Origin of the sequence: Vibrio sp. 10N.286.52.C3 (assembly GCF_041468865.1) — a bacterium.
Lineage (GTDB): Bacteria > Pseudomonadota > Gammaproteobacteria > Enterobacterales > Vibrionaceae > Vibrio > Vibrio crassostreae_C.
In genome coordinates, this window is record NZ_JBFRJM010000024.1 from 1 (window position 1) to 55,173 (window position 55,173).

Annotated in this window: 43 protein-coding genes and 1 pseudogene; 17 read left to right on the top strand and 27 right to left on the bottom strand. The window is 45.2% G+C overall.

Translation table 11 applies throughout. From position 1 onward, the window contains the following. The 4 genes from AB4138_RS09830 to phhA all read right to left on the bottom strand — a co-directional run. The coding region (locus AB4138_RS09830; RefSeq protein WP_372305831.1) for a hypothetical protein at positions 1–206 on the bottom strand (206 nt) is incomplete at its 3' end. A gap of 246 nt (positions 207–452) precedes the next feature. Continuing rightward, positions 453–1,553 carry a Fic family protein gene (locus AB4138_RS09835; RefSeq protein ID WP_136974000.1) on the bottom strand — a complete coding sequence of 367 codons (1,101 nt, stop codon included), beginning with the start codon at positions 1,551–1,553 and terminating at the stop codon, positions 453–455. Between the two features lie 141 nt (positions 1,554–1,694). Then, on the bottom strand, positions 1,695–2,033 hold the full coding sequence (locus tag AB4138_RS09840) for a 4a-hydroxytetrahydrobiopterin dehydratase (protein WP_017065112.1): 339 nt from the start codon (positions 2,031–2,033) through the stop codon (positions 1,695–1,697). Beyond that, positions 2,023–2,817, bottom strand: coding sequence for a phenylalanine 4-monooxygenase (gene phhA / locus AB4138_RS09845; RefSeq protein WP_372305835.1), 795 nt, complete (start codon positions 2,815–2,817; stop codon positions 2,023–2,025). Before phhA ends, AB4138_RS09840 begins: the two co-directional genes overlap by 11 nt. A gap of 199 nt (positions 2,818–3,016) precedes the next feature. Here phhA and AB4138_RS09850 point away from each other — a divergent pair, with 199 nt between their 5' ends. Further along, positions 3,017–5,056, top strand: coding sequence for an acetoacetate--CoA ligase (locus tag AB4138_RS09850; RefSeq protein WP_372126679.1), 2,040 nt, complete (start codon positions 3,017–3,019; stop codon positions 5,054–5,056). A 47-nt stretch (positions 5,057–5,103) separates the two neighbouring features. On the opposite strand, the gene AB4138_RS09855 is transcribed toward AB4138_RS09850, so the two are convergent. Then, on the bottom strand, positions 5,104–5,958 hold the full coding sequence (locus AB4138_RS09855) for an SIS domain-containing protein (RefSeq protein ID WP_017065115.1): 855 nt from the start codon (positions 5,956–5,958) through the stop codon (positions 5,104–5,106). Positions 5,959–6,185: 227 nt separating this feature from the next. Between AB4138_RS09855 and murQ the strand changes: the two genes are divergently transcribed. Genes murQ through AB4138_RS09875 form a run of 4 tightly spaced genes read left to right on the top strand, consistent with a single transcriptional unit; the run spans position 6,186 to position 11,490 of the window. Next, on the top strand, positions 6,186–7,088 hold the full coding sequence (gene murQ, locus AB4138_RS09860) for an N-acetylmuramic acid 6-phosphate etherase (protein ID WP_136982536.1): 903 nt from the start codon (positions 6,186–6,188) through the stop codon (positions 7,086–7,088). 28 nt (positions 7,089–7,116) lie between these two features. Next, the gene (murP, locus tag AB4138_RS09865; RefSeq protein WP_372305838.1) at positions 7,117–8,568 is read left to right on the top strand and encodes a PTS N-acetylmuramic acid transporter subunit IIBC; all 1,452 of its coding nucleotides are present in this window, start codon (positions 7,117–7,119) and stop codon (positions 8,566–8,568) included. A gap of 12 nt (positions 8,569–8,580) precedes the next feature. Beyond that, the gene (locus tag AB4138_RS09870) at positions 8,581–10,476 is read left to right on the top strand and encodes a glycoside hydrolase family 3 protein (RefSeq protein WP_136982555.1); all 1,896 of its coding nucleotides are present in this window, start codon (positions 8,581–8,583) and stop codon (positions 10,474–10,476) included. A gap of 21 nt (positions 10,477–10,497) precedes the next feature. Then, complete coding sequence (locus AB4138_RS09875; RefSeq protein WP_136982537.1) at positions 10,498–11,490, top strand: OmpG family monomeric porin; 993 nt, start codon at positions 10,498–10,500, stop codon at positions 11,488–11,490. A gap of 253 nt (positions 11,491–11,743) precedes the next feature. Here the strand turns inward: AB4138_RS09875 and maiA are convergent, their stop codons facing one another. The 5 genes from maiA to AB4138_RS09900 form a co-directional block, all read right to left on the bottom strand. After that, on the bottom strand, positions 11,744–12,433 hold the full coding sequence (gene maiA / locus AB4138_RS09880; protein WP_372102635.1) for a maleylacetoacetate isomerase: 690 nt from the start codon (positions 12,431–12,433) through the stop codon (positions 11,744–11,746). Between the two features lie 38 nt (positions 12,434–12,471). Continuing rightward, positions 12,472–13,509, bottom strand: a complete 1,038-nt coding sequence (locus AB4138_RS09885) for a fumarylacetoacetate hydrolase family protein (RefSeq protein WP_372102637.1) — start codon at positions 13,507–13,509, stop codon at positions 12,472–12,474. Between the two features lie 9 nt (positions 13,510–13,518). Continuing rightward, positions 13,519–14,694 carry a homogentisate 1,2-dioxygenase gene (locus AB4138_RS09890; protein ID WP_104216085.1) on the bottom strand — a complete coding sequence of 392 codons (1,176 nt, stop codon included), beginning with the start codon at positions 14,692–14,694 and terminating at the stop codon, positions 13,519–13,521. After that, positions 14,687–15,760 (bottom strand): 4-hydroxyphenylpyruvate dioxygenase, encoded by a 1,074-nt coding sequence (gene hppD, locus AB4138_RS09895; protein ID WP_102397962.1) that lies wholly within the window; start codon positions 15,758–15,760, stop codon positions 14,687–14,689. Before hppD ends, AB4138_RS09890 begins: the two co-directional genes overlap by 8 nt. A 452-nt stretch (positions 15,761–16,212) precedes the next feature. Further along, positions 16,213–18,261 carry a DUF3466 family protein gene (locus AB4138_RS09900; RefSeq protein ID WP_372305843.1) on the bottom strand — a complete coding sequence of 683 codons (2,049 nt, stop codon included), beginning with the start codon at positions 18,259–18,261 and terminating at the stop codon, positions 16,213–16,215. A 301-nt stretch (positions 18,262–18,562) separates the two neighbouring features. Here AB4138_RS09900 and AB4138_RS09905 point away from each other — a divergent pair, with 301 nt between their 5' ends. The 3 genes from AB4138_RS09905 to AB4138_RS09915 all read left to right on the top strand — a co-directional run bounded on the left by AB4138_RS09905 (position 18,563) and on the right by AB4138_RS09915 (position 21,129). Then, entirely contained in the window at positions 18,563–18,808 is a 246-nt protein-coding gene (locus tag AB4138_RS09905) for a hypothetical protein (RefSeq protein ID WP_010432281.1), read from the top strand. A 288-nt stretch (positions 18,809–19,096) separates the two neighbouring features. After that, the gene (locus tag AB4138_RS09910) at positions 19,097–20,467 is read left to right on the top strand and encodes an ATP-binding protein (RefSeq protein ID WP_017061238.1); all 1,371 of its coding nucleotides are present in this window, start codon (positions 19,097–19,099) and stop codon (positions 20,465–20,467) included. Continuing rightward, complete coding sequence (locus AB4138_RS09915; RefSeq protein ID WP_017094156.1) at positions 20,464–21,129, top strand: response regulator; 666 nt, start codon at positions 20,464–20,466, stop codon at positions 21,127–21,129. The genes AB4138_RS09910 and AB4138_RS09915 overlap by 4 nt, the downstream gene beginning before the upstream one ends. A 75-nt stretch (positions 21,130–21,204) precedes the next feature. Here the strand turns inward: AB4138_RS09915 and AB4138_RS09920 are convergent, their stop codons facing one another. The 6 genes from AB4138_RS09920 to AB4138_RS09945 all read right to left on the bottom strand — a co-directional run bounded on the left by AB4138_RS09920 (position 21,205) and on the right by AB4138_RS09945 (position 26,609). Then, positions 21,205–21,864 carry an HAD family hydrolase gene (locus AB4138_RS09920; protein WP_372112024.1) on the bottom strand — a complete coding sequence of 220 codons (660 nt, stop codon included), beginning with the start codon at positions 21,862–21,864 and terminating at the stop codon, positions 21,205–21,207. A 1-nt stretch (position 21,865) separates the two neighbouring features. Next, complete coding sequence (locus tag AB4138_RS09925; protein ID WP_372149327.1) at positions 21,866–22,885, bottom strand: ABC transporter ATP-binding protein; 1,020 nt, start codon at positions 22,883–22,885, stop codon at positions 21,866–21,868. Further along, complete coding sequence (locus tag AB4138_RS09930) at positions 22,885–23,670, bottom strand: ABC transporter permease (protein WP_004732591.1); 786 nt, start codon at positions 23,668–23,670, stop codon at positions 22,885–22,887. The genes AB4138_RS09925 and AB4138_RS09930 overlap by 1 nt, the downstream gene beginning before the upstream one ends. After that, positions 23,670–24,563 (bottom strand): ABC transporter permease, encoded by an 894-nt coding sequence (locus tag AB4138_RS09935; protein WP_372305846.1) that lies wholly within the window; start codon positions 24,561–24,563, stop codon positions 23,670–23,672. The genes AB4138_RS09930 and AB4138_RS09935 overlap by 1 nt, the downstream gene beginning before the upstream one ends. Then, positions 24,560–25,423, bottom strand: a complete 864-nt coding sequence (locus AB4138_RS09940; protein WP_372305849.1) for an alkaline phosphatase family protein — start codon at positions 25,421–25,423, stop codon at positions 24,560–24,562. Before AB4138_RS09940 ends, AB4138_RS09935 begins: the two co-directional genes overlap by 4 nt. A 61-nt stretch (positions 25,424–25,484) precedes the next feature. Beyond that, the gene (locus AB4138_RS09945; protein ID WP_372305851.1) at positions 25,485–26,609 is read right to left on the bottom strand and encodes an ABC transporter substrate-binding protein; all 1,125 of its coding nucleotides are present in this window, start codon (positions 26,607–26,609) and stop codon (positions 25,485–25,487) included. A gap of 211 nt (positions 26,610–26,820) precedes the next feature. Between AB4138_RS09945 and AB4138_RS09950 the strand changes: the two genes are divergently transcribed. Then, entirely contained in the window at positions 26,821–27,549 is a 729-nt protein-coding gene (locus AB4138_RS09950; protein WP_102428102.1) for a UTRA domain-containing protein, read from the top strand. A 117-nt stretch (positions 27,550–27,666) separates the two neighbouring features. Here the strand turns inward: AB4138_RS09950 and AB4138_RS09955 are convergent, their stop codons facing one another. Continuing rightward, positions 27,667–30,102 (bottom strand): response regulator, encoded by a 2,436-nt coding sequence (locus tag AB4138_RS09955; protein WP_372305854.1) that lies wholly within the window; start codon positions 30,100–30,102, stop codon positions 27,667–27,669. Positions 30,103–30,190: 88 nt separating this feature from the next. Between AB4138_RS09955 and AB4138_RS09960 the strand changes: the two genes are divergently transcribed. Beyond that, positions 30,191–30,949 (top strand): ABC transporter substrate-binding protein, encoded by a 759-nt coding sequence (locus tag AB4138_RS09960; RefSeq protein ID WP_017061220.1) that lies wholly within the window; start codon positions 30,191–30,193, stop codon positions 30,947–30,949. Positions 30,950–31,123: 174 nt separating this feature from the next. Here AB4138_RS09960 and AB4138_RS09965 read toward each other — a convergent pair whose 3' ends face one another. Then, positions 31,124–31,684, bottom strand: a complete 561-nt coding sequence (locus tag AB4138_RS09965; protein WP_372305857.1) for an NADAR family protein — start codon at positions 31,682–31,684, stop codon at positions 31,124–31,126. A gap of 189 nt (positions 31,685–31,873) precedes the next feature. After that, positions 31,874–32,068 carry a hypothetical protein gene (locus AB4138_RS09970; protein WP_017061218.1) on the bottom strand — a complete coding sequence of 65 codons (195 nt, stop codon included), beginning with the start codon at positions 32,066–32,068 and terminating at the stop codon, positions 31,874–31,876. Between the two features lie 218 nt (positions 32,069–32,286). On the opposite strand from AB4138_RS09970, the pseudogene AB4138_RS09975 reads away from it, so the two are divergent. Then, positions 32,287–33,141: pseudogene (locus AB4138_RS09975) on the top strand (ABC transporter ATP-binding protein); the annotation flags it as partial. Beyond that, positions 33,138–33,656: a transcriptional regulator gene (locus AB4138_RS09980; protein ID WP_102320933.1), complete on the top strand. Its 519-nt coding sequence runs from the start codon at positions 33,138–33,140 to the stop codon at positions 33,654–33,656. The pseudogene AB4138_RS09975 and the gene AB4138_RS09980, both read left to right, overlap by 4 nt. Before the next feature lie 380 nt (positions 33,657–34,036). Here AB4138_RS09980 and AB4138_RS09985 read toward each other — a convergent pair whose 3' ends face one another. Continuing rightward, positions 34,037–36,016: a replication initiator protein RctB domain-containing protein gene (locus tag AB4138_RS09985; protein WP_017061215.1), complete on the bottom strand. Its 1,980-nt coding sequence runs from the start codon at positions 36,014–36,016 to the stop codon at positions 34,037–34,039. A 1,260-nt stretch (positions 36,017–37,276) separates the two neighbouring features. Between AB4138_RS09985 and AB4138_RS09990 the strand changes: the two genes are divergently transcribed. The 4 genes from AB4138_RS09990 to AB4138_RS10005 all read left to right on the top strand — a co-directional run bounded on the left by AB4138_RS09990 (position 37,277) and on the right by AB4138_RS10005 (position 43,752). Then, complete coding sequence (locus AB4138_RS09990) at positions 37,277–38,494, top strand: ParA family protein (protein WP_017061213.1); 1,218 nt, start codon at positions 37,277–37,279, stop codon at positions 38,492–38,494. Positions 38,495–38,499: 5 nt separating this feature from the next. Further along, entirely contained in the window at positions 38,500–39,474 is a 975-nt protein-coding gene (locus AB4138_RS09995) for a ParB/RepB/Spo0J family partition protein (protein WP_017061212.1), read from the top strand. Positions 39,475–39,567: 93 nt separating this feature from the next. Continuing rightward, positions 39,568–41,661, top strand: a complete 2,094-nt coding sequence (locus AB4138_RS10000; protein WP_372305860.1) for a GNAT family N-acetyltransferase — start codon at positions 39,568–39,570, stop codon at positions 41,659–41,661. A gap of 420 nt (positions 41,662–42,081) precedes the next feature. Further along, positions 42,082–43,752: a FapA family protein gene (locus AB4138_RS10005; protein WP_372305863.1), complete on the top strand. Its 1,671-nt coding sequence runs from the start codon at positions 42,082–42,084 to the stop codon at positions 43,750–43,752. A 122-nt stretch (positions 43,753–43,874) separates the two neighbouring features. Here AB4138_RS10005 and AB4138_RS10010 read toward each other — a convergent pair whose 3' ends face one another. From AB4138_RS10010 to AB4138_RS10035, 6 genes are all read right to left on the bottom strand, one after another. Then, complete coding sequence (locus tag AB4138_RS10010; RefSeq protein WP_372123608.1) at positions 43,875–45,989, bottom strand: type I secretion system permease/ATPase; 2,115 nt, start codon at positions 45,987–45,989, stop codon at positions 43,875–43,877. Positions 45,990–46,007: 18 nt separating this feature from the next. Beyond that, positions 46,008–47,918, bottom strand: coding sequence for a LapD/MoxY N-terminal periplasmic domain-containing protein (locus tag AB4138_RS10015; protein WP_017061208.1), 1,911 nt, complete (start codon positions 47,916–47,918; stop codon positions 46,008–46,010). Positions 47,919–47,923: 5 nt separating this feature from the next. After that, positions 47,924–48,592 carry a transglutaminase-like cysteine peptidase gene (locus AB4138_RS10020; RefSeq protein ID WP_019823329.1) on the bottom strand — a complete coding sequence of 223 codons (669 nt, stop codon included), beginning with the start codon at positions 48,590–48,592 and terminating at the stop codon, positions 47,924–47,926. A gap of 59 nt (positions 48,593–48,651) precedes the next feature. After that, complete coding sequence (locus AB4138_RS10025) at positions 48,652–50,043, bottom strand: HlyD family type I secretion periplasmic adaptor subunit (RefSeq protein WP_017061206.1); 1,392 nt, start codon at positions 50,041–50,043, stop codon at positions 48,652–48,654. A 112-nt stretch (positions 50,044–50,155) separates the two neighbouring features. Continuing rightward, entirely contained in the window at positions 50,156–51,442 is a 1,287-nt protein-coding gene (locus AB4138_RS10030; RefSeq protein ID WP_102332339.1) for a sigma-54 dependent transcriptional regulator, read from the bottom strand. Positions 51,443–51,526: 84 nt separating this feature from the next. Beyond that, positions 51,527–53,449: an ATP-binding protein gene (locus tag AB4138_RS10035; RefSeq protein WP_372305866.1), complete on the bottom strand. Its 1,923-nt coding sequence runs from the start codon at positions 53,447–53,449 to the stop codon at positions 51,527–51,529. Between the two features lie 167 nt (positions 53,450–53,616). Here AB4138_RS10035 and pdxH point away from each other — a divergent pair, with 167 nt between their 5' ends. Next, complete coding sequence (gene pdxH, locus AB4138_RS10040; protein ID WP_017061203.1) at positions 53,617–54,252, top strand: pyridoxamine 5'-phosphate oxidase; 636 nt, start codon at positions 53,617–53,619, stop codon at positions 54,250–54,252. A gap of 102 nt (positions 54,253–54,354) precedes the next feature. Here the strand turns inward: pdxH and AB4138_RS10045 are convergent, their stop codons facing one another. After that, positions 54,355–55,137, bottom strand: a complete 783-nt coding sequence (locus tag AB4138_RS10045) for a helix-turn-helix transcriptional regulator (RefSeq protein WP_032546410.1) — start codon at positions 55,135–55,137, stop codon at positions 54,355–54,357. Positions 55,138–55,173 lie beyond the last annotated feature (36 nt).

A 55,173-nucleotide genomic window follows, 5' to 3' on the forward strand; every position in this document is an offset into this window, starting at 1 on the left:
CAATTAGGAAACAAAGCCTCGGCAGTCCGCTCCCATAATGAGTCTAAACGATCATTCACCTTCAATACTTCTTGCTCTCTCAAACTAGACAAATCGATTGATGGTAATGCTTCATATGGATCATTTAGAGAGTCTAACGGCGAAAATCGGATTCTTAAATCGCTTATAACATCTACTCTGTCATAGGGTAAGAACTTATAGAGCATGTGACCTCTGATGTAAGACATAAAATCAAAATACAGCCTACATATTAAAGTGATTGATGAAACATTCAAAGCAAGTTAAATAAAATCAATTAGTTAAACATCACCTCTATTGGGTTAATGGTTAAGTCTAATTACCTCTATGACTCACTGTATAAAATTATGAAATTGGAAACCTAAAAAGCTGTCAACATTCACTCTGAACGTTAGCAGCTTTTAAGTATAGAAATGAATATGGGTGTATAAACCCTACTCAGGCAACAGATAGCGCGTGCTTCTGCCACCAGAACCAGATTTAACTAAGCAGCCATGCTCAATCAAAGCATTCAAATGACGTGTTGCTGTGGCACTGCTCACCTTTGCTACTTTCTGATATTGGCTGGCATTGATACCTTCTGAAAAATCACCATCGAGCATCCTATTCAGCACTTTTACTTGCTCCGCTGTAAGCTTGGTTTGGTCGATGCTGCGCCAATAGTTGGTCTTATATACAGTTTGGTCGACCTCAGCGAAAACCCCTGTAAACGTCTCGTCTAACGTATCTAAGAACCACATCAACCATTCGCTAATATCGAGTCCCCCTTTCTGGGTTCGCTCCAATATCTCGTAGTAATGCTTGCGGTTAGCGAGAATTCCCACCGACATCGCATAGAAGCGTACCGACTGCTGCTCGGCCTGTGCTAACGCCAAGTCGGTCAACAATCGAGTAATACGACCATTACCATCATCTAACGGGTGTAAGGTGATAAACCAAAGGTGAGTGATTGCGGCTCGCAATAGAGGATCGAGTGTGGCGTCGGTAAGTGAATCATTAAACCATTTGATAAATGTATCTAGCTCAGCATCAAGAATGTCTCGGCTAGGCGCTTCAAAATGTACGGTCGGACGGTCAATTCTTCCCGATACCACTTGCATGGGAGTGTCACCTCTTAGCTGACCTCCGATTACAGGGTTAAACATGGTGTAGCCTTGAGGAAACAGTCTATCGTGCCAATGTAAGATCCTATCAAGCGCTAGTGGCTCTGTTAGGTTCTGCACCGCATCCAACATAATTTCAGCTAGGCCATCGGTTTGTTCTGTCGTTGGAAAAGGTCGATCTTCACTGACACCGAGTTTATTGGCTAAAGAAGACCGGACCGAGAAAGCATTAAGCTTTTCTCCCTCAATCGCACTGGAATGGACTATGTTCGCTAATAAGGTGTCGAGCATGGTTTGGGATTGATCTGCCGACTGTGAGGTAATCTTGCCCAATAGAATGCCCTGATTAAGCCGTACTTCTCTTAACCTCACGCCTATTTTCTGATTATCCCAAACAAAGTTTGGCCAATTATCTTGCTGCCAAATCCACATATTACACCCCATGATGCGAAAGTATCACTTATTCAACTCATACTATGAGCTGTTTAAGGCAATTATTCAACTCACATTATGAGCCGAATAATGAGTTAATCGCATCACAGAGGTTGCAAGAGTAACTCCTAACCTACAAAACTATTCACTCACCGCGAACACATCGCAGCGTGAGGCGCAGATGAAGTCATTTTTGTGCAGGCCTTTGATTGAGTGGCTCCACCAAGTGACGGTGACTTTGCCCCACTCCAATAAGATCGAAGGATGGTGGAACTCTTCTTCTGCCAGTTCTGACACTATGTTGCTGAATGCCCATGCTTGCTTGTAGTTCTTAAACTTAAACACTTTCTCAAGCTGCGGGATGCCGTCTCTTTCGATGATCTGCCAGTCTGACAACTCCAACAGTAAAGATTGTTGTTCATCTTCACTTAGGGCAATCGCGTCGATACTGCAGGCTTCGCATTTTTGTTCATTCAACATGTGTTGGTTCCTTGGGTTCAAAAAGTGGTGGTAGTAACCCCGCATCGATGGCGAGATCAGCTTGCTGTAATAGGTTTTCCTGACTGATTTTAAAGAGCTCAGATAGCTCGTCGATCACGTAATATTTCGGCTGCATGATGTCGATACGATAAGGCGTTCTTAAAACCGTTTGCAGATCGAACCGCTCGCGAACGGCCAAATCCCCTCCCAACGCATACATAGTTTCCGCCGGAGACGAGAGAATGCCACCGCCATAGATTTTCAGTTGTTGGCCTTCTTTTACTAAACCGAACTCAACCGTAAACCAATACAAACGGGCAAGATAAGCGCGCTGTTTAGATGTGGCGGCTTGGCCTAGTTTTCCATAATGCTCAGTGAAAGCCGCGAAATCGGCATTAGTGAGCATGGCACAATGGCCGAAAATTTCATGAAAGAAATCAGGTTCTTGTAAGTAATCGAACTCGTCTCGCGTTCTCAGAAATGTCGCAACTGGGAATTTCTTATTGGCGAGCAAATCAAAGAATCGGTCGAAATCGATCAATGCAGGCACAGGCTGAACTTGCCAACCGGTTGTTTCAATTAGCACTTTATTCATCTCTGGCAGCTGGGGAACTCTGTCTAATGGTAGATCCAGCAAGGTCAGACCGTGCAAATAGGCATCGCAAGCGCGGTCACTAATGACGTCCAGTTGCCTTTTCACCAAGTCGTGCCAAATGGCATCTTCTTCGAGGCTCCACTCAACCCATCCCTCTTGGCTCACGGGCTTAGAATGATATTGAGTCATTACACACCTCCTTTCGAATGTCTCACTTTAAGCCTATCTCCACTCCTTATAAGCGCCAATTTGCGCGATTTTTCGAAACAAGCGATCGTGTAACATTTTATTTACACAATTCCACCAAGCGCTTATTTTGCTGAACTTTTGACTTTGTAAAACCTAAATACCAGACTGAAAACGTTAACTTTTTGTTAAAGGTAAAGGAATGCACGAAAGCAATAAGCCCATTTGGCAGCCAAGCGAGCAGCGTATCGCCAATGCCAACTTAACCCGATTCATCGATAGCCTTGAACAGTCTTGGTTAAACCTAGATAGGGACGTAAAAAACTATGCCGAACTCCACCAATGGTCTGTAGTTCAGCCGGAATCGTTTTGGCAAAACGTGTGGCAGTTTTGTGGAGTAGTCGGCTCACAAGACTCTATTAACAAGGCAGAAAGCGAGACCATCAAAGCTCAAGGTGGGAGCCGCTGGCAGCAGCCTAAATCGAACCGTGATGCGGTTTGGTTTCCCAATGCACAAGTAAACTACGCCGAGAACTTGCTGCGTTTGGCACACACCATGCCTGATGAGCTTGCGATTTGGTTTGAGAATGAACGTGGCGAACAACAGAGTTATACATGGGAAACCCTGTGTGAAGCTGTCTCTAGTGTTCAGCAATGGCTTGTCGATAGCGGAGTGAAACAAGGTGATATAGTTGCTGCGTATACTCCCTATCTGCCACAAACCGTGATAGCCATGCTAGCCGCCACCAGCTTAGGCGCGATTTGGACATCGACCTCGCCTGATTTTGGAGTAGAGAGTGTGATTGAGCGATTCGGACAGGTGAAACCTAAGGTGCTGTTCACCTGTGACGGTTACACCTTCAATGGCAAAACGTTCGATATGGCGGGCAAGAACCGTGAAATCATCGAACACTTAAACGAATTAAAACAGGTGTGTGAGATCGGTTATTTGAAACCGAGTAATGACTTAGAGAAGAGCGATTTAGAGAAGAAAAAAGTTGAACATGATGTGTCGATTCTAAGCTGGCACAGCATCATTAATCACTATCAGACAAAACCTCTTCGATTTACTCGTGTCGGCTTCAATGAACCGTTGTTCGTGCTCTATTCCTCCGGTACCACCGGAAAGCCAAAGTGTATTGTTCACTCGGTTGGTGGCACTACCATCAACCACCTAAAAGAGCATCAGCTTCATTGCGATATTAAACCGAGAGATCGCGTGTTCTACTACACCACTTGTGGTTGGATGATGTGGAACTGGCACGTATCTGCGCTCGCGAGCGGTGCTTGTTTGGTGATCTTTGATGGTAGCCCGGTTTATCCGCAACCCAATGTACTGTGGGACTTGGCACAGCGTGCAGACGTATCGACATTTGGCACCTCAGCCAAGTATCTAGAAGCGATTGAGAAGGCAGAACTCTCGCCGATCGACAGTCACTCTCTTCCTCACTTAAGAACACTGTGCTCGACCGGTTCTGTGCTTTATCCAGAACAGTTCGATTACGTCTACAAACACATCAAGCAAGACCTGCATTTAGCCTCAATTTCTGGAGGGACAGATATTTGTGGCTGCTTTGTTTTAGGTAATCCCATCTCGCCAGTGTATCGCGGTGAGTGCCAACAGGCCGGGCTCGGCGTCGACATCAAAGTGTTCAATTCGTCTGGCCACAAGGTTAATCATGAACGTGGCGAACTGGTGTGTACAAACTCCCTACCCAACTTCCCCGCTGGCTTTTGGAATGACACCGGAGAGCGCTATCACAGCACCTATTGGGATAGGTTCGATAATGTGTGGCATCACGGTGATGAAGTCGCACAGAGCGTGCATGGTGGCTACCTGTTCTACGGTCGAGGCGACACCACCCTCAACCCCGGTGGGGTAAGAATTGGGACTGCCGAGATCTACCAGCAAGTGAACACCATTGACGGCATCATCGATTCGATAGCAGTCGGTAAAAACATCGACCGCAATGAACAGGTATGGCTGTTTGTTCAGCTGCAGCAAGGTGTGAGTTTAGATGAAAAGTTACTGACAGCCATCAAAAGCAAACTCAAATCCTCTTGTTCGCCAAGACACGTGCCAAGCCAGATATTTGCGATCAGCGACGTGCCAAAAACACGCTCTGGCAAACTGGTGGAGTTGGCTGTGAAACAGGTGATCAATGGCAAAAATGTAGAAAACCTCGGGGCTATCGCTAACGCCGAGGTTTTGGAAGAGATAAAGAGTGTTGTTTCGCTTTAGTGTTCCTATCTCAAAAAATCCAAACTAGAAGAAAGTAAAGTAACCAGTTATCTATGCGAAACCTGACGAATATCTGAGTTGATGTCATCAATAAGCTGTCTTGCTGATTCATCTCTTTGCTTCACTAATGCAATGAACAGCAAATCAGTAATAATGTTTTGAGCTGTTCGGGATGCTATCGATGAACTTCGGTATTGGCTTTCATCAGCAATCGTATCAAAGGATAAATCCGCGATGCTTCGAAGTTTACTTTTACGAGCGGAGGTAAGAGCGATGACCTTAACACCTTGCTCCTTTGCTGTTTCTGCGGCGATTAACACATCTTTTCTTTCCCCTGAAAACGAAATAACAACTTGGACATCTTGCGGGGTAAGCGTACGGGCTATCGCTATCTGAACGTGACTGTCTTGTTCTGCTAAAGCGGTAATGCCTAATTTCAGCAATTTAAAGCTAAACTCTTTTGCCGTGAGTGCTGAGCCTCCAATACCCACGACTTGCACTCTATTGGCACCATCTAACAGTCGAATAGCTTCCGTGCAGGTATCAAGTGACAGCGCATTGGTTGTCTGGATCATCGCATCGGTTTTTTCTTGCACAAGCTTTTGAGAAATAACGCTGAATGGGTCATCGGCCAGAATATTACTGTGCAGTGGGGTGGTTTGAATGGCGTGCTTTCGACCTATATCCTCCGTCAGCGCTAACTTGAATTCACTGTAGCCTTTAAAACCAATTCGCTGCGTAAATTTCACGATACTTGATTGACTCACGTTGGTCGCTTGCGCCAGTTCTTGGCTTGTCAATGAGGCTGCCTGTTCCACATTTGATGTTATCCAATCCGCAATTTTTCTCGCATTGGCAGAGAGCTGAGTACGACGGCTGACAATTTTATTCACGACTGACACATTTCACCTCGATTATTTTAGAATAAAATATTCCCAATGAGGAATAATTAATATTCAGTTCAAACCGCCAATTAAGTCGGAATGCCTGGGATTTAGTATAAATTTATCACAATTATTCCACCTAAATCACCACTTCAGAATAACTCTAACTGTGATTTTTATCACTCAAACGGAATATTTTATTCTTTAGTATCGCCCTCAGTTTGTATTGGGTAAGAGAACAAGTAATGAAGATCGATTTGAACCGTTTGGTTACAGAGAGCCGCAATCCTGCAAGCGCAGACATTGATAAGCTATCAACAATTGACATGCTAGCCGTCATCAACAAAGAAGACCAACGTGTTGCGTTAGCCGTAGAAGAAGTCCTTCCTCACATTGCAAAAGCCGTTGACGCGATCACAAGTGCTTTTGCAAAAGGTGGCCGATTAATCTACATCGGCGCTGGCACTTCTGGGCGCTTAGGCATTTTAGATGCAAGCGAATGCCCACCGACTTATGGCACGAGCCCTGAACAAGTCATTGGCGTTATTGCTGGCGGGCACCAAGCCATCTTAAAAGCTGTAGAGAACGCGGAAGATGATCCTGCGCTCGCACAAGCAGATTTAAAATCGTTGGCGCTAACAGAGTCAGACGTAGTCGTCGGAATAGCCGCGAGCGGTCGAACTCCATATGTGTTGGGTGGCCTCACCTATGCTCGATTCATCGGAGCGACCACTGTGTCAATTTCATGTAACCCCGGATCTCCAATGGCAAATTCCGAAGACATTGCGATTACTCCAGTTGTCGGCCCTGAAGTGGTGACTGGGTCATCAAGAATGAAGGCCGGTACCGCTCAGAAATTGGTTCTCAATAAGTTGACCAGCGGCGCCATGATCCGCAGTGGGAAAGTGTTTGGAAATTTGATGGTTGATGTAGAGGCGACCAACGCCAAACTCGTCCAACGTCAAATCAACATTGTTATTGAAGCAACCGGAGTTGACAGCAAACACGCTGAATATGCGCTTAACGCTTGTAATAACAACTGCAAAACCGCAATTCTCATGATTTTGGCTGGCATCAGCGCCGAAGAAGCCTGTGCACGACTCAATAAAAGCGGTGGTTTCATCCGAACTGCACTCGCCGACGAATAATTAAATTCAGTTATAAAAGGTAATTCAAATGGCAAAAATAACGCCTACCATGATTGAAGCTTTACTGTTGGCCGTTGGCGGCAGTGGCAACATTCGTAAATGTGGGAACTGCATGACCCGCTTACGTTTAGCCCTCGTAGACATCAATCAAGCGTCTCTGGATACCATCAAGAAAACCCCAGGCGTTCTGGGTGTGGTAGAGAGTGACGAACAACTTCAGATCATTCTTGGGCCAGGTAAAGCGCAACAAGCTTCTGAGCTGATGAACAGCTTGATGCTTGAGCAGCCTGAAGCGACCGTAAAACAAACTAATGCAGAGGAAGATTTGTCTACGGTTGCGGCTGAACAAAAAAAGCAAATGAAAAGCAAGCACACCAGTGGAGTACAGCGATTTCTTAGTAAGTTCGCTACCATCTTTACCCCCTTAATCCCTGGCTTTATCGCGGCGGGTCTGTTGCTTGGTTTTGCAACCTTACTTGAGCAGACCTACATTATCGATCAAGAACCAAGCAAGTCGCTGTTAGACCTTGTTGCCTACATGAAAGTATTTGGTACCGGCCTTTTTGCCTTTTTGAGCATTCTGATTGGCTATAACGCCCAGCAAGCCTTTGGCGGCTCTGGCGTTAACGGGGCGATTCTGGCTTCACTGTTCGTCTTGGGATATGACCCAACCGCCACGTCCGGCGTCTACTCAGGGATGAATGAGTTTTTCGGATTCTCTATCGACCCGCGTGGCAACATCATTGGGGTATTACTCGCGGCAATCACCGGTGCTTACGTAGAGAAACTGGTTCGAAAATACATGCCCGATGACCTCGATATGATCCTAACGTCTGTCGTCACGCTTCTCATTATGGGCGCGGTCACCTACTTGTTGATCATGCCGATTGGTGGCGAGTTGTTCAAAGGCATGTCTTGGTTATTCCTTAACTTAAACGACAACCCATTTGGTGCCGCTTTACTGGCTGGCCTATTTCTTATCTCTGTCGTGTTTGGTATTCACCAAGGGTTTGTTCCTGTCTATTTTGCACTTATGGAAGCGCAAGGCTTTAACTCTCTGTTCCCAATCTTGGCGATGGCGGGTGGCGGTCAGGTCGGCGCGTCAATGGCGTTGTACTTCAAAGCCCAAAAAGACTCTCTTCTTCGCACTCAAGTCAAAGGGGCTATTGTGCCTGGTTTGTTGGGTATAGGTGAGCCGCTGATTTACGGCGTCACACTTCCACGAGTAAAACCGTTTGTTACCGCTTGTATTGGCGGTGCAGCAGGCGGGTTCTTTATTGGATTGGTCTCTTACTTAGGGATGCCAGTCGGTTTAAATACAGTGTTTGGCCCATCGGGTATCGTCGCTGTGCCATTAATGACTTCCAACAGCGGTATTTTTGCAGGGATGGCGGTGTTTGTTATTGGTCTTCTTATTTCGTATGTCGTGGGTTTCTTTGCTACGTACATGTTTGGTTCCAAAAACGTTGATTTAACTTAGGTAAAAGCAGTGATGAAATTGAATAAGATCATTTTGAGTACAGTAGTATTGTCTGTTGTGGGTTGTTCGAGTGGCATGAATAAATTCAGTAATCAAGACCTAGAGCAGTACCAGCAACAACCAGAAAAATACGCTGAAAGCGTCGTAAGTACGATGAATAACAGAGAGTTAATCGGTCAAACATTGATGATGGATTTTCGCTCGTGGGGCAAAGACCCATACACCGATGAAGAGATCCCTGTAACTCGAATTAACCATGACATAAGCTCGATGATCACCGACTACCATATCGGCGGTGTAATTCTATTTCGCCAAAATCTAGTGAATTCGAATCAAATCGTCGAGTTCACTGATGCCTTGCAAGAGGCGAGCAGTAACCTACCTCTTCTCATCGCGACTGACCAAGAAGGCGGTTACGTCACTCGATTGCAGAATGGCACAGAGATGCCAGGAAACATGGCGCTAGCTGCCTCTGGTGACGCGAACAATGCTTACGTTGCTGGCAAGATTCACGGCTCAGAGCTGTCCGCTTTAGGCATTAACTACAACTTCGGCCCTGTGGTTGATGTCAATGTGAACCAGAACAACCCGATCATTGGTGTGCGCTCGTACAGCAGCAATGTTGATGTGATCAATGAAATGTCTACCGCCTACATGGATGGTATTCATGAAGCTGGCGTGATCAGTGCACTGAAGCACTTTCCTGGGCATGGCAACGTGAGCGTCGATTCACACTACGATTTACCAGAAGTCAGCTACTCACGAGAAGAGTGGGAAGCGATCGACCTCGCTCCATTTAAGTACGCGATTGAGCACGGTACCGATTCCATAATGTCAGCGCACGTGACGCTACCAAGCGTGGATGACACTATGATCCAAGCGACCTTAAGTGACAAAGAAATGCTAATCCCTGCAACGTTCTCCAAACCTATTTTGACTGGGGTTTTACGTGACAAAATTGGCTTTGATGGGCTAATTGTGACCGATGCGCTCGATATGGGGGCCATCGCTGACAACTTTGATCGCAACTACGCAGTTCACGCTTCACTTTACGCCGGTGCTGATATTGCTTTGATGCCGCTTCAAATTACCAACCGAGATGAAATCAAACAGTTGGAAAGCCTATTTGTCTACCTAGAAGACAAAATGGAAACCAATCCAGAGTTCCTTGAGCGTATGAAAGAAGCCGCAACTCGCGTTATAAAGAAAAAGCTTCAAATGGGTCTGATTTACCAAACCACAGACAAACAGTTTGCCATCGACTCAGTAGGCTCTGAAGCGAACAAACTTGAAGAGAAAAAGGTCGCTGATGCATCAATCACGCTTATTGAAAACCAAAATAATGTATTGCCTGTCGATCCAAGTGAAGCCAGCAATATCCTAGTTATTTCTGATGAAGATAGCCGCAATGCACTTGTAACCAAGTACCTGAACGTTGTGAAACAAGAGACAGGTAATCACCCAATGTTCATTAGCGAGCAGAAAGCGGCATTAATGGAAGATAACTTAAATGAAAATGAGCTTCGTAGCACCATTGTAAAGTCCGATCTGATTATCATGTCGACATACAACCTAATGGGCCACGCGGCAAATGCTCAGAAAATCGTAGATATCGCGAACGCTGAAGGCAAAAAACTGGTGATGATTTCAACGCGTAATCCTTACGACATTGCCCATGTAGACGGTGTACAAGCGAACATCGCTATTTACGGTATCACAGGGTTCGACGTGACCAACAATGACCGCAATTCACTTGAAGCAAACATTAGCTCTGGTATTCGCACCTTGTTTTTAAACCCTCAAACGGGACTGCCTCTGAACGCACCAACAGGAACTCTTCCAGTAGATGTAAAAAATGACAACGGTGACGTTATTTACCCATTCGGCCATTCAGTGAACTACCAATAATTCGTCCTAGGAATAATAAAAATGATAAATAAAAAGTCTGGAGCTACCCTACTAGCACTGCTTCTACCTAGTCTCGCGCTTGCGACTGAAGACAACGCCGTAAAAGTTGAAACGGAAGAGCTAACCCAAAACTTTACCTCTGAGTGGAACGTTGCGTCGAACATTTACATGGAAATGGAAAAGTTTGAAGGGCACAGAGACCCTGATGGCAATGCAGTGATAGACAAACTCACCCCAGTCGCACAGCTATTCATTAATAGCCCTAACTCCAAATGGAGCTATTTTCTTGAACATAAAGTGGCGCGCCGTTCGATCACTGAGGATCTAAATAACACAGATAACTCGTTTCAACGAAACCGTACTCAGATTGGTGCGACTCGTAACTTAGTTCGCAACGATGATGTGGTCTTTAATCTGAACGCTACATACCGAAAAGAATCTAACGACTCTGCACCGGGAACAGATGCTCGTGGCAGCCACAACCTGTACTGGATAATGCCTAGTGGTGAGTTTAAGATCACCGATAAACTCTCATTCTCTTACTGGGATGCGTTTTACTACTATGATCGCTTCGTAGGAGAGAACGATTACGAGTGGGAAGCGGAGCATGGTTTTGCGTATAAACACAGTGATAGTTTCACAGCAAAAGTCTACCTATACACCGATTGGACTTGGGATAACGACCAAAACAAGAACTGGGAACAAAACCAGATTCGTGGGTACTTCCCAACTAAAATTAATGACAAATGGAGCGTGATGCCTTATTTCCGCTACTTCATCAACGAGAAAATCTATGATGCGTCAAACAACTACAACGTCGTCAATGAGACAGACGACGGGCTGCGTTTAGGTTTGAATATCGACTATAAACTGAGCCCTAAATCAACGTTGTGGGTAGGTATGGCTTACGAAGAAACCAAGTGGGATGAGTCTAAGTCTGCGGGCCTAACCAGTGGTTCAGACAACAGCCAGAAATTCTATCTAGCTCAAGCGGGTTGGAAGTATAAGTGGTAACAGCTTGATTATATTTTCGATGTAACAACATACCAACCGGAGGCGCGTTCTCCGGTTGGTATACTAATGATCATGACTTCTCCCGTTTCATTGATACTAATCTGCACCAATAAAACTGCACACTCAATCAAGCGACTTTCCAATACGTGAAGATATTCGTATATTGCTAAATGAGCAATCAGGCTAGAACAGAATAGTCCAAAAACGGTTTTGGTAGCGTAAGGGAAAAGTATTTGCGTTTACATCAGTGAATCTACATGGAATCATTCGCATCCGCTTGATTCTCTGGCATCGCCTCAATAAAAGCAGGTAACTGATTGCACGCTTCGACAATTGAGTTAATCAGCGGATAAGGCGACATATCAACGCCAAAGCGCAGCGCATTATACACCTGTGGCACCAAGCAAATATCGACAATGCATGGTGAATCGGTGAGGCTATAAACTGAATCAGCGTATGTTTGACGATGCTTAGAAAGCTTCTCTTCTAATGCCGAAAAACCTTGGCTCATCCAATAGTGAAGCCAGTCTATTTTCGCCTCTTGCTCACACGACAACTCTCGCTCCAAATACTGCAACACACGAAGGTTATTGAGAGGGTGAATTTCTATCGCAATATCCTGCGCCATTGCCAACGCTTGATAGCGCAATGGTGTTTGCTCGGGAATCAACAAGGAGTCTGGGCTGCTCTCACATAAATATCTTTCATCCAAGTATTGCAAAATAGTCAGCGACTGATTGAGTTTAACTTCACCATCCACCAGCACCGGCACTAATTCACTGGCATTGAGCTCGCGATATTGTGGATCATGCTGCTCGCCGCCATTACGCACCAAATGCACCGATTTAGACTCATAGTTGAGTTGCTTTAGGTTCAATCCAATACGCACCCGATAGGCGGCCGAAGAGCGCCAGTAACCATAAAGTGTCATGTTCTGATTCATACAATGATCTCGCTCGAGCTGAATCTTTATAATATGGGCTATAACGCTCGATATTGGCTAACTTTTTGGTCAATCGCACCAAAAATGGAATCACCCGCCGTATCAAACATCTCTAGGCGAATCGAGTCGCCAAACGACATGAATTGAGTCGAAGGTTTGCCATCGCGAATCGTCTCAATCATGCGCACCTCGGCAATGCATGAATAGCCCACGCCGCCCTCGGCAATTGAGGTGCCGTGGTCAGTGCCTTGCTTATTCGATACCGTGCCTGAACCTATGATCGCGCCTGCCGATAATGGTCGAGTTTTAGCTGCATGCACAACCAACTCTGCAAAATTGAAGGTCATATCTACACCGGCATTCGGACAACCAAAAGGCTGGTCGTTGTAGGTCGATATCAACGGTAAATGTACCTTACTGCCTTTCCATTGCTCGCCAAGCTCATCAGGTGTTACCGCAACCGGAGAGAACGCCGAAGAAGGCTTAGATTGGAAGAAGCCAAAGCCCTTGGCGAGCTCTGCCGGAATTAAGCCGCGCAGCGACACATCATTCACTAACATCAGCAGACGAATCGAATCATGCGCCTGCTTAGCACTAGCGCCCATAGGCACATCACCGGTGACAATCGCAACCTCACCTTCGAAATCGATGCCCCACTCGTCGCTGGCAAATTCGATATTGTCACAAGGGCCGATAAACGCATCTGAGCCGCCTTGATACATTAATGGATCAACCCAGAAGCTTTCTGGCATTTCAGCACCACGCGCCTTACGCACCAGTTCAACATGGTTTACATAAGCACTGCCATCCGCCCATTGATATGCGCGTGGCAGAGGTGATTCACAATACTGAGATGCAAACACTTCACTGCCAGTCACATGCCCGTTGTTTAACGAGGTGTATAACTCTTGTAACTGAGAAGCCACGCTGTCCCAGTTATCCAATGCTACCTGCATGGTTGGCGCTAGATGCATCGCATGGAAAATTTCGGTGGCAGCTACACATTGTTTAAGATCTTTACTTACGACCATCAATAGACCGTCGCGAGTGCCATTTTTCTTGGTTGCTAATTTCATCCTTGTCCCTTACTTCTTATCGTCAGCCATGGTTTGAGAACCTGTCTCTTGCAAACCCGTGTCTTGCCAACTGTAGACATATTCTTTGTTCTCAACGCTATCGAGTTCATCAGAGAACTGCAGCGCGTGGCGAGTATCGATCATCACCGCGACTTCATCAGTGAACTTTTTCTTATACGCTTGCCCTGCCTTAAAGGCTTTTGGGTGAGGCCCATGCGTAAACCCAGCCGGATGGAAGGTCACCATGCCCGCCTCAATGTTATCGCGACTGAAGAAGTCACCTGCGTGATAGAACAGCACTTCGTCGTAATCATCGTTGTTGTGGTAGAACGGCACTTTTAACGCCCCAGGATCGCTCTCAATCGGGCGTGGCACAAAGGTGCACACCACAAAGCCTGCGCCAACAAAAGTCGTGTGTGCAGACGGTGGCAAGTGGTAGCGATGTGACATCAGCGGTCTGATATCGCGCCAGTTCACTTTCACCACAGCCAAGTCACCATGCCAGCCAATCGCGTCTAAAGGATTGAACGGATAAGTGATCACGCTGACTTTGTCGTGGCGTTTTACCTGAACTTGAGTTTGATCTTCTGAATACTGAGCGCGGAATTGATCGTTGATCGATGGTATTTCAAGAACCGCTGGATCAAACACCGCGTGATTGCCGACCATGCCTTTCTCTGGCAAGGAGTAAGCCGCGTCTGTGTTCTCAATCATCAAGATAAACATCGGCTCGCTTGGCTCTAAACGCCAGTTGGTCGAGCGCGGGATCATCACGTAATCCCCTTCACTCACCTCTAGATGACCATAGTCACAATAGAGATCGGCGCTGCCTTGATGAATGAACAGCAGCTCATCACCGTCGGAATTACGCACCAAGAAATCCATCTTCTCGTCCATGCGCCACACACGAATTTTGCAGTCCGCATTATGCAAAAGATGAGGCACAGCCCAAGGCGTTATCTGGCTGGCTTTTTCCACCAGCGTGAAATCAAAAGCGCGAGGGCGCAGATCACCCTCCCACTCCGACCAACCTGTTGGGGCATGTTGGTGATGAAAGTGAGCCGCTGGGCCGAAGAACCCACTTCGGCCCGCCTCTCGCTCATAAATTGCCTCTTCGGGAAAATCGGCGTGCGCTTGTTTAGAGCACACACCCTCCCGATGAGGAAACGAGATCCATTTATGCATCGTCTAATACTCCTCGACGAATCTGGTCCTCTTCAATCGATTCAAACAGCGCTTTGAAGTTACCTTCGCCAAAGCCTTCATTACCTTTACGCTGAATGATTTCAAAGAACACAGGCCCGATTACCGTCTGTGTGAAAATTTGCAGCAAGATGCCGTCTTTGGTCGGCGCACCATCAATCAGAACGCGTAGGTCACGCAACAGATCGGTATCTTCCCGGTGGCCTTTTACACGATCGTCAACTTTCTCATAGTAGGTATCTGGGGTTGGCATAAAGTCCATGCCGCGATCACGCAGGGTTTTCACCGTTTTGTAGATGTCATCCGTAGCAAGCGCGATGTGTTGGATACCTTCGCCGTTGTATTCACGAATGAACTCTTCAATTTGTGATTTGTCGTCGGAAGACTCATTGATTGGAATACGGATCTTGCCACATGGTGAGGTCATGGCACGGCTCACAAGGCCTGTCAGCTTACCTTCAATGTCGAAGTAGCGAATCTCACGAAAGTTACCGATACGCTCATAAAAACCAGACCACAGATCCATATTGCCTTGTTTCACGTTGTGCGTGAGGTGATCGATCTCATAAAGGCCTACGTCGGCTTTCGCCATGCGCTCTTGCGCGTCATCATAGAATCGGAAATCAACGTCGTAGATGCTCTGCTTGCCGTAACGGTCTACGAAATAAAGCAAACTTTCACCAATACCGTAAATAGCAGGAATGCTCAGCTCCATTGGCCCGATTTCTGTCTTGTACTCTTCACCACCACCGCTAGACGCCTGCGTCATTGCCGTGGTTGCATCGTTAACACGAAACGCCATGCCACACACCGATGGGCCGTGAACTTTAGCGAACGCTTCCGCTTGGCTGTGTGGTTGTTCATTGACGATAAAATTGATATCACCTTGTCGATACAGCCAAGCTTCTTTTGAGCGGTGCTTGGCTATCTCAGCAAAACCAAGTGACACAAACAGCGCTTTAAGTTGCTCTATTCCCTTGTGGTCAACGGCCGTGTATTCAACAAACTCGAATCCATCCGTGCCAAGCGGGTTGTATGTATCCACCATGAACTTCCTCCTTGTACCTATTGGTTTTGTGTTGTGTATTTTTTGTCCTTAATTAAATTTGGCCCACAAGCCGAGATAATGGAATGGGTGGAGGAAAATGGGCAATTTCGATGAAACCCTGTCAGTTTGTAAAATATTTGTTACACACAAACCATCGAGACAAGAAAGTGAGTGCTATCAAGGGATTGAAAGGTGGTGGTTTGATTTACAGAAGAAGAAGGAATGTTATTGAATTGTTACATTTGAGCTTTATGGGCTAAAGCAGAAAGAGATAAGTGTATGTTGAACGTAAAAAGAGCATCACAAAACAGGTGATACTCTTTTAAAAAGCTTCATATCCCAATGGTATTCTCATAGGGTGAGCCATCAACTCTAACCCATTACTTTAATGGTTGATGATTGATGGTTGATGGTCAAATAGAGGTTGTTTATCTCGTGAGAACGTCATCAATTTAGGTAATCACAGAACGAGATTTTTTCAAGCGAACTGAAAGCACGGACATCAAACTGATAAGCACCAATAACCCGGTACCGGCACCACTACGTTCAACATCTTCAGCGCTATCATCACTTCTTTCAGCAATGTCTTCACTTGTTGCTCCAGATATCGGGATAAGTTTCACAGCCACCACCCTCTCGTCACCTACTCCATCATTACAATATGCAAAGTGCGCGGTTGAATCATAAGCCATAGAAGAGGAGCTACTTTCACTCGCAAAACATTGTATTGCCGTCCCTGAGATAACACCCGCATCATTAATGTCGGTTGCGTCCAATATTCTAAAGTGGTTGTTGGCATCACTGTCGTCACCACCGTTAGTTAGGTCGTCTAACCACCAAGCTTGATCATTATATCTTGCACGTCTATCAGCATCGGTACCAATGTCGTTGTAAGGGAAAATGAAGCCGCGATGCCTCCTTTCATGGCCGTCTACTTCAGAGTGAGTTTCTGCGTCAACATAGCCAACAATTTCATTGTAATTATTGATCTCACTTGCTTTTCCTTCTGCACTATCAAAGAAAATGTCTTCACCTAAACTTGCGAAGAATGTAGCTGTTGGCGTTGTGTCATTCGCATCAGCGACAAACATACGATTGTCAGACACACGATCCGACGGATAATCACCATCTCGTTTTGCATAACCAATAACCATCATGTTTTCATTAATATCTGTTGCGACAGAATTACTGTGAATGTATGAATCACTCACTTCTACCGTCGCATTAGCGATAAATGTCGTCGTCCAAGCATTTTCCGAAACGCTGAAATTTGACGTACTGCTTGGCCTAAACACAGCAGCCTGCATAAAAAAGTTATCAGAATCATCTAGCTCCGTATTGTAACCGACTAAAACAGGATAAGAGCTATATGTCCCTCTAGATGAAATCGTTGCAGCCCTCACACTCGCCTGTGCTGAAGCTTCATCATCGTTGTAAGAGTAATAGGTCGAACTGGTTTCCCAATCAGATACTGAGAAACGGTTCCCATCATCATTGGGGCCATTCGCATCGGTTATATTCCAGACAAAAGCTCGATTAGCAAAAGCAAAGTTCTGACACTCTGGATATAAAGCAGGCTCAATATCTTCATCGATACAATTATCTAGATCCTCTGCATCACTGTCGGATGTGTACGGAGAGTCATAATCTTTATACTCATCACTGTAATAAAAAGTCGCAACGGACGCGCTTCCGACCACATAGCTTTCCCCTCCATAACTGAAAGAATCAAAAGCCATCGTTCTTCCCATTTGGGAGATTATATTCGCTTCGCCGTCAGCATCGCTGATCGTAATGCTGGTATCGGCTTCAGGTTGGAGAACCGTAAATTCAGTGCCTGTATCGTAGTAACCACGCTGCCTATACAACTGAATATATTGGTTGTTATAACTGTAGTAACCACTGCTGGTGTTACCAAGAACAAAACCATTCTCGTCAACTTTAGTGATGACCTTCTCCTCTGTTCCATCAACAAAGGAATAACTATAACTGCTCACATCAGGTGGGTTGCTGCCAACATCTGGGATCTCGCTTAGCGAAGAAGAATCATAAAAAGCCGTGGAATTGGTCTGATAGCTCAGCCCGTAATACGCATCACGCTCATTTTTCAAGCCTCCAATGCCCGCATCATCATCGCCATACCACAATAAAGAACTCCAAGCTTCACAAGTCGCGTAGCCAAGTTCGCTCGTGCAGTAGCTATAGATATCGTCATAATCCAAATAGTAGAACGTGTTATCGATACCAAAGGGGACCTCCTCTTTAAAGGAAAAACCTGGTTCTGCATTTTGAGCTTCCCCTGCGAATGCGTAGTCGGTGTCACCACAACTGGTACTAAAGCAATCCGTTGTACCAAGCTCTGGTTCAACTGCGACCCCATACACCGATTCAGTTTCTACTGGTGATTCCTCCAAAACCACCCTATAAAGAGCAGCGTTACTATAAGAAGCAACCAACAACGTAGAAGAGACAACGACTGATTTTTTTACCATTGCCTTCATTCTACGGCTCCTAAAAAATAATCCATTTCAATACCAACGATAGCTTTCTGCCTTTATTGCTAAAGGCATTAAATTCATGAGTTCAATAATGGACTAGGATAAAAATAGAAAATGTGGAAACTATGTAGAAACAATGGAGGTTTAAACAACCTGACTTGATGGGCTGATGAACTGATGCCCTATTAAAGTTAAACGCTAACTTTCATCTCCTAGATTTATCCATTTTCTCTGCTAATTTGATCGCTAACCTATTTGCGTCAAAGAAATACACTTATATTTGGTTACGAATAGGAATTAAATTATGAAAAAAATCACGACAGCATTACTTTTACTGACATCGACATTCGCGCTTCAAGCGTGTGCTGAAAGCCGTGAAGGTCCAAGAGAAATGCCAAGTTTTGAAGAAATGGATGCAAACGGTGATGGCGAGTTACAATTAGAAGAGCTCAGAGGTCCACTCGCCGATGACTTTGATAAACTAGACGCAGATGGAAGCGGTGGTCTATCGGAAGAGGAAGTTCCGCCACCACCACCAAGACGTCAATAATGGTTAGAGGGTTATCCTAAAATAGTGATAATTCAATGCGAGCTGATGGGGTATAGCACCCTGTCAGCTCGCTATTCATTTCTAACAAAAGAGTGCTTATACATGGCCTAAGATGAATAAAGAAATCAATGTCCATATTTCCCACACGATCGAGGGCTAATATTGGTTTATCTCATTTTATTGTCTTAACTCACTCTATCGTCTTAATTCACTTTAATTTCTGGAGAGAACGTGCGCATATCAATTTTCACCAAACTGTTTGTTTCAATACTAATGGTGTGCGTGACCATGCTCTTTGTACTGACCTATTTTATTAACTCCAGTTTTCAAAGAGGGCTCCAAGATTTCACAAATAATAATGAGATTGCCCTAGCTCAAGAACTCGCCAATAACTTAAAGCAATATTACTCACCTTCCGAAAAGTGGAGGCGGCTAGAGCGTGAACCACATTTAATCGCCAGTAGCATTGGCGGCCCCTCACGACCACATCCTCGTGACAGACACCCATCGCCACCACCATTAAGAGAGCCGGAAGCGCCAGGCCTTCAACCTATTTGGCAACGACTCAACATTTTAGATCAAGACGGGCGAGCCATAATTGGACCGCCTGAAAACCTACATCACCTTGAAGATGGTCAGCATCAAGCGCTAGTCGAAATAACACTGGATGATCAAGTTATTGGGTATATCTCCATCGTCCAGATGGATGAAATATCAGGGCCTTTAGCAGAAAGCTTTTTCAAACAACAAACGACGCATGTAAGCACTATCGCATCGATTACCGTGTTACTTTCATTCCTTATCTCTTTGTTTCTTGTTAGGCGATTTTTGAAACCATTGCGTGCTTTGTCGAAAGGTGCCAAATCTATCGAAAATGGCGATCTCGATTTCTACATTAAAAAAAGCGGCAATGATGAATTGTCTGATCTCATCGGAATATTCAACGGTGTTGTCGAGACACTAAGAAAACAGAAAACACTTAGAGAACAGTGGTTATCAGATATTTCACATGAACTTAGAACGCCTATCACCGTGCTTAGAAGTGAACTAGAGGCGCTACAAGACGGTATTCGATCACCTGAACCAAAATACATCGACTCGTTACATCAACAAATCATCACGTTGGGTCAACTCGTTGAGGATCTTCACCAACTCTCCCTGTATGACATCGGATTTAACCTCAATGTTAAAAACAACGTTGATATACATAAACTGATTGATTCTGTGATCGTTCAAAACTCGATCCGTTTAGAACAAAAAAACATCACATTAACAAAGCACTATGACCATTCAGCCCCACTGTTTACCTCGTGTGATGAGAGATTACTGACACAACTGTTTGTGAATCTGTTGGAAAATAGCGCACGATACACTAGCGATAATGGGCATGTATCGATAGATGTTACCGACATTAGTGATAGTATTATTATCAACGTTGAAGACAGTGATCCAGGTGTACCTGATGCATCACTTCCGCGTTTGTTTGAGAGGCTTTACCGCGTTGATAAATCGCGCAGTCGATCAAGTGGCGGTTCTGGGCTTGGCTTATCTATCTGTAAAAATATCGTTGAAGCGCACCAAGGACACATTACTGCCGACCACTCAGAATTGGGTGGACTACGAATCATCATAGCGTTACCAAAGGAAATAAAATCGTGATTTTAGTCGTCGAAGATGAGCCTGCATTAGCAAGTGTACTGTGTGAGTACTTAGAGCACTCTGGCCTTGAAAGTCATCATATTATCGATGGTAACCTTGTCATTGACTGGGTAAAGCAAGCATCGCCTAAACTCATTATTCTCGACCTCATGCTACCCAATCGAGACGGGTTGGATATTTATCGAGAGCTGAGAACGTTCAGTGACATCCCAGTGGTTATGGCGACAGCCAAGGTCGAAGAGATTGATCGACTCGTTGGGCTTGAACTGGGTGCAGATGATTATATATGTAAGCCGTACAGCCCGAGAGAAGTGGTTGTGAGGGTGAAAAATATTTTGCGCCGTTCCAACAAGCCCCAAGCCACGTCAACAACGAACGCCATTGATATTGATGAATTGAGTATGACCGCCGTCCTATGTGGTATTAAGCTAAGTTTAACGCCAGCTGAGTTTCGGCTTTTGCACCTTCTCTATCAAAATGTTGGCCGCATTTATAGTCGCGATCAATTGATTGATAAAATCTACGACGATAGAAGAGTGGTCAGTGATCGCACTATCGATAGCCATATTAAAAACTTACGCAAAAAAATGGTCTCGATAAATGAAAAATGTGACTACATTAAATCCATTTACGGGATAGGTTACAAACTAGAAATAGAATAATACGAATCAAAAAGCCGCTGTAGTCAGCGGCTTGATGAGTTCTAGAACGAACCTAATTCGAATATCAGAATCGCGTTAATCCCAGTTGAGAATCGACCAATTCGGTTGATCGGCCAGTGCTTTCAAACGCGGACATGGGTTCACCAGATAGGCAAAGTCAGCGTGTTCACACAAAGGTAAGTCGTTGATTGAATCCGTATAAAAGTGAATGTCTGAGTAGTTGGTTTCTTGATTGTCTAACCACTCTTTTAAACGCGCTACTTTGCCTTCACGGTAGCTTGGTACACCTGAGATTTGAGAAGTAAAACGACCTTGGTTTTCAATCAAATCAATACCGAGTGCGTTCTCAATACCAATCTTACGGCCGACCGCTTCCACTAAGAAAGTGACGCTGGCAGAGATGATCAACATATCGATATCATCATTCTCTAGCTGCTCAATCAAAGGTTTCGACTGTTTGAACTGCCTAGGTAAAATATGCTGCTCGACACACTCTTCGACCAAGGCGGTGACTTGCTCTGTTGGCATATCCGCCAGTGGCTGCATAGCGAACGTGAGGTAATCTTCCATGTTCAGCTTACCTTCCGAATACTGGCCCATTAAGCGCTTATCTTCTTCAATAAAGTTGGGGGCAGTGGCAATGCCCTTTTCAACCAAGAACTCATTCCAGAGCATCGCTGCATCGGCATTGATCAGCGTTTCGTCCATATCAAATACATACAAAGGTTTGAACATCTTAGGCTCTCACAGGTTGAATTTCGTTTAGGTTAAATAGGAGTTCAAGTTGGCTGCCGTTTGCCAACAGTCGCTCAGAGGAGCGGTTAAGTAAATCGACGGTTAATTCACATTCATCAACGTCCACTTGGTAGCGAATCACGTTACCCAGCAGCTGGTGGTTGCGAATGGTGCCCGTTTTCGGCGCGGAGATATGCTCGCCATACTGTCGGCCTTGCTCTTTAACGTAGATAGATTCAGGGCGAATCGCCACTTTCCATTCGGTTTCAATATTAAACAGTTGTTTAGCCTTGTTCGCTTGCACCAGATTGTAGTGCCCCATGAAGCCAGCAACAAACTCATTGGCAGGTTGAGTGTAGATCTCTTCGGGTGTGCCTGCTTGTACGATCTCACCTTTATTCATCAAGAAGATGCGGTCAGACATGATCATCGCCTCTTCTTGATCGTGGGTCACGAAGATCGTGGTCAGGTTCATCTCTTTTTGAATATCTCGGATCTGTTGGCGTAGGTGCTTTCGGATCTTCGCATCCAACGCTGAAAGTGGCTCATCGAGCAATAGAATACGCGGCTTGACCACCAAGGCTCTAGCTAAGGCGACTCGCTGACGCTGTCCGCCCGATAGCTGATGCGGGTAGAATTTCTCTTTGCCCGTTAAATCCACCAGCCCAATCACTTTCGCGACTTCGCGTTTAATCTCGTCAGCAGCAAGCTTTTTCATCTTGAGGCCAAACGCAATGTTGCCCTCAACCGTCATGTTCGGGAACAGTGCATAAGATTGAAACACCATGCCGATGCCACGCTGTTGTGGCACTTGGTGAGTAATCTCTTCGCCGTTCACCCAGATCTCGCCACCATCAACAGGATTCAGGCCTGCCAAGCTGCGCAGTAGAGTTGATTTACCACAGCCACTTGGGCCAAGCAGAGTAATAAATTCGCCCTTCTCGATGGAAAATTCAATACCTTCAAACACCGTGTTGTCACCAAAGCTCTTGGTGAGGTTTTTTGCATTTACATAGCTCATTATTTTGTTCCCTGGCTGAAACGACTTGCCAACCAAGTCAGTAAGAAAATAAACAGGAAGTACGTCATCACTAGGGCTGACGTGAAGTGGCCGCTGGTTTGACGCATGTTGTATAGGTAGATTTGCAGCGTCTCGTAACGTGTACCCACCAAGATGTTGGCGAACACGAACTCGCCCAATAGGAACGAGAACGACAAGAACAGCGACGCCATTAAGCCTTTCTTAAGGTTTGGCAGAATAATCAACAAGAACGCCTTGGTGGTGCTTGCACCGAGCAGGTGAGCAGCGTCCATCAAGTCATGCAAGTTGATTGCTTCAAAGCTGTTGGCAATCGCGCGGTACATGAATGGCAGCGCGATGGTGAAGTAAGTACCAATCAAAATCCACGGCGTGCCTATCAGTGAGATTTCGCTGTCTGCATACAGCTGAAGCAAGCCGACTGACGACACTACTGGCGGCACCGCGAACGGCAATAAAATCAGGATATTCATCACCTTGTCGAGTTTCGGGAAATAGTAAAACACAACGAAAATCGCAGGCAGAACCAACACCACACTCAATGACAGCGCCGCCACACAGATAAACAGGGAACGACCAAAGGCTTGTAAGAAGCGAGGATCGGTCAGCAGGTTGATATACCAATCTAACGTGAAGCCATCCGGCAGGATCGTTGCGCCCCAACGAGAAGAGATCGAGTAAATAAAGGTCGCTAAGATCGGGATCATCATGATGCCGACAATCGAATAGACAACCGTTTTATGAAAACGAGTATTGACGGTGTTCATTACTTTCTCTTCCCTGCGTAGCTTTTGCTGATCAGCCATTGGTTAATCACGGTGATGAAGGCCAGCATCGCCATCAGAATCACTGAAATTGCCGCAGCTAGGTTTGGTTCTAAGAACAAGTCGCCCGATACCAAGCTCGCGATTCGAATCGTAATCACGTTGTAGTTGCCCGAGGTCAACGCATACACGCTCGCGTAGGCGCCAATCGCATTTGCAATCAAGATGATGAAGGTGCCGAACAAGGCAGGAGACAGCACAGGCAGCGCTATTTTGGTCCAGTACTGCCAAGTTTTCGCACCAAGCAATGCCGAAGCTGCTTGCCAATTGTCACTCAAGGCATCAAACGCTGGATACAGCAATAAAACCGCTAACGGGATCTGGAAGTAGATGTAAATCGCTAGCAAACCCCACTTACCGTACAAGTCAAAATCACCCAGTAATCCATACTGCTTGAGCAATAAGGTGATCGCACCATTAGTGCCCAAGATGATGATGAAGGCGAACGACAAAGGCACACCAGAGTAGTTGCTGCTCATGTTTGTAAACGCAATCACCGCATCGCGGATTTTAGAATCAACGCGGCGCAATGAAGAAACGAGCAGAGTCGCAATCGCTAAGCCAACAATGCTCGACCAAATCGACAGCCATAAACTGTTACCGAAGGCCTGCATCATGAAGGCAGAGTCGAATATTTCAGAATAGTTTTCGAGAGAGAGCTCATCATCATAGAAGAAGCTGTTGATCAGCACCCAAACCATAGGTGCCAGTTGGAACAAGTAGAAAAACAGCGCGAAAGGCGCAAGCCACAAAGCGGGCTTGAAGCGTTGAAACAAAGATTTGGTTTTGGGTTGAAGCGCAGAGCCATCGCTCTGCGTAATTACAGAACTGCTCATAAGGCCAACAATTCCTGAGTGTAAGATTTATCGTGTTCAAGGTTGAGTAACTGACAGACGCTGCCGCAGATATCGGTCTGTTTCACTGAACAGGCTTGGTGTGTGAACTTATCGCCAATCACAAAGAATGGCACTTCACGCTCTTCAGGCAGAATGCCACCGTGAGACAAGTCATTGTTCATGCCGTGGTCACTGGTGATGATCACTTGATAACCATCGTCTACCCATTTCTCAAGATAGTTTGATAGGTAAATATCCACGCCACGAGCACTATTACGGTACTGGCGAGAATCCAGCCCATGCTTGTGTCCCATGTCGTCAATGTTCATTGGGTGAATCAGTAAAAAATCAGGCTGATGAGTCACGCGCAAGTGCTCTGCATCCAAGAACAAGGCTTCATCTGGGTAGTGGTCCCAATGGTAGAAACAGCCGTGTTGAATGTTCATGGTCTCATCGTTGGTAAAACGGTCACGCACAGCGTCAAACGGCGCTCGGTTATACAGCTCACTCACCCAATGATATGCCGCAGCAGCCGTCACTTTGCCCTGCGATTTAGCCAAGCTAAAGATCGACTCGTGATTCGATAAACGCACGATTTGGTTGTTAACGATGCCACTCTCGACAGGGCGAACCCCAGTTAAAATGCACTCATACAGCGGGCGTGACATAGATGGCAGCTCACATTGCACAGGGTAAAGCGTGGCGCGCAGCTTGTTTTTTTGCGCGCTCATGATTTGCGAAGTGCCCTGTTTTGTCTGCAAATTGCTTAGTTCTAGAAGGCCGTTCAGGTAGCCCATGCAATCACGGGCTACCTGATAGTTCAGTCCATCTAGAACAACAAGGATAACCTTATTGCTCATGGTCTATTCTCTATTGCTTGTTTCTATAAGCCACCCGTTATAGGTGGCGTGTTAAGCGGGGTTATTGCTGGTGAATCAATACGCTTTCTTGCCATTGACGTGGCAGACGACGTGCTGATTTTTCCCATGCTGAGAAGTCAGATACTGGGTGCACATTGCTGTATTCTTCGTTCGAGATCAGCTTGTCTTGTACTGATTGAGGTAGCGTAACGCTGCTACGGATTGGGCGCGCGTAACCTTCTGCTAGGTTGATTTGGCCTTGGTCGCTGAAGATGTATTCACGAGCCAACTTCGCCGCGTTCGGGTTTTGTGCGTATTTATTAATGATGGTGGTGTAACCAGAAATCACTGAGCCATCTTGTGGAATGCTGACGGTAAAGCGCTCACGGTCAATCTTGTCGCGGTAGTTCAGTGCGTTGAAGTCCCACATGATTGCCACTTCCACTTCGCCTTTTTCAAGATTCGCGATGCTTGGGTCGGTGTAAGACAGACGGCCTTGCTTCGCTAATTCACCAAAGAATTTAATCGCTGGTTTCAGGTTCGACTCGTCACCGCCATTAGCAAATGCTGCCGCTAAAATCGCGTTGTTTGCTTGCGCGGCTACGCCGACATCGCCCACTGTGACTTTGTAGTCGCCTTCTAGTAGGTCACTCCAAGTTTTCGGCGCATCTTCAACAAGGTTGTTGTTTGAAATGAACGAGATAGTACCTGTGTAAGCCAGAGCCCAGTGACCATCTTTGTCTTTTGCCCAGTCTGGAATGTCATTCCAAGTGGTTGGTTTGTATGGCTGAGTGACGTTTTTCTTTACGGCCACACGTGCGAATGCGAAACCCACATCACCAATATCAGCGGTTGCGTTTTTCTTCTCTGCTTCAAATTTCGAGATCTCTTGCGCCGAGCTCATATCGGTATCCTGATGCTTCAAACCGTAGTTTGCTTTCAGGTCAGTCCATGTGCCTTTCCAGTTTGCCCAACTGTCTGGCATACCCACACTGTAAACTGCACCCTCTTTTTGAGCGGCTTCAATCAGTGACTCAAGATCAGCATCCTTCGCCATCGCTGGCATTGAAAGTGTTGCCGTAAGTCCTGTTACACCAATCAATTTAGCGGTTGTGCCTATCAATTTTGCAGGTGAACCGATTAATTTAGCTGGCGATACAGTTGAACGGCTAAGCAAAGTTTTCATTGTCTCTATCCTTCTGGACTAGGTCAGTAAGTTCGTTTTGTATGCTATAGCCGGAATGTGACGGTTTGCCGTAAGTTATTTGACAGTTCGAGTGCATTTACGTGGCAGTTATATTTCACTCATATGACAATAAGCCATTGTTTACTGTCACATTCCTGTTAACTCCATGGTTTACCTTATTAAGCACACGAACTTATGGACTAGATCAGTAATGAGAACATTGGGCACCGGGCAATCAGGGACACAGTTAGGAAGAATTAAGGCGAGTATTCGAGAGCAGCTTCAATCAGGTATCTTCATTGAAGGGCAAAAACTGCCATCAGAAAGAAACCTTAGCGAACTGTTTTCCACCACACGAATCACGCTCAAAGATGCGTTGGTGTCTCTGGAAACCGAAGGTTTGATATACAGAGAAGAGCGCCGTGGCTGGTATGTGTCACCCGAACGTGTTCGCTATAACCCATTATCACGTTCTCACTTTCATCAAATGATTCGTGAACAACACCGCATAGCAGAAACCAGACTGCTCAGCACCCGTACAGAGATGGCGACAGGCGATTACGCCAAAGCATTAGAGATAGAGCAGATAACGCCAATACACGTGATTGAGCGCTTGCGTTTTATTGATGGTAGAGCAGTGCTGTTTGTTGAAAATGTACTGAAAGCGCCCTTATTTGATGGTGTCTTGTCGGAAAACCTCACCATGTCACTAACAGGCATCTACCGAGAAAAATACGGCTACGAGACCCAACGCTCGCGTTTTGATGTAATTCCCACTTCAGCCCCAGCCTATGTCGCTAAGGCGCTAAATTTGGCTGAGGGTCAACCGGTGCTGAAGATCTGCCGTGTGAACTACAAACAGGACGGTGAACTAATGGATTGCGAGTTGGAATACTGGCGACCCGATTCTGTGGTGATTCATATTGATAGTATTGGTTAGCGTCACGTAACCATTTGCTTAGGCTTAGGCTTAGGAAAAAAATCGAGCACATACAAAAACTCCGACGGATTTAGTCGGAGTTTTTATTTTCAACGGTTACGTTTAATGAGGCACTAACTAAACAATCTTTTGCTCATCTTCTTCTTTGGTCGAATCGGTTTCTTTAGATAAAAAACTCGCAACGATCTCTCTCAGTTTCCCTTGGTTAACAGGCTTAGGTAAAAACTCATCCATGCCTACATCGAAGCACAAATGCTTGTCTCGCTGCACGACGTTGGCCGTCAGCGCAATGATTGGAATATGCTTTGCAGCCCCTTCTTCGAGCGCTCGGATCTGCTTGGTCGCTTCGAAGCCATCGAGAACCGGCATCTGACAATCCATAAAAATCATCTCGTATTCGTTGGCTTTGAATTTCTCGACACCAATTTCACCGTTGTCGGCAATATCAACCTCAAAGCCAAGCTTCTTGAGCATCATCTTGGCGACTTGTTGGTTTACTCGCGAGTCTTCAACAACTAAAACTGTACCACTAAATTCTCCGGCAACTGCGACAGGTTTTGACTCTGCTTGAATTGGAGCTTGTTTATCGGCTGGTGTGGCGTTTACAGAGACAATGGGAGCATCTTTAACAACCGCTGCAGGTTTACTTAACGGCACAGGTTCATTGTCTTTAAACGCAACCTCTCCTCTGTTCGGATAGGTAAAGACTGAAGTATCAGCCGCTCTCGCGAGTACCTCACTGATGGTCCATTTAAGCTGATTATCTTGGTAAGGACGCGCAATGTAGGCAACAAAACCGACTTGTTTAGCACGAGCTTCATCTTGCTTTCTAGGGTCAGCAGAGATCATCACTAACTTGGGACACTCGCTACCAAAGCGTTCAACTAAGCTTCTCGCCAGTTGAAAGCCATCAACGGACGGCATTACTTTGTCTATCAGAACGAGATCATAAGGTGATGACTGAGCCACAGACTCTGAAACCAACTCTAACGCTTGGTTTGCCGTTTCACAGCACTCAGACTTAACGCCAAAGGATTGAAGCTGTGTAGACGTTATACGCATGTTCAGCTGGCTATCATCCACAAGCAGAACCGAAACCTTATTGAAATCGATATTGCTTTCATCGGCTTCTAAACACGGGTCAAAGTCAGCCGTAAAATAGAAGGTACTGCCTTTACCTTCAACACTGGTGAGTTCAAGCTTGCTGCCCATCAATGTCACTATCTTCTCGCATATTGTTAGACCAAGCCCTGTGCCTCCATAAATACGTGTGGTACTGCCGTCGGCTTGTTGAAACTTATCGAACACCGATTTCTGTTTGTCTTCTGCAATACCGATACCGCTGTCGACAACCTCGAACCTCACTCTGAGTTTTTGCTCAGGCTCAACCACCTCTTCCAAACGAAGCGAGAGCGTGACGTGGCCATGCTCGGTAAATTTAATCGCGTTACCTACTAAGTTATTTAGGACTTGTCTTAGTTGTGTACCGTCGCCAATCACCATGGTTGGGATCTTAGGGTCGATCGCTAATTGGAATCGAAGCCCTTTCTGTTCGGCTTTCACTCGAAAGGTTGATTCAACGTCGGCCGCAATGCCCATCATTTTCATCGGCTCTTGCTGAAGCTCTAGTCGCCCCGCTTCGATCTTCGAGTAATCGAGAATGTCGTTGATTAAGTCGAGCAACGTAAGCGAAGAGGTGTTGAGCATGTTGATGTACTCTTTTTGCTCTTTCGGCATATCCATTTCAGAGAGCAAAGACGACAACCCGATAATCCCATTCATTGGTGTACGGATTTCGTGACTCATATTGGCAAGAAATTCACTTTTATTGCGGTTGGCCACCTCAGCAACGTCTTTGGCTTTTTCCAGCTCTTGATATTGTTGACGAATACGTTCTACCGATCGGTTATAGCTACTCTCTAGAGTCGATATCTCATCTTTGTAAGTAGAGTGAGTTGGCGTTATAAAGCGCGGTTTGTTGTCTTCGACCTGTTGTTGGTTGATTTGGGAAGACATAGTCATCAAACGTTTTACGACAAGACGATAGACGATGGTTAAACATACGAGAGACAACAAGAAGATTTTAACGGCTTCGAAGGCGAGCCACAATAACACTCGTTCTTCAAAGTCATCTAGGATCATGCTCAAGTCTGATTGAACCGTGAGCGTCGCCAACGGGAAGTCTGTGCCGCCCATCTGGTGCACCATTTCCCAAGACTGAGAATAAGATTGGCCTTCGGTCTTTTGACCTAACTCTAGAATTTTTTCATCGGGACTTTCGATAAGAAGGTAACTGACCGAAGGGAGGCGAGAGATGCCTTCGGCTTGCACAAACAATTGCTCTCGATCTTCAACCCACAAACTGGCCGTTAAACCAGAAAGGTAGCCAGCCTTGACCTGCTCGATCTGAGAGCTGATAAAAGAAACTCGACTTTGGTACTCTACATACAACCCGAGACCTGTCACTATAACTGTGAATAAGGTACTGATCGCTATTATCATCCCGATCAACTGTCGGGAGAGTCCAACGTAGCGTTTTCCTTTTGTCAACATACACAAATTACCATTATTGTTATCCTAGCAAACTACAATTACTCAACTAGTATAATAGTAGTCATTCATCAAATAACTAGGGAAGGTTATGAAAAAACATCTTATCGTTGCATCCATAGTCAGTTTGTTTTCAAGCAGTTATGCTTCTGCAAACGAACCTCTTCACTACTACATTATTGCGAGCCAAGCGCAACCTTTTCAAATCGAAACTGACGGGTCATCTCACAGAGGAATTGTTTCAGATATTGTGGAAGCCGTGTTTGATGACAGCCAATATGAGATCAACTACCACACCTACCCTTTTAATCGAATGATCGACAAGCTCGATGCGAGAGAGAATCCAAACTGGGTTACCTATGGCAGCCCTAGTTGGGGGAATATTCAATCTGCGAACCTATCTGAAGACCCGATTTACAATGTAAAACACGTATTACTCAGCAGCGGTAAAAAGCCATTTGAGTTCAATACAATCGATGATCTCGATGGGAAAGCCGTAGTATTGCTGAAAGGATTTGAGTATCCGAACTTGGAACCTTATATCCAACAGGGCAAGCTCAACGAGATTCGAGTAAAAGATTACACTGCTGCGTTTCGTGTCCTGAACCGAGCACCTGGCGACACCGTGTTTGTGGAAATGGAATCACGAATCAAATACAACCTAAACGAACAAAAACTGAGTATTGATGATTACCAGATGCAAGAGTTTGGTTCTGTCATCAATAACTACCCTATCCATTTGGCGTTTGACCCTGAGATGGATCCTAAACTGCAAAGCTTCATCAACCAACGCCTAGACCAAATGAAAGACGATGGACAGCTTGACGACATCGTACAGAGTTACTTATAGCACCAGCGTAACGTAGAACTTATCAACGGATAGCTTAGTCACGTACGTTAACTCTCGTTGATGCCTGACTCTCTAAAACCGAAAAGGCCGCCCTGCTTCATACTAGATAGCAGGGCGGCCTTTTAAATGCGTCTAAGGAGTAATGATAAGCATGCCGCTATCTGAATCGACGAATCAGTGCGAAGCAATTAAATGCAGTTGCTGAGTGCGAAGCTGGTGACGCACTGCCATCAGAATCTTACCCAAATGGTTCTCGCCGGTTCCATCGCCGCCATCGCCCCAGAAGTGGTCTTTGTGCGAATGTTCTTTGATCACCGAATCTCCGGTATTGGTAAGAAACAGCGCAAACTGTGGATTCTGTCTGAACTTCTCCGTCACAATAAACTGCATCACTTCAACACGAATGTCATACCAATCTTCGCGAACTTGGTCTTCGTAGTCACGACTTAAAGAGAACGCTTCAGCAGGTGTACTGGCTTCCAAAATGGTATTACGTAGCGCTTCGGAGGCAAACTTCATCGCTTGATAATAATGTTCGCTGGTTGCCCAAATTTGATCATCAACCTTGATGGGGCAAGCTGCAAAATTTGACAGGTATCCGTTTGGATCTTCAGGTTCATAAAATAGCACTTCTTTGGCTTGAGCCACAGAATTAGACATAGCCTTCTCCTTACCAACGACATCACATATTTTTGCTTTAACTTTAAAATTAGTGGCGTTGCATATTGCTGTCAAACAACTTGATTAAAGAGTATGCCATGGGCGTGTTTTTCATCTGAAAAGCGTAATATCAAAAGGGTTAGGCTAAACAGAACAGTGAGCCAAAGAATCAAGGAGTTGATTAAATCTGGATAGGAAACATGAAAAAACACTTATAAATCAAAGGGTGGCATGGTGCCACCCTTCTAAATGCAATGGGGATTATCAGTGAATAAGACCTAGCTCCCTCGCTTCTTCCAGACTCAAACCGCTTTCTCTAATTTCTCTTAGAGTCTCGATACGACGACGAGCTTCAGCAGACTTCATTTTCTTTTCTGGTTTGAAAGATACTTCTTCTTCAGCATCCCACTTGTTTGCAATATTTGTCATTTCATCATGGTTGATAGAATTAATGGACATGTTTTCCTCCGAAAAGCACCATGTAATGGACAGGTAATCTGTAGCAAATGCTTTTTCGCTTGTTAAGAAATTCTGTACTGAAGTGTGATGATTCCGACGCTTCACAAAGCTAATTAATAAATGCCTCATTTAAACTTTGCCAAAGCCATTTTCTGCAATTACATTTAAAAGATTCCCCATAAGAAACGTGGTTTGATCCAACTCTCATTTTCCCCTCTTTCAATGCAATCAAATCCGTTAGCTTTCACATAGGCTAAGGCGAGATTTTCGGCTTAGCCGGAGAATCTGGCTGCGGGAAAAGCACCTGCGCACGATTGATGACCAAGGTTTACCCTGCGACAGAGGGAGAGGTACTGTTCAAAGGCAGAGACATCTCTACTCTGAAAAGCCGTAAAGATATCTTGGATTATCGCAGTCGTGTGCAAATGGTTTTTCAAGACCCCTTTGGTTCACTCAATCCCACTCACACTATTGATCACCATTTAACGCGCCCACTTAAGATCCATAAACAGGTAGCCACTAAACAGGCTCTCACAGAGCGCCTCAAAGAGTTATTAACGCTGGTGGAGTTACCCATCGAAACGCTAGCCAAATACCCGCACGAGCTCAGTGGGGGCCAAAGACAGAGGGTTAACCTAGCCAGAGCACTGGCCGTTGGCGCTGAGGTTATTCTTGCTGACGAACCCACCTCGATGTTGGACGTTTCGATTCGACTTGGCGTGTTGAACTTGATGCAAAAAATGAAGAAAGAGTTAGGCATAGGCTTTTTGTACATAACCCACGACCTTGCCACGGCACATTACATCGCTGAAGAGACGGCGGTGATGTACAAAGGGCAGATCGTCGAGTGGGGATCAACCCAGTCGATCTTGACCAATCCACAACACCCGTACACTAAGTTGTTGATCTCTGCGGTACCAGATCCCGATCTGCCATTTGGCGAACTCGTCAAAAATGAGCCAAACTATTCAATAGACGCTGATCGTATTCGAGAGCAGAGCAGTGAAATACAGCATGAAATCAAACAAGTTTCTGATAATCACTTTGTAAAACAGTGGGATAACGTTGCATGAATGAACTAGACACTTGGTTAGAGCGGATCGGAGATTGGTACAAAGACCGAAAGCATGATCAAGTGGACCGGTTAGAACCTTTGATCTTAACGCCTCCAGATGCGCTCTGGGGGCCATTGATCACGGATGAGCAGAGCAAAGGCATCGCATGTTGGCTAGACGGATGCCTGAGAATCTTTACTTTCTATCGCCACCTCGCGGATTCATCGAATCCGGACTTGGCTTCGCAGGAGGCCAACAGCTCAAGCCATCAAGATAAAGCCTACCAATACCTAATGTTTGCCTACAGTAAGCTGCAAGCGGTGTCATGTGACCCAAAATCAGAAGCAGGATTGCAAGAGTGGTGTACACAGCGGCTACAACACTTGTGTGTATTGGCTTTGGAGTTTACGAACCAACAGCAAGAACCACGTTGGAAAGCAGAGTCTGAAAAATTGATCGAGTCGCATGTACGCTTTATGGCAACCCATCCCCGAAACGATGATCAAGGAATTATTCAACGCCATCTCCACTGATCAAGCCCTTCTCGATCAAGCATCAAATCAGAATCTCACCAGAGCTAGATCCGTAGAAAGCATGATCGAGCCTTGATCATGCTTCGGCGTTTAACTCTGTAAGCTATTGAATTTTAATGATTGACTGAATTTTAGGCAAAAAAAAGCGAGTCCCTTGGGAACTCGCAAAAATCTATTCAGTATGATGTAACAAAATATGAGCCAATCTATTAATCACAAGAAAGGACAAAGGTTGTCTATTCGGGATAAATAATAATCAACTAGATGCGCTACTTTGTCATCACTTTGTCAGCGTTAGGTGCGATTTTAATCAGCACCTAATGTGTTCAAAACTATCCATTCAGCGACGGTAAAACAGGCTTATCGCGATAGGATAATGACTAGTGGCCAATCGCCATTTCATCGAGCGCAAGGAACACGTTTTCGTCTAAATGACCTTCATGAACTTGTTTACACACTTTACGACGCACCGCTAAACCAGAGATCAAACGTTCAATGGACAGATGTCGATTGCTGGTGCTATCTCGGTCGTTATATAGCTCAATCAAGCGACTCAGTGTTTCGTATGGGATAACGTCCTCCCCTACTCTCAACCAATCAAGCTTCTCAATGAGCTCTGAGCACTCTTCTTTGATTGAGGCATGTGAGTGCCCTGTCATAGCAGATAAAGCCGTTATGCTGCGTTCTAGAGCCTCTGCAGAGGTATATTTAGAGAGAGTAATCATGATCTCGTCAGCGTTGATCTCAACAGAGTGTTTACGCTGCTTAACTCGACGTCCCAATTTACCTCTTGGCGACGGTGCTTTACGCTGAATTGGCTCAAACTCACCGTCGATAATCTCAGACAGCTCTTCCAGTTTCTGCTTAGACACCATTTCGTTACGAAGTGGGTTCGGCAGCGTTGGTGCCATATTACGCTTACCCGCGTTAGTGGTACGCGCTCTTGAGTAACGTAAGACCTCTTCCACATTACATTTGATATCTACCTGATAATCGGTCGTTTTCCCTTTTTCGATCAACGCGGTGATCGTCAAGTGATAACCCCAAAGATTAACCAGGAAGGTATCTTCTTGATCCCCGACTTCACCCAGCTTTCTGAGCTCGCGGATCAGATCCATCGAGAAACGACGCCAATCGATGTTACGCGCCAATTTCTGGTTGAGCTCACTGAGCAACATACTATCTGAATGGCGACGTGCCATGCGGCTTCTAAAGTACGAATACACTTGGAAAACCAAGGTATGTTGCTTCAGGATTTCTGGCGGAAATAGGAAGAAATAGTCACGCGTCAGCAGCTCTTCGTAGAACGAAGGCTCCCAAACCAGGATGTATAGGTTCGGTTTAATGCGAATTTCGCCGTCAGAGCCTTCTGTAGGCGCTTCTTCCGATGCGGTAATGGTTCTAGCTAAGAATCGGAAACGATCACTCTTAAAGCCTTCTGGCATGTTCTCACTAAGCCAACGGCCTGTAAGCTCGTGCAGTTGGAAATCCGTGAATTCGATACGATCAATACTGTCGCGGATAGAATCACGTGCAGGGCCGCTGTCTTTCTTGCCACGTAAAGACAAAATATCAGTGATGTAGAGTGGTGTTTTGTTTGGCGTGTGTTTCGCGTCTAGATGGTAATCATCTTGGTGATGATCATGATATTGAACGGTGAGAGTGAATAACGCGAATAGCGTCATCAGATCGTCAACGGTCATGATATTTTTAGAAGATCGTGTCTCGATCACAGCGCGAGTGCCAGAGATCGAAACCATGGATTTCTGGTAGCTCTTACGAGTTCTAGGTGGCGCTAACGCTTGATCAATAATCCCCGCCCAATTGGTTGGCGAAACAATGAATTGATCCGCTTCATCTTTCATCGTTGGTGGGGTATTCAACCCATGTTCATTCAGTAAGCGCTTGTTTACTTTGGTTTGAGCTAGGGCTTTAGAGCGCTTTTGCTTTTCATTTTGCTTCACGCTTTCTGTCACTAAGCTGGTGGCACCCAGCACCGATATCAATTGGTTTGGGTTCACAAAGCGATGCAACATGGTTTTACCAGCAAGGCCCTCTTCAAAGCGAACGGGGATTTGTTTGAACAATCCGATATTAACTGCAGCTCTCAGCCTTTGCTGTAAGGCTGCGCGAGTGACTTGACCATCGGTTGATTCAATAATCTCAGTGGTGGAAACGTACCCGTCTTTACTGCTAAACCCACGAAGTGAAATTAGGTTAAGAAGCTCAACTATGCTTTTGGTGACACCTTTGAAGTGTTGATATTGTTCTATCCATTCAACGGCTGTTTCAGATACCTCAAATAAATGACCATCTTTGTGGCTTCGTGCCTTAATTAACAATTTCTCTTCTGGTTTCATTTTTGATCCGTATCACACTAACCGTAATTTCACTATAGTTCCTGAATGATAAAGAAAGAATGATCATAAATAAAGAGAATTTATTGGCTTTTAAATAACTGATCTTTTTGATTAATATGATCTTAAATGATTAAGTGATCTAATGATCTGGACGTAACTTTGCTTATAAGTGGCTGAATTTAAAGCATTAAAATAAATCGCCTTGGAAAGCATGATCATAAAGGTTCCGAAACTATGATCATTAAACTTAAGAAAGCATGATCACAGAACATCAGAACGATGATCATTAAGTCATTGTAAGCATGATCATTATTGGTTCGAAAGCATGATCATTATACTTATACAGCTTATCCACAGATCGGAATTCAACATCGGTTTCTAAGTCGCTTTTGACTTGTCTAAGTGGACACTTGTGGTGGCCAATCTATCGGAACAATGATCAAGAGAGCATACTTTTTTATCGTTCCTACCCTATTGAGTGCAAAATTTAGTCTGTATCCGCTGGAAATGGATTGCTTTGATGTATTTAGAGCGGGTGGGTCTTAACTAGGAAGCATGATCATGAAATTGTCATGTTTGTGTATTCTTGGTCTGTGTCGATTGAATTTTCAATCATTGAGCCCTTATAGGCGTTGAATCCCCATTCCAAAAGCATTTGTCCGTAACTTAGTTCATAAATTACATGCTTCCGGAACTATGTTTACTTGATCATTTTTCCGGAGGTTGATCATTTTCAATGTGCAGTTGCTCGGATCAATATTGCTCAGTTTACGCCTTGATCATGCTTCATAATTTGGCGTTATCAATTATCTTACACTGGATGTGCTCCATGATCATTCTTCCGGTTAGGTTCCAATCCTCTGTTGTTTTTTGACACCCCATCTTCTCTTCTGTTTTGAATTTTTTGGTCATTGAGTGTTTTTTAATTTTTATTGGATTGAAAATCTATAAATTCGAATGCAAATCACACCAACCGTAATCTACGGTTGTATTTCAATCGTTCCGAAGGTTTTTCGTTGAAATTCCATTTACATTGTAAATAAGTGATACTGTAACATTTAAGATGTAGGCTAGAAATAGCATGGTTATACATGATAGAAACAGTCATTTTTGTGTTTGTCTAAGGCGATGTTTCATCAAATTGTAAAAACGCGGTCTATTTTATGTGATTTTACTCATAAATGTATGTTCATGTTTTTGTTGTGTTTGTTGTTAATCGCTGTACAATTTGTACTTAGTTAATCATTACGGAAACTGGCAATGAAAAGAGAACAAACGATTGATAAGCTCTATCAGCTAGCCGAACAAACTCAACAAGTTCAGGCTGACCGAATTGAGATTATTTTGGAAGAGCGAAGTGATGAACATTTCCCTCCAATGTCTAAAGCTATGATGGAGACTCGTTCTGGTTTAACGCGTCGTAAGCTCGATGAAGCGATCACTAAACTTGAAGCTGATGGCCATCAGTTCACAAAGAACAACGCTAATCATTACTCGATTTCATTGACAGAAGCTCACATGTTGATGGACGCGGCAGAAGTGCCGAAGTTCCATGAACGTAAGCAGCACGCTGACAATAAGCCATGGATTATCAACGTACAAAACCAGAAGGGTGGTACGGGTAAATCAATGACAGCAGTTCACTTAGCCGCTTGTTTGTCTCTGAATTTGGATAAGCGCTACCGTATCTGTCTGATTGACTTGGACCCACAGGGCTCTTTGCGTCTGTTCCTAAATCCACAAATTAGTGGGGCAGAGCACGACAGCATCTATTCTGCCGTCGATATCATGTTGGACAATGTGCCTGAAGGCCAAGATGTCGATCTAGAGTTTCTTCGTAAGAACGTACTATTGCCAACTCAGTATCCAAACCTGAAGACAATTTCTGCTTTCCCAGAAGATGCGATGTTTAACGCTGAAGCGTGGCAAAGCCTTTCACAAGATCAGTCACTTGATATTGTTCGTCTGTTAAAAGAGAAGCTTATCGACAAAATCGCCGATGATTTCGATGTGATTATGATTGATACCGGCCCGCACGTTGACCCTCTAGTATGGAATGCAATGTACGCGTCGAACGCACTTCTGATTCCATGTGCAGCTAAGCGTTTGGATTGGGCTTCAACGGTTAACTTCTTCCAGCACTTACCAACGGTTTACGAAATGTTCCCGGATGACTGGAAAGGGCTCGAATTTGTTCGTCTAATGCCAACCATGTTTGAAGACGACAACAAGAAACAGGTGTCAGTTCTGACTGAAATGAACTACCTGTTGAATGACCAAGTAATGATGGCAACCATTCCAAGAAGCCGTGCTTTTGAAACCTGTGCCGACACTTACAGCACGGTTTTCGATCTAACGGTGAGCGACTTTGAGGGCGGTAAGAAAACTCTAGCTGTTGCTCAAGACGCAGTACAAAAAAGTGCTCTAGAATTAGAGCGCGTATTACATAGCAACTGGCCTTCACTTAATCAGGGATAACAACAATGGCAATTAAAACATCTGACTTAAATGCAAAGCTATTTGGTAAAGCAAACAAACGTCGCGTAGCAACACCACAAGAAGCGCAAACAGCGGCAAAAGAGCAGGCTCAAGTGATTGAGCTTTCTGTTGCTGGCGAAGATTTGGTTTCATTTGAATTGGTTCGAATTCCTGCGGCTGAAGTGGCTACTCGAACGGTTGTTTTTGAAGAGAACGCTCGTGAGCAATCTTTCTTAAACGAGCACGCGCTTTCTGATGTTCTTACAACATTGAAAGAACGTGGTCAGCAATACCCAGCGGTTGGTCGTAAGAACAAAGACGGTAAGATTGAAGTTCTTGATGGTAGCCGTCGTCGTATGTCATGTATTTTGGCTGACAAAGAGTTCCTAATCTATGTTGCTGAAAACATTAACGGCGAACACGCTAAGTTCCTATCAGACGTAGCTAACGCTCATAAACCGCTTTCTCTTTACGAGAAGGGCAAAGAGATGCAAGCGAAGCTGGACAAAGGCGAAGCTGAAGACCAGAAAGCACTGGCAAAAATGTTCCAGTGCAGTGAAGCTTTGGTGAGTGGTGCATTGAAAGCAGCCGCTTTGCCACTTGAATTGCTACAAGCTTACCCAAATGTGAGCGACCTTGGTCGTCCAACTATTGTTAAACTGCACAAGCAGTTTGGTGGATTGACGAGTGAACAGCAGCAAACACTGCTGACTAAGTGTGATGCTTCTGAAGGTTTTGTATGGCAGCGTAGCGAAGCTCAAGGCGTAACTCGTCTAACCAAAGACGTGACCGAAACATTGGAAGGTTGGATTCTTGAATTGGCGCCAGCGCCAGCGAAGAAAGCTTCTCCAAAAGTTGAGCTTATTAAGGGCCGCGTATCATACAGCCGCAAGGGTTCAAACTTGGCGTTGAACCTTAAGAAAGTTGATGACGCAACAATGGAAGAAATCCTCGCCTTCGTACAATCGAAGCTCGACTAAGTCGACGACTTTTCATTACTCCTCTAAAGCCGCTTTATGCGGCTTTTTATTTGGCTGTGATAAACTGTGTTTAGATGAATCTGGACGCTAACTATGACAAACCCAACCAACACTTTTCTACATACACTTTCTAATATTGCTCAGCATAACGATCACCGTTACGGCGTGGTCTTTGATGGCGATTTTGATTGGCAAAACTCTGCTGTTTTTACCTTCCTTCAAGATTCAAACACTCCGAGCATCTTCCAGGTTGGCGGTACGCCATTTGAAGGTGTGATTCATGCTCCAGTAAAAAAAGGCCAACAACTGCTTGGTCGTGAGTGCCAAGTTCTTGTTTGTGATTTTAGAGAGCAGTTCGATGCGAATGGTTTTAGTGCCGCGTTGGGTTCGTTAGTTGGTGGTGGGTTGTTGTTGGTGTTGCCGCCAAAAGTTAATGCCTCTGAAGATAGTGAAAGCTTTGGCCAACGTTGGTTAAAACGTCATTTTGAAAAAATGATTTCTGTTTCACAACACAATGAAGTCGGCGATGTAGTTCAAGCAACTCACGCTCTTCCTCAGATGCAAAGCGCCCAAAACGGATTGGATAAATTTGAACAGCAAAACACGGCTGTTGAATTAGTCAAAAAAGTGGTGTCTGGACATCGTAAACGTCCTTTGATTCTCACTGCGGATAGAGGGCGTGGTAAAAGCTCGACATTGGGTATTGCCGCAGCGCAGCTGTTAGTTGAGCGTCACGGTTTTAATATTATTGTTACTGCACCTTCAGTGAAAGCGGTAGAGCCGGTATTTTCTCATGCTGGCCAAGGGTTGGAATCTTGCGAAGTGGTAAACGCTACTCACATTCGTCATCAAGGTGGCAGTTTAAGATTCGTCGCAACAGATGAATTACTTAAATCTAAGCCTGATTGCGATCTGTTATTGGTTGACGAAGCAGCTGCAATTCCAATTCCGATGCTTAAATCCATGGTCGACATCTATCACCGTATGGTCTTTTCAACCACGGTACATGGTTACGAAGGCAGTGGGCGAGGGTTCGGTATTAAGTTTGAGTCTTGGCTTTCTGAGCATCGTCCGGGGTGGAAAGGCTTTAAGCTCGAACAACCGATTCGTTGGAATAACAAAGATCCGCTAGAGGATTGGTTGTTTGATTGCTTTCTACTTGGTAATGACGCATCAGTCACTGAATCGGCGGTTGATGAACTCGATGGCTTTTCTGCTGACGCAATCAAAAAATTAAACTTAGTCGAGTTATCAAAAGCAGAATGCTTGGCTAATCCTGAGCAGCTACAACAATGTTTTTCTCTTCTTGTGGATGCGCACTATCAGACCTCGCCTAATGACTTAATGCAGTTTCTCAACAATCCAGCAATCCGTTTATACGCCGCTTGGCAGCAAGGTGAATGTTTAGGTTGTATGTTGGTGACGGAAGAGGGTGGTTTGGACAGCGAGTTGATTACTCAAATTCAACTTGGAAAACGCAGGCCTCAAGGTCACCTTGCTCCAGTATTACTGGCAAACCAACTTGGCTGTACTCATGCGGCGAGCAGTCGTTGCCTTCGAGTGATGCGCATTGCTGTTTCAGCGCGTCATCAAGGTTTGGGTATTGGCCGTTGGATGTTGGCTCAGTTATCACAGCAAACCAGCCAAGCAGATTATCTGGCGACAAGCTTTGGCGCGACCAGCGAATTGATTTCTTTTTGGCGGCGTAGTGAATTTGAAGCTGTGCACATCGGCCACCAGCGAGATCAGGCAAGTGGCTGTCACTCGGTTCTGATGGTTAAGGCGCTTAACTCAAACTCTCAAGGCTGGATAAACCAAGTTCAAAATCATTTCGAGCGTAGCTACTGTTTTCTTGTTTCAGGTTCTTTGGTTTCACTTGAAACCGATATGGTGCGAGATCTGCTGCCAAAGAGTGTCCAAACCGTTAGCGAGTTTGAAACTCAGTTAGTTAGAAATTACGTGAACGGTGGCAACAGTTATGATGCGATCAGCTTCAGCGTACTGAACTTGATTCTACTCAGTAACGATCGAAACGTAGGTATTTCTGACTTACTCATCGCAAAGGTTGTTCAGCAGAAAGAGTGGGAGGCTTGTGTCGAACAGTTTAATCTGGTTGGTCGTAAACAAGCAGAGATTCAGTTTCGTAAAGATGTCGATGCTCTGTTAGCAAATTTACAGTGTAAATAGGCTAGCCATCATTTAAATAGACTGACCGCTACAAATTAGATTTACAGTGTAAATTAGAATCTTGGATTTACACTGTAAACTGAAGCTCCATATTGAAATCCGTTTTTACCCTGACTATCTGTTACATCACTTCTGTTTCATCTCTCCATGACAGCCTTTAATCTTCTAAAGCTATTCGCCTTTACTATCTTGCACCAATATCGAATCGACATTCAATCACACGAAATATTCTGAAAAAATCTTCCTATGTATTTGTAAAGGCGAAGCAGATCATAAAATGTGTAAGTCTTATTTATGAGTCATGTTTGCAGAATCGAAAGTAAGTGATGTGACGCTGATTATTCTAATAATGTGATACTCAGCGCAGAATGAATTATATAGACTGAATAACAACTGAGTCATTAGGGATACTCAATTCGAATGTGGGATAACATCGTTACATTGTCGGAAGATAAGCAACAAGTAATGGCATGTCTGCCAACCGGGGTTGTGGTTGACGCAAGCTTTGATAACAAGACGCTGCCACCAACCTTGGAAGCTTTGAATGCATCAAACTATTTTCTTTTCGAAGAAGAGGTGTTGCGTTTCGTTACTCTTGCTAAAGAAGGTAAGGGTGAAGCTTATGAAGGAATCTTGATTGCTGAAGTTCGAAATGCCACTGTTGCGGTCGAACTGTCTGATGATGAGATGTTGGCGAGTCTCGTGGTCACTGGTCCCTACAATGGACACCCACTGCGTGGTAGCGACATCATTCAGTGCTTATCTCTAGCTCAAATAACAAAAGGAATAAATAAGTTAGCGCTCAGAAAAGTTCTGATGATGAGTAGCAAACTTAAGCCCGGGGAAAAGTTTACTCAGCCCGTCGCTAAAGGGACACAACCAGTAAAAGGTAAGGATGCTAAGTTTGCCGCTTTGGTTGAAGATATTACTCGCCAAGTCTTGAAGCCTCGCAGCAAAGACGAAGGCAAGATTGATATGCGAGACTTGGGACAAACCATTACCGTTGGTCAAAATGATCACTTAATGAAACGTACCCCCGCTACCAAAGGTATCGCTGGCTTTACCGTTCAAGGCCGAATTATCCCACCGCTTCCTGGACAAGACAGTTTAATCAAGCCTGGAAAGGGCACCTACATCTCCCCTGAAGATCCCAATTTACTACTCGCCTCACACCCTGGATTGCCCATCATTAAAGATCGAACCATCGAAGTGGATGACGCCTTATGTGTCAGCAACGTCGATGTCTCAACTGGGCACGTTAAATTTAAAGGTAATGTGTTTGTCTCTGGCAACATCGAGCCGGGTATGATCGTCAAGGCGACCGGAAGTGTTACGGTTGGTGGCTTTATCGAATCGGCCGAAGTTCAAGCCCAGGGGGATATCAAAGTCGCGAAAGGCATTATCGGCCACACGACTAAAGAGAGTGAGCCAAAAAGTTGTAAAGTACTTAGCAAAGGTTCTATCACCGCAAGTTACGCACAGAATGCTGAGCTACAAACGGCCAATGACCTTCGACTTGGTGTGCACAGTATGAGTAATGACATTCGCTGTGGTAACAACCTTATCGTGATGGACAGTTTGAAAAAACACGGCACGCTCAGCGGTGGTGAAGCCAAAGTCGGCGGAAAGGTCGAATGTGTCTTCTTAGGCGTTGAGGGAGATACCGCCACCAAGGTACATGGTTTTGCGCGCTACGATGGCTACCGCCAAAAGATAGCCGAGCTGAAGGAAACTTATAAACATACGCAAGAGCAAACCATGGGTGTAATTCGCCAAGAGTTAGAATTTAAGAAGCGCCCGAAAGCCGAGAGAAGCGAAGAGCAAGCCCTAGAAATTGAGCAGCAACGTGAGAAGAATAACCTTGCAATAGAAAACACAAAGTCTCAGCTAGATACACTCGAAGCGGAGTTTGAAACCAACCTTGCTGAATGCACGGTAGAGGTACACGAAAAAGTGTATACCCGAGTGACGATTCAATTTGGTGATGAGACAGTCACAACCAAGCGAACTCACGGCGGAAGTGTTTTCTCATTCAACCAATACGAAATCCAATGTTCATTCAAGATGGAGCAAGAGGATATTGCTTTGTAGGCTTTGTGTTGAACATAAGTGATGCTTGGCTTAGGTGATGATACTGACAAATAGAAAAAGGGGAGCTGATGCTCCCCTTATGGTTTCTACTGATAATGATTTATTTAGATGGCTTGAGCGCTCTAACTTACGGCTCTAACTCGACCTTGTTTAAGGTCTGAAAGAACCTGTGCTTTAGGACCGTCGGCAATGATGCAGCCTTTCTCCATAACGATCACTCGATCGACAATGTCCAACATCGACGTTTTGTGTGTAATCAGAATCAACGTCTCGCTTGGTAGCAACTGGTTAAGCTGGTGTTTGATGTGCATCTCAGAACGGTTATCCATAGCACTGGTCGGCTCATCCATTAACAATACTGGCGGACGGCCTAGGAAGGCTCTAGCAATGGCAATTGACTGACGTTGACCACCAGACAGCAAGGCACCACCTTCACCCACTTGGCGTTCCAAACCTGCCGGATCTTGTTGAGTAAACGCGGTTACCCCTGCACGGTTTGCTGCATCCATCACGTCACGGTCATCTACTAAAGGGCGACCTAAAGTAATGTTGTCTCTTACCGAACCGTAGAACAAGTTACTGTCTTGCGGCACACAGCCTATATTGCGTCGTACGTCGACATGATGCAGTTGTTCCATATCGGTGTCATCAATGCGTACATGGCCCTCTGTGGGCTTGTAGAGGCCCATAATCAGACGTTCTAGTGTGGTTTTACCTGAACCGATACGTCCAATGATCGCCACTTTCTCACCGGGTTTAATATGCAGAGTTAAATCTCTGATAGAAGCCACGGGCGAATCAGGGTAGTGGAACGTCACTTTGTCGAGCGAGATATGACCTTGAATAATAGGGCGGTGGATGTAGCGCTTACCTTCTTCTTGTTCATCTGGCATCGACATGACTTGCTCAATCAGAGTCATTGATGACTTCGCTTGGTTGTAACGAGTCGAAAGCAAAGACAGTTGAACAAGCGGGCCAATCGCTCGGCCGCTCAACATGGTTGCAGCGATCAAGCCACCCATCGTAAGTTCACCTTCTGCAATTAGATACACGCCAAAGATGATCATACCAACGTTAGTACTTTGCTGAACAAAGCCGGCGGTGTTTTGGATGCTGTCAGTGATGCGTCGACTTTTGATATTCCAATTCGCCATGTGAGCAACGGCTTCTTCCCAACGGAATTGGAATTGGCTTTGCGCACTGAACAGCTTAACCGTCTCTAACCCTGCCAAACTCTCGATTAAGTTCGCGTACTTCTGCGAAGCAAGACGAGAGCCTTCCTCAATGGTACGGCGCAGTGGACCTTGGATTAGCAATGCATAGACGATCAAAATGACCACGCCAGCAACGGGAACAAACACAAGGTTTCCAGCCATTAACCAAATTAGCGCTAAGAACATCAGTGCGAAGGGGAGGTCGATTAACGAGCCAATGGTTGCAGAGGTAAAGAATTCACGAATGGATTCGAACTCTTGCAAGTTTTTAGCGAAAGCACCGACAGAAGCAGGCTTCGCTTCCATACGAATCCCCAGTACTTTACTGAAAAGTTTGGAGGAAATGAGAATATCGGATTTCTTACCGGCAACGTCAATGAAGTAGCTGCGCATCAATTTGAGCAGCAAATCGAATAGGAACACGACAAAGATACCACTCGCTAGCACCCACAAAGTTTCAAAGGCGAGGTTAGGGACTACTTTGTCGTACACCAAGCGGGTGAACATCGGCGCGGCAATTGCGAAGATGTTGATCAGAATGGAGGCGATCAACACATCTCGGTAGATGTTTTTAGATTCCCAAATCGTGCTCCAAAACCAATGCCCTTTACGTGTTTTTAGAACCTCTGGTGAACGTTCATCATAGCGGAACTGTTTCTTTACCAAGAAGTAGCGGCCGATGAATTGTTCTTTCAGCTCTTCGACAGGAATGATGATTGGCACCATTCCGCTTTCTGCAGTAATGATTTCCGCTTCTTGCTTCTCTAAATCAATGCTGTTGAGAACGCACGCCTCGCCTTGTTTAAGCAGTAAGACAGCAGGCAGTATCAGGTGAGGAATCTTTTCTAAGTCGGAACGGTTTTCTTTTGCCACCAATCCTGCTCGTTCAGCAGAACGAGGGAATAGGAAAGGGGTTAGCTTTCCGTCTGATAGTGGTAGCCCATTGATCAACGCTTCGGGCGAGTTAGCTAACCCGTAATACCGGCTAACGTAGATCAGTGAGTTCAATAGTGGATCTTGCATGTGATATAACCCTTACAACTATTTATCAACAATGAAGCCTTGGAACACTTCTACGTAGTTATCAGACAGGATATCTAGCTGAGTCTGAGTTTCTATTCGAGACGCGATGGTGGTGACGCCTAGGTTGTGAGCGGTTCTAGAGATCGACGTTAAGGTGAACTTCTGTTTTTCGTCATCAAGGTTATGTGTGAACAGATAATCTAGTTTCACATAACTTGGACGGTATTCGTTGATGTAATCCAGTGATTGGAAGTTACGCCCATAGTTATCGACACCAAACACCGCTTCAGCGTTGCGAATGGTGTTACACAAGAGTGCCGTGTAGTGCGGAACGTTGATGAAGCAGTTTTCTGGAATCTCAAAGTGCAATAGGTGAGCGATTGAAGCATTCTGTTCAAGCGTCTTACCGATCCAACGGATGAAGCTTGGTTGAGATATACTGCTTGGCGAGAGATTAATAGCGACTGGGCTGGTTACTTCTTTTGCATTGAGCTTTTCAACCATCTTCTCAATAACGTATTGGTCGAGAATGTGGCTCATTTCAAGCTGTTCTAGCGCGTATAGATACTGGTTAGCACCGTAACGCACGCCATCTTTTTCAATCGCAGAGAACACCTCTTGGTGATACGTTTTACCAAAGGCATTGTTTGCAGCCTGCAAACGGAAGGTAATGAGGTCGTTGATGATCGCTTCTTCAACCAACATACGCCATTGTTGTTTGCCCATCACTGCGCCGTGATCGTCTGCGGTTACGTAGCCGTAAGCAAGTTCTCGATTCGCCTTGGCACTTGAGAGTGCGTTATCCACCAGCGACATGATTTCAGTACTGGTTTTACGCTTGTTGCTGTAGGTCACACCAAGAGCAATATGTGGATTCGCAGTGCCTGTTGGGTCTGAACCTAGGCTCTGGATACAGTTTACGATGCTGCTCGCGACAAGTTTCAGTTCGCTCTCATCAATGTTTGGCATGATGAAACCAAATTCGTCACTAGAAATTCGGGCGATGGTGATATCTGGTGATGAGATTGAAGCCTGTAGCTGTTCAGCCAGTTGATGAACCAAGGCATCACCTTCTTGATAGCCCTTTTCATCGTACTCTTCACTAATAAACTCCGCTTTAAGTACCGCTAAACCACCTAAGCTCGACTCTTCTAACCATTGAGTTAACTGAGACATGTAGTAAGCACGGTTACCGAGCTGAGATACAGGGTCGATATACGCTCTTTCACGTAACTTCTGAGCTTCTTTCGCTTGGTTTTTAAATGCCAGTTCAACTTGAGTCGACATGTGGTTGATACCATCGACAACCAAGGTGAGATCTTTTGTCTTTGGACGAGCCAGAGGTTCGCCAAACTGATTCTTAGCGATCTGATCCATCTTCGTAATGATCAACGAGAGCGGGCGTAAAGCGCGCTTAAGGATCCAAGAAATAGATACCAAACCGAGCAAGAAGATCGTGCCAAAGATGCTCAGTAAGCGGATAAATGCTTGCCAAAGTTGATCGTAGGCAGGACCTGGATGACTTACGATCTCGACTTCGGCCAATTGCATCCAGCCACTGGTGATCACGCGGCGGTCATGAACAGGCTCGAACAGGTTTAGGTTGGTAAACCACTCCGGTACGCCGGTTGGCTTTACAGGGTATGAGCGGAGAATGTCTTCACCGCTGTCGAGAAATATCAATCGAACGACTGAGTAAGAACTGCCATCAAACAGGGCGTTGATAACAGACTCTACTGCCACCTTGTCCTTTTCTTCTAGGTAAGGGGCGAGAGCCAGTCCAACAGTATTAATGGTATTACTTACCTCAGAGCGTTGCTGCTCCTCTAAGTATCCACGGGTGGTATTGAATTCGATCATAAAAACTGACGTCATCAGCAGTATGAACACTGCAACCATCCCGACCACAAGCTGTTTATATAAAGTCATTGTACCTACTCATCGTAATTGATAATGGGTTTGTTTAATTTTAGAGAGCGCTCACGTGAACGTAAGTCGTTCCATAAGCTCAATCTTGAAGATTTCCCTGCTAACTTGCCGCTGCCTGCTGCCGACTTGATCAACCAAAGATTTTTACCGTTGAAACTGTAAATTGGTCGTAGATCTGGGCGTTTGGAACCGCGTTTAATTTCAGGGTTTAAGTTGTCCAAAATTAGTGGTTCTGCACTCGGTGTTGAGTAGTACGCCAACACCATGTGGAACTGGTTTAGCTCCAGTGCTTTTACGTACACTAATCGTAATTTCTTATCTGGGACGCCCAGTTCAAGCAAAGAGAAGTATTTTGCGATTGTGAAGTCTTCACAATCACCGGCGTTGCTGCCTAAAAATTCCAGTGGTGTTGCCCAGTAATCATTCTTTCCCCACAGTATGTTGTCATCGACAAAGTACATCTGGTTGAAGAACTGGTTCACCGACCTGAGCTTCTCTTTTTCACTTAATCCGTCGTATGACGTCATATTTGAGCGCCATGTTGCCACTCGCTTTCCGGCTCTATCGCCGTAGGTTTTGGTCACTGCATCTATCCACCGTTGGTCGCTCTTGTTGAGCGCCACAGAGGTGAAAGAGGTGAGGACCAGCAGCAATAGCGAAATCCGAGACTTCATAGCCTCTGCTCTTGTCTATTTGCTGTGTATTGAAAGGCGTTATCAAACATCAAACGTCCTTACTCTTTTAGTGCATTGTTTTGAGCGCTTAATAGTGGCTTCAACATGTACTCAAGCACGGTTCTTTTACCCGTGATGATATCGACAGAGGCGGTCATACCTGGAATGATTGGCAACTCTTCGTTCTGTCCAAAATTGTGTTTTTCGGTGCGCACGCGCACGATATAGAAGCTATTGCCTTCTTCATCTTGAGTGGTATCGGCACTGATGTGCTCTAACACGCCTTCTAGACCACCGTACTTAGTGAAGTCATAAGCACTGAATTTAACGATGGCAGTCAATTCTGGGCGTAGGAACGCGATATCTTGCGGGGCGATTTTCGCTTCAACCAATAGAGAGTCTTCTGTTGGTACAATCTCAACGATGTCCATACCCGGTTGGATAACCCCGCCGACAGTATTAATACCCAATGTTTTAACGGTGCCTGTTACAGGAGAAACCACCACGGTACGGTTTACTCTGTCTTCTAGGCCAACGGCAGATTCGGTCATTGCAGAGAGCTTGTCTTGGGCTTGATTGAGTTTTTCTTGTTGTTCGGAGCGGAAGTTCAGTGCGGCGTCAATACGGCTGAGCATGGATTCTTTGATTGCTGAGCGTAAAAGAGGAATTTTTAGCTCGCTCGAAGTCATTTCTCGGCGAGTGTCGTTCACTTGTCTTTGCAGTTTAAGTAATTCAATTCGTGGTACCACCCCTTCATCGGCGAGAGGTTTGGTGATATCCAGTTCTTGGCGAGCAAACTGGTAGCTCTGTTTTAGGTTTCGAACACGCGCTTTAATCTCAACTAGGTCTTGCTGTTTCTGTTCAACTTGTTGATCAAAAACGGAAAGCTGGTTTCTCAGATTATTGAGATCTTGACGGTATTCTGCTTTTTGACGATTAACCAGTTGAGGTTGAAGTTCATAGAATTTAGGTGGGAACGCAAGCTTGCCATAATCGAGAGTGACACTTTTCTTCCATTCTTTTTCAGAGAATTCTTCGTTGATGACAACACTGGTCAGGGAAGCGGAAAGCATTAACACGTTGGCGGTCAAGTTCGCGACTTGTTGTTCACGTTCGCGGAAGTCAGAACGGAATCGTGTGTCATCGATTAACAGCAGTTGTTGACCTTTTTGAACGCGTTGGCCTTCTTTAACTAAGATCTCTTTAACCAAGCCACCTTCAAGGTTTTGTACCACTTGGATCTGAGAGGAGGGGATCACTTTGCCTTGGCCAACGGTAACTTTGTCGATCTCTGCCCATGCAGACCACCCAATAGCAGCAATAAAAAACAGAACGATCACCCACAACATAATTCGCGCACTGGTGGGCGTATTGAGGAGTAGTGCCGCTGTTTTATCATCGACATACTCAAGCTCGGTCTCGTTCAATTTGCTGAAATTTTTCTGACTCATAACAGTCCTTGTTCGCTAAATAAAAGTGCAAGCCTATTGAGTGTATTCTTACTTTTGATAAATGTTAAGATTTTGCTCCTTTAAATCTTTGAATTTATATATTTTTTAAGACTTATCGGTTCTTGAAATCTGTTTTATCGAGTTGGTGCTTTCTTAGTTTGTCATACAGTGTTTTTCGCGACACCTGCAGCTCTTGTTGTACCTCTTTTAAACGACCTTGATGGCGATGTAGCGCCTCAATCAAGATAATTTGTTCAAAGCTATCGGTGCGTTGGTTCAACGACTGTTGTTGCTCTTCAATGCTCATATCGAGTTCATTTTGCTCATCAGTATCGCTGTCGAGCGACGGCTGCTTAATTTGAGTCAGCACTCTGAGTTCAGCATGTTGGCGAAGCTGACGAATGTTCTCCGTCCAATGCGTTGCAATGAGTCGCTGAATCTCTTTTTCTGTAATGACGGGTGGCGGCAGTTGATAGCGACTGGCTGCACCACGAGCAAAGTGTTTGAACAAAGAGCCAATATCTTCCGTTCTTTGCGCCAAGGGTAGTAAATTAAATCGGCGCAGTTCACCTGTAATTGTAGTAGGAACTACTGTAGTTGCGATAATGATACAAGTTGCATTGGTCTTGCATGAGTTTTCACGAAGTAGAGTGGGTTTTAGGTTCGCTAACCACAGCCATTGATCCTGAGTTAGTGCTTCTGTCTCATGGATATAGAGTGTTCCACCTTGATGCTTCAAGAACAGTTGCAAAATAAACTGATGGAATGTCGCTTCGTCACTGCGTGGCAAATTAAACGCAGCGACAGGGCAAAGCTCCGCGGTTTGATGACTGTGTAAATCATGGGTGTATTGTGCTGTGACCCTTTTCCCCGTCCCTAAATCACCAACAAATAATAGAAGTGGGTTAGTTTTGGTATCTAGGGTGATCAATTCTCGGCGTAATGCCTGCATTGATGGTGATTGACCAATCAGTTTCGGGCCAACCTGATTTTGCATTGCCAACTCTTTACGCAGTAGGTTGTTCTCTTCAACCAGTGCGAGCTTATCCGCCGCTTTTTTAACGGCAGTGAGTAGGGCATCGACCACAAATGGCTTTTCCAGAAAATCGTAAGCGCCGGCTTTCATCGAGGACACCGCGGTTTGCACGTCACCATGTCCGGTAAGTACGATGACCTGAAAATGAGGATTTTGGCTCAGTAACTTTTGCGTCAATTGAATGCCATCCATCACCGGCATGTGAATATCGGTGACGACAATTCCGGCTTGCGTGGTATCTATTTTCTTTAATGCCTCAATAGCATTGGGAAAGCAGACAATATCGATGCCTTCAATGAGCATGGCTTGTTCTACGGAGTCTCGAATGGCGGGTTCATCGTCGACAAAATAGAGTTTAGGCATAGAGTGCAAAAGCCGATTCCTTAGCAGTAGGTGAGATTAGCAGTATGTGAGATTCGTTTTCTAATCAGCGATAACAACGGCGTGTTAGCCCTTATCGTTATATAACGGGATGTTTAGCGAGAATACCATGCCTGAAGGCTCTAACCGGTTCGCGCTGATCGTGCCGTGATACGCTTCAATAATCCGTTTCGATATTGAAAGCCCTAGCCCTAAACCTTCCGGTTTGGTGGTAAAAAACGGGTCGAACAGCTGTTCTAGCTTATCGTTCGGCATGCCAATTCCGTTATCCCAAATGATCAGCTGACAAGAGTCATGATGCAGTTGCCATTCGATGCCTATCTGTGGGCTAGCCTGTTGGTCAACGCTTTCCAGGTTTTGTTGCTCCTGCAAGATTTTGTGTTCAAGAACTTGTTGTTGCAGCGCTTGAGTCGCGTTGTGAATCAGGTTCACTAGTACTTGCTCGAGTTCGGTTGGATGAATCGCAATATTGATGTCATCTGGCACCGTGCTTAGCCTTAGCGTAATGCCTTGCTTGATCATCAGCGCACTGAGAATGCTAGTGGCGTTATTGACCGCTTGATGCAGGTTCGCCACATGATGTTCTTGTTTGGTGACCTTGCGAGTAAAGACTTTGAGTCGCGCGATGATGTCGGTAATGGTGTTGTTGAGGCCAATCATTTTCTCAAGATTGCTTTTCACTAAATCGGTTCGTTCCATTTCCAGTAGCTTTAAGCTGTTTTCACTGTAGGTTCGCAGTGCTGCAAGCGGTTGGTTGATTTCGTGGTTAATGCTGGCTGACAGCTCACCGAGTACCGCTAGTTTCGCGGTTTGTGTCAGCTCTTGTTCTGTCTGTTTCAACTTCGACTGCGACTCTTGGTATTGAAAAAGGGTTTGTTGCAGCTGCTGATTGGATTGCTTCAAGTAGTGGGTACGTTTATCAACGGTTTGCTCTAGGTTTTGGTTGAGTCGGGTCAACGCCACTTTCGCGAGATAAGTCTGGCGCCACGACCAAGCGATGAGCATCACCAAGCTATAAATCACCACGAAGATGACATCGATCTGAAAGATTTTAATAAGTTCAGCTCTGGTCTCTTTTAGTGCGACAACTTGGTACTGGTTGTTGCTGACCGTTGCAGGGTAAAGATTAAAAGCACCAAGCTTGAATAACTGGCTGGCGGTGAGCTCTTTTCGGATTTCATTGGATTGAAGGTTGCTAGATTGATTGGTATTGCTCGCTTCTGACTGAGAGCTTGAAGAACGAAAGGCTTCGATGATCGAAATTTCGCTTTGACCGTATTGGCGTTGAAGTGCGATATCCGTTTGTTGTTGCTGAGTTAGTGGCAACAATGAATGGTAAAGCCATGGAGCTTGGCTTGATAGAAAGACCACTTGGTTAGAGTCGAGTACTACGATCTCAAAATCGTCGCTGGTCAGGATGTTTTCGAGATTTTCTAAGCTCACTTTTACGGTGATAACGCCAACAATTTCCTTGTCGATATACAGAGGTGAAGACAGAAAATAACCGCGTACGTTCGAACGAGCGCCTAGCGCGACATATTGTGTGTTGTTACCTTGAATGGCAGAAGCAAAGTAGGGACGAAACGAGAAGTTCTCACCCACAAAAGTGCGAGGCTTTTGGTAATTACTGGAAGCGACCACAGTACCGTTCGGATCGTGAATATAGATGGTGTCGGCTTGGCTTTGATTCGACCATTCAAATAGCAATTGATTGAGCTGCGCAGCGGAAATCTTGTCTGCTTGTGGTGATGAGTCAAAATAAGAGAGCAAGCGCGGGTCATGGCTGAGCAAATCCGGGATCTGTTTGAATTTATCCAATTCAGAGTCGATTTGTAGATTGGCTTTACTTGCTGCTTCATCGAGTTGCTGAGTGACGATTTTTTCTTGGAATTGCACTGCCATAAAGTGGGTTGCGGTCAGCCCTGCAGCTCCCAATAACAATGAGAATAAAACAAAGGGTGTCATTAGGTTAGGCAGTATTTTGGTCACTCGGATCTCAGCTTGTCATCGGTTTGTATAAAGATTATCAATATGATGGAGAGAGTACCGAGATCTTGTTAACACAGAGCACCTTCTGTGAGACAAAACCATGGCTTAGACTTGTGTTTCAAAGGATTACGGCGCAAAATCACAAAAAAATTTAAAGGAGCAAGCAAATGGAACTGACAGATATTCGTCGCGAATACGCTAAGGGTGGATTGAGACGTAAAGACTTGGCCGCAGACCCGATTGAGCAATTCAATTTATGGCTAGAGCAAGCCATTGAAGCGAAGTTGACGGACCCTACTGCCATGACAGTTGCTACGGTTGATGAAAATGGTCAGCCATTCCAACGCATTGTTCTGCTGAAGAATGTGGATAAAGACGGTTTCGTTTTTTACACCAACCTAGGTAGCCGTAAAGCGCACCAGCTTGAGCACAACAGCAAAATCAGTTTGCACTTTCCTTGGCATCCACTTGAGCGACAAGTTCATATTACGGGCACGGCTGAAAAGCTGACGGCTATGGAAAATATGAAGTACTTCTCGTCACGTCCAAAAGAGAGCCAATTGGCCGCGATTGCAAGTAAGCAGAGTAGCCGCATCTCAGCGCGTGGGATTTTAGAAGGTAAGTATCTAGAGCTTAAACAGAAGTTTGCCAAAGGCGAGATTCCCGTGCCTTCTTTCTGGGGTGGCTTCCGAGTTCGTGTTGATAGCATTGAGTTCTGGCAGGGTGGTGAACACCGCTTGCACGACCGTTTCTTGTTCTCTCGCCAAGACAACAGTTGGGATATTGATCGTCTAGCGCCTTAGGCTGCTTGATCGCTTAGCTGCTTAACAGATCCAAAAGTGCCGTTGATTAGACTGATCAAATCAACGGCATTTTTTTGTCTGGATTTTCAGCTGAACAGTCAATCAGTCACTGTGCAGAACAACGGAGATCTGTTTTTTGAGCAGAGTTTCTGGGATCACTGAGCCCAATCCTGAATCCAACGCATACTCAATCAATTGGCTTTTACTGCGTGCATCAAACTTCTGTTTCAATCTAGCGACATGACCTTCGACCGTTTTGATTGAAATGTTTAACGTCGACGCGATGTACTGTGGTTTCTTGCCGAAAAGCAGTAAGAACAGCACCTCTGATTCTCTCGAAGTCAGCCGCTTTTGCAGCTTAGACACGCGCGGCTCTGACCCCGCAAGCGATGCCTGATCGCCTTTTGTCCCTGTGGCCTGACAAACCCAATGACCAACCTCTAAGATCGCGGTATCGGTAAGCTCTTGGCCATAGAAGATGGTGCCTTGGACGTTGTCGTCATCATCAAGCCAAGGGGTTTTGGTAAAGATATGGGCGTGCCAGCGTCCGTCTGGATAGGGGTGAATATCGAGAATCTTAAGGGTACTGCGTGTATCCATCACATGTTTGTCTTGAGCTCTGAAATCTTGTGCGCACTCGGTGGTTTGACTGGGCATGTCGAAGTCGGTCAAGCCAGTACAAGTCTCATTGGGTTTTAAGCCAATCAATTGGTTGTAAGCAAGGTTGGCGTACACGAAGACCGAGTCAGTATCTTTGCAGCCCCAGCAGCCTGGAAGTTGTTCGAATAAAGAACGATGTATGGAGTTGAGTGGATCTGGCAAGGTTTTATCTCGTGTGTTGCGATGTTGCAATAATATCAGTTTCTTATAGCGCTGCAATGGCAATTAGAGTACGAAAAATAAGGTTCATCGCGGCTTTCC

Coding starts and splice junctions, on each gene's coding strand:
- AB4138_RS09835 (WP_136974000.1), bottom strand. CDS start 1,553: ATGTGGATTTGGCAGCAAGATAATTGGCCAAACTTTGTTTGGGATAAT.
- AB4138_RS09840 (WP_017065112.1), bottom strand. CDS start 2,033: ATGTTGAATGAACAAAAATGCGAAGCCTGCAGTATCGACGCGATTGCC.
- phhA (WP_372305835.1), bottom strand. CDS start 2,817: ATGACTCAATATCATTCTAAGCCCGTGAGCCAAGAGGGATGGGTTGAG.
- AB4138_RS09850 (WP_372126679.1), top strand. CDS start 3,017: ATGCACGAAAGCAATAAGCCCATTTGGCAGCCAAGCGAGCAGCGTATC.
- murQ (WP_136982536.1), top strand. CDS start 6,186: ATGAAGATCGATTTGAACCGTTTGGTTACAGAGAGCCGCAATCCTGCA.
- murP (WP_372305838.1), top strand. CDS start 7,117: ATGGCAAAAATAACGCCTACCATGATTGAAGCTTTACTGTTGGCCGTT.
- AB4138_RS09870 (WP_136982555.1), top strand. CDS start 8,581: ATGAAATTGAATAAGATCATTTTGAGTACAGTAGTATTGTCTGTTGTG.
- AB4138_RS09875 (WP_136982537.1), top strand. CDS start 10,498: ATGATAAATAAAAAGTCTGGAGCTACCCTACTAGCACTGCTTCTACCT.
- maiA (WP_372102635.1), bottom strand. CDS start 12,433: ATGAATCAGAACATGACACTTTATGGTTACTGGCGCTCTTCGGCCGCC.
- AB4138_RS09885 (WP_372102637.1), bottom strand. CDS start 13,509: ATGAAATTAGCAACCAAGAAAAATGGCACTCGCGACGGTCTATTGATG.
- AB4138_RS09890 (WP_104216085.1), bottom strand. CDS start 14,694: ATGCATAAATGGATCTCGTTTCCTCATCGGGAGGGTGTGTGCTCTAAA.
- hppD (WP_102397962.1), bottom strand. CDS start 15,760: ATGGTGGATACATACAACCCGCTTGGCACGGATGGATTCGAGTTTGTT.
- AB4138_RS09900 (WP_372305843.1), bottom strand. CDS start 18,261: ATGAAGGCAATGGTAAAAAAATCAGTCGTTGTCTCTTCTACGTTGTTG.
- AB4138_RS09905 (WP_010432281.1), top strand. CDS start 18,563: ATGAAAAAAATCACGACAGCATTACTTTTACTGACATCGACATTCGCG.
- AB4138_RS09910 (WP_017061238.1), top strand. CDS start 19,097: ATGCTCTTTGTACTGACCTATTTTATTAACTCCAGTTTTCAAAGAGGG.
- AB4138_RS09920 (WP_372112024.1), bottom strand. CDS start 21,864: ATGTTCAAACCTTTGTATGTATTTGATATGGACGAAACGCTGATCAAT.
- AB4138_RS09925 (WP_372149327.1), bottom strand. CDS start 22,885: ATGAGCTATGTAAATGCAAAAAACCTCACCAAGAGCTTTGGTGACAAC.
- AB4138_RS09930 (WP_004732591.1), bottom strand. CDS start 23,670: ATGAACACCGTCAATACTCGTTTTCATAAAACGGTTGTCTATTCGATT.
- AB4138_RS09935 (WP_372305846.1), bottom strand. CDS start 24,563: ATGAGCAGTTCTGTAATTACGCAGAGCGATGGCTCTGCGCTTCAACCC.
- AB4138_RS09940 (WP_372305849.1), bottom strand. CDS start 25,423: ATGAGCAATAAGGTTATCCTTGTTGTTCTAGATGGACTGAACTATCAG.
- AB4138_RS09945 (WP_372305851.1), bottom strand. CDS start 26,609: ATGAAAACTTTGCTTAGCCGTTCAACTGTATCGCCAGCTAAATTAATC.
- AB4138_RS09950 (WP_102428102.1), top strand. CDS start 26,821: ATGAGAACATTGGGCACCGGGCAATCAGGGACACAGTTAGGAAGAATT.
- AB4138_RS09955 (WP_372305854.1), bottom strand. CDS start 30,102: ATGTTGACAAAAGGAAAACGCTACGTTGGACTCTCCCGACAGTTGATC.
- AB4138_RS09960 (WP_017061220.1), top strand. CDS start 30,191: ATGAAAAAACATCTTATCGTTGCATCCATAGTCAGTTTGTTTTCAAGC.
- AB4138_RS09970 (WP_017061218.1), bottom strand. CDS start 32,068: ATGTCCATTAATTCTATCAACCATGATGAAATGACAAATATTGCAAAC.
- AB4138_RS09980 (WP_102320933.1), top strand. CDS start 33,138: ATGAATGAACTAGACACTTGGTTAGAGCGGATCGGAGATTGGTACAAA.
- AB4138_RS09985 (WP_017061215.1), bottom strand. CDS start 36,016: ATGAAACCAGAAGAGAAATTGTTAATTAAGGCACGAAGCCACAAAGAT.
- AB4138_RS09990 (WP_017061213.1), top strand. CDS start 37,277: ATGAAAAGAGAACAAACGATTGATAAGCTCTATCAGCTAGCCGAACAA.
- AB4138_RS09995 (WP_017061212.1), top strand. CDS start 38,500: ATGGCAATTAAAACATCTGACTTAAATGCAAAGCTATTTGGTAAAGCA.
- AB4138_RS10000 (WP_372305860.1), top strand. CDS start 39,568: ATGACAAACCCAACCAACACTTTTCTACATACACTTTCTAATATTGCT.
- AB4138_RS10005 (WP_372305863.1), top strand. CDS start 42,082: ATGTGGGATAACATCGTTACATTGTCGGAAGATAAGCAACAAGTAATG.
- AB4138_RS10010 (WP_372123608.1), bottom strand. CDS start 45,989: ATGCAAGATCCACTATTGAACTCACTGATCTACGTTAGCCGGTATTAC.
- AB4138_RS10015 (WP_017061208.1), bottom strand. CDS start 47,918: ATGACTTTATATAAACAGCTTGTGGTCGGGATGGTTGCAGTGTTCATA.
- AB4138_RS10020 (WP_019823329.1), bottom strand. CDS start 48,592: ATGAAGTCTCGGATTTCGCTATTGCTGCTGGTCCTCACCTCTTTCACC.
- AB4138_RS10025 (WP_017061206.1), bottom strand. CDS start 50,043: ATGAGTCAGAAAAATTTCAGCAAATTGAACGAGACCGAGCTTGAGTAT.
- AB4138_RS10030 (WP_102332339.1), bottom strand. CDS start 51,442: ATGCCTAAACTCTATTTTGTCGACGATGAACCCGCCATTCGAGACTCC.
- pdxH (WP_017061203.1), top strand. CDS start 53,617: ATGGAACTGACAGATATTCGTCGCGAATACGCTAAGGGTGGATTGAGA.